At 40.2% G+C, this 57,671-nt stretch carries 43 protein-coding genes (1 of these 43 cut by a window edge); 25 read left to right on the top strand and 18 right to left on the bottom strand.

Features of this window, described 5'->3' with window-relative positions; translation table 11 throughout:
• Together EGC82_RS15910 and EGC82_RS15905 are read left to right on the top strand one after the other, a co-directional pair.
• Positions 1–699, top strand: partial view of an MlaA family lipoprotein gene (locus tag EGC82_RS15910; protein WP_124731631.1) — the 3' portion only. Its footprint begins 81 nt before the window's first position; 699 of the gene's 780 nt are visible here — the last part of the coding sequence; its start codon lies off the left edge, out of view; its stop codon occupies positions 697–699.
• A 47-nt stretch (positions 700–746) separates the two neighbouring features.
• A complete protein-coding gene (locus tag EGC82_RS15905) occupies positions 747–1,868 on the top strand; it encodes a response regulator (RefSeq protein WP_124731630.1) in 1,122 nt (373 codons plus the stop codon).
• Between the two features lie 352 nt (positions 1,869–2,220).
• Here the strand turns inward: EGC82_RS15905 and EGC82_RS15900 are convergent, their stop codons facing one another.
• Complete coding sequence (locus EGC82_RS15900) at positions 2,221–3,729, bottom strand: peptide MFS transporter (RefSeq protein WP_124731629.1); 1,509 nt, start codon at positions 3,727–3,729, stop codon at positions 2,221–2,223.
• A 534-nt stretch (positions 3,730–4,263) separates the two neighbouring features.
• Between EGC82_RS15900 and EGC82_RS15895 the strand changes: the two genes are divergently transcribed.
• The 5 genes from EGC82_RS15895 (at position 4,264) to EGC82_RS15870 (ending at position 8,353) form a co-directional block, all read left to right on the top strand.
• Positions 4,264–4,911 carry an OmpA family protein gene (locus EGC82_RS15895; protein ID WP_124731628.1) on the top strand — a complete coding sequence of 216 codons (648 nt, stop codon included), beginning with the start codon at positions 4,264–4,266 and terminating at the stop codon, positions 4,909–4,911.
• 23 nt (positions 4,912–4,934) lie between these two features.
• Positions 4,935–5,768, top strand: a complete 834-nt coding sequence (locus tag EGC82_RS15890) for a mechanosensitive ion channel family protein (protein WP_124731627.1) — start codon at positions 4,935–4,937, stop codon at positions 5,766–5,768.
• A gap of 66 nt (positions 5,769–5,834) precedes the next feature.
• Positions 5,835–6,428 (top strand): thiol peroxidase, encoded by a 594-nt coding sequence (gene tpx / locus EGC82_RS15885; RefSeq protein ID WP_124731626.1) that lies wholly within the window; start codon positions 5,835–5,837, stop codon positions 6,426–6,428.
• A gap of 30 nt (positions 6,429–6,458) precedes the next feature.
• Complete coding sequence (gene ltaE, locus EGC82_RS15880; protein ID WP_124731625.1) at positions 6,459–7,469, top strand: low-specificity L-threonine aldolase; 1,011 nt, start codon at positions 6,459–6,461, stop codon at positions 7,467–7,469.
• 515 nt (positions 7,470–7,984) lie between these two features.
• Positions 7,985–8,353 carry an acyl-CoA thioesterase gene (locus EGC82_RS15870; protein WP_124731624.1) on the top strand — a complete coding sequence of 123 codons (369 nt, stop codon included), beginning with the start codon at positions 7,985–7,987 and terminating at the stop codon, positions 8,351–8,353.
• Between the two features lie 150 nt (positions 8,354–8,503).
• On the opposite strand, the gene EGC82_RS15865 is transcribed toward EGC82_RS15870, so the two are convergent.
• Both EGC82_RS15865 and yiaY read right to left on the bottom strand, forming a co-directional pair.
• A complete protein-coding gene (locus tag EGC82_RS15865; RefSeq protein ID WP_124731623.1) occupies positions 8,504–8,869 on the bottom strand; it encodes a cytoplasmic protein in 366 nt (121 codons plus the stop codon).
• A gap of 296 nt (positions 8,870–9,165) precedes the next feature.
• Positions 9,166–10,314, bottom strand: a complete 1,149-nt coding sequence (gene yiaY / locus EGC82_RS15860) for an L-threonine dehydrogenase (protein ID WP_124731622.1) — start codon at positions 10,312–10,314, stop codon at positions 9,166–9,168.
• Between the two features lie 404 nt (positions 10,315–10,718).
• Here yiaY and EGC82_RS15855 point away from each other — a divergent pair, with 404 nt between their 5' ends.
• From EGC82_RS15855 to EGC82_RS15845, 3 genes are all read left to right on the top strand, one after another.
• On the top strand, positions 10,719–13,787 hold the full coding sequence (locus EGC82_RS15855) for an EAL domain-containing protein (protein ID WP_124731621.1): 3,069 nt from the start codon (positions 10,719–10,721) through the stop codon (positions 13,785–13,787).
• Between the two features lie 134 nt (positions 13,788–13,921).
• Positions 13,922–15,193, top strand: coding sequence for a DEAD/DEAH box helicase (locus EGC82_RS15850; protein ID WP_124731620.1), 1,272 nt, complete (start codon positions 13,922–13,924; stop codon positions 15,191–15,193).
• Positions 15,190–16,281: a CobW family GTP-binding protein gene (locus tag EGC82_RS15845; protein ID WP_124731619.1), complete on the top strand. Its 1,092-nt coding sequence runs from the start codon at positions 15,190–15,192 to the stop codon at positions 16,279–16,281. Before EGC82_RS15850 ends, EGC82_RS15845 begins: the two co-directional genes overlap by 4 nt.
• A 405-nt stretch (positions 16,282–16,686) precedes the next feature.
• Here EGC82_RS15845 and EGC82_RS15840 read toward each other — a convergent pair whose 3' ends face one another.
• From EGC82_RS15840 to nadK, 3 genes are all read right to left on the bottom strand, one after another.
• Positions 16,687–19,491 (bottom strand): FAD-binding and (Fe-S)-binding domain-containing protein, encoded by a 2,805-nt coding sequence (locus EGC82_RS15840; protein ID WP_124731618.1) that lies wholly within the window; start codon positions 19,489–19,491, stop codon positions 16,687–16,689.
• A 90-nt stretch (positions 19,492–19,581) separates the two neighbouring features.
• Entirely contained in the window at positions 19,582–21,234 is a 1,653-nt protein-coding gene (locus tag EGC82_RS15835; RefSeq protein WP_124731617.1) for an L-lactate permease, read from the bottom strand.
• 331 nt (positions 21,235–21,565) lie between these two features.
• Entirely contained in the window at positions 21,566–22,444 is an 879-nt protein-coding gene (gene nadK, locus EGC82_RS15830; protein WP_124731616.1) for an NAD(+) kinase, read from the bottom strand.
• 162 nt (positions 22,445–22,606) lie between these two features.
• Here nadK and grpE point away from each other — a divergent pair, with 162 nt between their 5' ends.
• Positions 22,607–23,212 (top strand): nucleotide exchange factor GrpE, encoded by a 606-nt coding sequence (grpE, locus tag EGC82_RS15825; protein WP_124731615.1) that lies wholly within the window; start codon positions 22,607–22,609, stop codon positions 23,210–23,212.
• Between the two features lie 164 nt (positions 23,213–23,376).
• On the opposite strand, the gene dxs is transcribed toward grpE, so the two are convergent.
• From dxs to xseB, 3 genes are read right to left on the bottom strand one after another with little or no spacing between them, the layout of a single operon-like run.
• Positions 23,377–25,242: a 1-deoxy-D-xylulose-5-phosphate synthase gene (dxs, locus tag EGC82_RS15820; protein WP_124732677.1), complete on the bottom strand. Its 1,866-nt coding sequence runs from the start codon at positions 25,240–25,242 to the stop codon at positions 23,377–23,379.
• 22 nt (positions 25,243–25,264) lie between these two features.
• Positions 25,265–26,146 (bottom strand): (2E,6E)-farnesyl diphosphate synthase, encoded by an 882-nt coding sequence (gene ispA, locus EGC82_RS15815; protein WP_124731614.1) that lies wholly within the window; start codon positions 26,144–26,146, stop codon positions 25,265–25,267.
• A 38-nt stretch (positions 26,147–26,184) separates the two neighbouring features.
• Entirely contained in the window at positions 26,185–26,421 is a 237-nt protein-coding gene (gene xseB, locus EGC82_RS15810) for an exodeoxyribonuclease VII small subunit (protein ID WP_124731613.1), read from the bottom strand.
• A 350-nt stretch (positions 26,422–26,771) separates the two neighbouring features.
• Between xseB and pomA the strand changes: the two genes are divergently transcribed.
• The 3 genes from pomA (at position 26,772) to thiI (ending at position 30,228) form a co-directional block, all read left to right on the top strand.
• Entirely contained in the window at positions 26,772–27,539 is a 768-nt protein-coding gene (gene pomA, locus EGC82_RS15805; RefSeq protein ID WP_124731612.1) for a flagellar motor protein PomA, read from the top strand.
• Between the two features lie 3 nt (positions 27,540–27,542).
• Positions 27,543–28,469: a flagellar motor protein MotB gene (locus EGC82_RS15800; protein WP_124731611.1), complete on the top strand. Its 927-nt coding sequence runs from the start codon at positions 27,543–27,545 to the stop codon at positions 28,467–28,469.
• A 304-nt stretch (positions 28,470–28,773) separates the two neighbouring features.
• The gene (gene thiI / locus EGC82_RS15795; protein ID WP_124731610.1) at positions 28,774–30,228 is read left to right on the top strand and encodes a tRNA uracil 4-sulfurtransferase ThiI; all 1,455 of its coding nucleotides are present in this window, start codon (positions 28,774–28,776) and stop codon (positions 30,226–30,228) included.
• A 210-nt stretch (positions 30,229–30,438) separates the two neighbouring features.
• On the opposite strand, the gene EGC82_RS15790 is transcribed toward thiI, so the two are convergent.
• Positions 30,439–30,654 (bottom strand): hypothetical protein, encoded by a 216-nt coding sequence (locus EGC82_RS15790; RefSeq protein ID WP_124731609.1) that lies wholly within the window; start codon positions 30,652–30,654, stop codon positions 30,439–30,441.
• Between the two features lie 177 nt (positions 30,655–30,831).
• On the opposite strand from EGC82_RS15790, the gene EGC82_RS15785 reads away from it, so the two are divergent.
• The 4 genes from EGC82_RS15785 (at position 30,832) to rlmM (ending at position 34,182) form a co-directional block, all read left to right on the top strand.
• The gene (locus tag EGC82_RS15785; protein WP_124731608.1) at positions 30,832–31,743 is read left to right on the top strand and encodes a transcriptional regulator GcvA; all 912 of its coding nucleotides are present in this window, start codon (positions 30,832–30,834) and stop codon (positions 31,741–31,743) included.
• Entirely contained in the window at positions 31,724–32,434 is a 711-nt protein-coding gene (locus tag EGC82_RS15780) for an alpha/beta family hydrolase (protein ID WP_124731607.1), read from the top strand. The genes EGC82_RS15785 and EGC82_RS15780 overlap by 20 nt, the downstream gene beginning before the upstream one ends.
• Positions 32,435–32,616: 182 nt before the next feature.
• On the top strand, positions 32,617–32,997 hold the full coding sequence (locus tag EGC82_RS15775) for a DUF423 domain-containing protein (protein ID WP_124731606.1): 381 nt from the start codon (positions 32,617–32,619) through the stop codon (positions 32,995–32,997).
• Positions 32,998–33,093: 96 nt separating this feature from the next.
• The gene (rlmM, locus tag EGC82_RS15770; protein WP_124731605.1) at positions 33,094–34,182 is read left to right on the top strand and encodes a 23S rRNA (cytidine(2498)-2'-O)-methyltransferase RlmM; all 1,089 of its coding nucleotides are present in this window, start codon (positions 33,094–33,096) and stop codon (positions 34,180–34,182) included.
• 146 nt (positions 34,183–34,328) lie between these two features.
• Here the strand turns inward: rlmM and EGC82_RS15765 are convergent, their stop codons facing one another.
• On the bottom strand, positions 34,329–35,339 hold the full coding sequence (locus EGC82_RS15765; protein ID WP_124731604.1) for an isocitrate dehydrogenase: 1,011 nt from the start codon (positions 35,337–35,339) through the stop codon (positions 34,329–34,331).
• Between the two features lie 479 nt (positions 35,340–35,818).
• On the opposite strand from EGC82_RS15765, the gene EGC82_RS15760 reads away from it, so the two are divergent.
• Positions 35,819–38,698: a prolyl oligopeptidase family serine peptidase gene (locus EGC82_RS15760; protein WP_124731603.1), complete on the top strand. Its 2,880-nt coding sequence runs from the start codon at positions 35,819–35,821 to the stop codon at positions 38,696–38,698.
• Positions 38,699–38,797: 99 nt separating this feature from the next.
• On the opposite strand, the gene EGC82_RS15755 is transcribed toward EGC82_RS15760, so the two are convergent.
• The 5 genes from EGC82_RS15755 to EGC82_RS15735 all read right to left on the bottom strand — a co-directional run bounded on the left by EGC82_RS15755 (position 38,798) and on the right by EGC82_RS15735 (position 45,265).
• The gene (locus EGC82_RS15755; protein WP_124731602.1) at positions 38,798–39,196 is read right to left on the bottom strand and encodes a DUF3192 domain-containing protein; all 399 of its coding nucleotides are present in this window, start codon (positions 39,194–39,196) and stop codon (positions 38,798–38,800) included.
• A 94-nt stretch (positions 39,197–39,290) separates the two neighbouring features.
• Positions 39,291–40,058 (bottom strand): flap endonuclease Xni, encoded by a 768-nt coding sequence (gene xni, locus EGC82_RS15750; RefSeq protein ID WP_124731601.1) that lies wholly within the window; start codon positions 40,056–40,058, stop codon positions 39,291–39,293.
• The gene (gene ppnN, locus EGC82_RS15745; protein WP_124731600.1) at positions 40,051–41,415 is read right to left on the bottom strand and encodes a nucleotide 5'-monophosphate nucleosidase PpnN; all 1,365 of its coding nucleotides are present in this window, start codon (positions 41,413–41,415) and stop codon (positions 40,051–40,053) included. The genes xni and ppnN overlap by 8 nt, the downstream gene beginning before the upstream one ends.
• 60 nt (positions 41,416–41,475) lie before the next feature.
• Positions 41,476–43,032: a sensor domain-containing diguanylate cyclase gene (locus EGC82_RS15740; RefSeq protein WP_124731599.1), complete on the bottom strand. Its 1,557-nt coding sequence runs from the start codon at positions 43,030–43,032 to the stop codon at positions 41,476–41,478.
• A 202-nt stretch (positions 43,033–43,234) separates the two neighbouring features.
• The gene (locus EGC82_RS15735; protein ID WP_164839149.1) at positions 43,235–45,265 is read right to left on the bottom strand and encodes a tetratricopeptide repeat protein; all 2,031 of its coding nucleotides are present in this window, start codon (positions 45,263–45,265) and stop codon (positions 43,235–43,237) included.
• Between the two features lie 327 nt (positions 45,266–45,592).
• Between EGC82_RS15735 and EGC82_RS15730 the strand changes: the two genes are divergently transcribed.
• The gene (locus tag EGC82_RS15730; protein ID WP_124731597.1) at positions 45,593–47,419 is read left to right on the top strand and encodes a M61 family metallopeptidase; all 1,827 of its coding nucleotides are present in this window, start codon (positions 45,593–45,595) and stop codon (positions 47,417–47,419) included.
• A gap of 126 nt (positions 47,420–47,545) precedes the next feature.
• On the opposite strand, the gene EGC82_RS15725 is transcribed toward EGC82_RS15730, so the two are convergent.
• Both EGC82_RS15725 and rdgC read right to left on the bottom strand, forming a co-directional pair.
• A complete protein-coding gene (locus EGC82_RS15725) occupies positions 47,546–48,100 on the bottom strand; it encodes a glutathione S-transferase family protein (RefSeq protein ID WP_124731596.1) in 555 nt (184 codons plus the stop codon).
• A 17-nt stretch (positions 48,101–48,117) separates the two neighbouring features.
• Entirely contained in the window at positions 48,118–49,029 is a 912-nt protein-coding gene (gene rdgC, locus EGC82_RS15720; RefSeq protein ID WP_124731595.1) for a recombination-associated protein RdgC, read from the bottom strand.
• A 325-nt stretch (positions 49,030–49,354) separates the two neighbouring features.
• Between rdgC and EGC82_RS15715 the strand changes: the two genes are divergently transcribed.
• From EGC82_RS15715 to EGC82_RS15695, 5 genes are all read left to right on the top strand, one after another.
• Positions 49,355–50,299 (top strand): porin, encoded by a 945-nt coding sequence (locus tag EGC82_RS15715; protein WP_124731594.1) that lies wholly within the window; start codon positions 49,355–49,357, stop codon positions 50,297–50,299.
• Between the two features lie 196 nt (positions 50,300–50,495).
• The gene (phoB, locus tag EGC82_RS15710; RefSeq protein ID WP_011638217.1) at positions 50,496–51,185 is read left to right on the top strand and encodes a phosphate regulon transcriptional regulator PhoB; all 690 of its coding nucleotides are present in this window, start codon (positions 50,496–50,498) and stop codon (positions 51,183–51,185) included.
• Between the two features lie 173 nt (positions 51,186–51,358).
• Positions 51,359–52,654, top strand: a complete 1,296-nt coding sequence (phoR, locus tag EGC82_RS15705) for a phosphate regulon sensor histidine kinase PhoR (protein WP_124731593.1) — start codon at positions 51,359–51,361, stop codon at positions 52,652–52,654.
• A gap of 699 nt (positions 52,655–53,353) precedes the next feature.
• Positions 53,354–54,325, top strand: a complete 972-nt coding sequence (locus EGC82_RS15700; protein WP_124731592.1) for a PstS family phosphate ABC transporter substrate-binding protein — start codon at positions 53,354–53,356, stop codon at positions 54,323–54,325.
• A 606-nt stretch (positions 54,326–54,931) separates the two neighbouring features.
• Positions 54,932–56,716 carry a M1 family metallopeptidase gene (locus EGC82_RS15695; RefSeq protein WP_124731591.1) on the top strand — a complete coding sequence of 595 codons (1,785 nt, stop codon included), beginning with the start codon at positions 54,932–54,934 and terminating at the stop codon, positions 56,714–56,716.
• Positions 56,717–57,671 lie beyond the last annotated feature (955 nt).

The following is a 57,671-nucleotide window of genomic DNA, read 5'->3' as shown; positions in this document are numbered from 1 at the left end:
ATCGCATCATCGCTGCCTGCAGTTGAAATCAAATATAATGATCCTCGCGATCCATTTGAAGAAATTAACCGCACAATGTGGGATTTTAATTATCTGTTTTTAGACAGATATATTATTCGCCCAGTGGCTCATAGTTATAAAGATTATGTTCCTAATCCAGTAAGAACAGGTGTTAATAATTTTGTTTATAACCTAGAAGAGCCTAGCTCGTTGGTGAACAATACCTTGCAGGGAAAGTGGGGCTGGGCAGCTAATGCCGGCGGTCGTTTTACGGTTAATACCACGTTAGGTTTATTGGGGTTGGTGGATGTTGCTGACATGATGGGGATGCATCGTAAACAAGAGGATTTTAATGAAGTACTCGGCTATTACGGTACCCCGAATGGTCCTTATTTTATGGCACCATTTTATGGCCCAATAGTGACAAGAGAAATCGCCTCCGATTGGGTGGATGGTCTATACTTTCCTTTATCGGAGTTAACGTTTTGGCAGTCAGTACTTAAATGGGGCTTAAAAGGTTTGGATGCTCGTTCTAAAGCCATTGATCAAGAAAGGTTATTAGACAATGCTCTTGACCCTTATGCTTTTGTAAAAGATGCCTATTTGCAGCATATGGATTACAAAGTGTTTGATGGTGATGTGCCATCTAACCCAGCTAGCGATGAGTTACTTGACGAGTATTTAGACGAGCTAGAATAGTCGAGGCATACAGGCACCTCGAAAGTATATGTTTGCGAGGTTGTGGTATGGCGCTAACGGATGTAGAAATTCTCTTTGTTGAAGATGACCCGATATTTCGCGGTGTTGTTACCGATTTTTTGCAAGCTCAGGGTGCTCGAGTTCAACAAGCATGTAATGGGAATGAGGGCATTGTGCTTTTTTCCCATGCCATTTTTGATATTGTTATTGCCGACTTAAGCATGCCTGGTCTTGATGGTTTGTCGATGCTTAAGCAAATGCAAGATATTAACCCCGCTATTCCCGCCATTGTTATTTCTGGTAATGATGTGATGTCTGATGTAGTAGAGGCTCTGCGCATTGGTGCCAGTGATTATTTGATTAAACCAATCGCTGATTTATTGATTATTGAACAAGCGATTGTGCAAGCGTTGATGACAGCATCTACCCCTATGAATGTTTCTGGGCAATCACATTTACAAGAAATGAATGAATTGTCATATCAAGAGCTTACTGACAATGTTTTTCTACTTGAGCAAAATGCCCAAGCGGCTAAAAGTGTTCAGCAGCAGTTATTTCCTGCTTCACATGTGTACTACCCTAAAGCCGATATCAATTACAGCCTGTTTAAAAATAATGATGTGAGTGCTTACTTTATCGATTCCACTATGGTGGGTGAGGATCATTTAATTATGTACATGGCGCACTTCTCTCCGGAGGACAATAGCGCTGCTTTTGGCTGTGTATTGTTACGCAGTTTTATTAATCAGAAACTTAAACTGTTTAGAAATGGTTTAAGTAATACCCTCATCGAACCAGATAATATGTTGGCTTATCTTAATGATCGTATGGTGAAATCTGGCCTGCACATTAATACTGATATTATTTATGTGTGTATCGATTTAAGCCAGTATCGCTTATTAATAGGGCAATCGGGCAAAGGGCTAAGGTGCTATTTGCGTAATGGTAATGACCTTACGCCTTTGGCATTACCAGAGTCAGCTCCTCTTGGCTGTTCGTTATGGGGGAAGCCAAGTATGCACATTCGTACTTTATTGCGGGATGAACAAATTTGTATTGGTACGCATTTGCATGAGCATAAACAACAACTGCTTGAGAACCGCTTTACAGGGCTCGTTTATCAATCTGATATCAAGGCTGGTGGCTTTATACAGCTAGCGTGTCGCTGATTATTGTTTAAGTCTATCTAGACACTAGACATTAGACATTAGACATTAGACACTAGACATTAGACATTAGACATTAGACATTAGAAACCTAGAGCGCTGCGCTGCTAGGACGCTTCGCGGCTAGAGGCTATAAAAGCAAACTGCATAGCGAAGCGATCCTAGTAGAACGCTGTCCATTCTAGCAGCGAAGCGATCCTGCCAGGACGCTGTCTGCTCTAGCTGCGAAGCGACTCTAACAGCCGCAGGCGCTCTATTCCTTATCCTAGCTGCACTTGATGTAGGTATATAAAAAATCCCCTCACAAGTTAAACTTGAAGGGGATTTTTTTGCATAACAACTACATCAAAACCAATTAACGCTTAATGGCTTCATGCTCAGCCGTGACTGCGATTTCTTCTTCTAAAATTTGCTCTTCAGTGTCATGTTTGCCTTCAGCACCATGCATCCAAGTAACTAATTTATCAGACATTAAGTATAAAATAATACCCGAAATAACCGCTGTTATACCGATACCAGCAAAAATAGCCATCGCGTTAGCAAGTTGTTCTTCAACTTCGCCGCCATGACCAATCAACGAACCAACTAGGCCGCCAATTTTGTTTGCAGCAGCAATAAATAGGAACCAAGCACCCATCATTAATGATGCAATACGCAGTGGAGCCAGTTTAGTGACCATCGATAAACCAATTGGTGATAAACATAATTCACCCATGGTGTGGAAGAAGTAAGCTCCTACTAACCACCACATGCTTGATTTAACTGAAGCGTCGCCACCCATTTCGAATACAGCGCCCATCATGAATAAGAAACCAATGGCCAGTAGGAATAAACCTAACGCAAATTTAACGGGTGAGTTAGGTTCATTTTTACCTAAGCGAATCCAAATAGAGGCAATCACTGGAGCAAAAACTACAATAAAGATAGCATTGAGCGATTGGAAATAAGTGGTAGGTACTTCCCACGAACCAATCATACGGTCGGTGAAGTTATTCGTGAACAAGTTCATTAATCCGCCAGCTTGTTCGAAGCCTGCCCAGAATATAATGGTAAATAATCCCATTACCATAATGACTTTAATACGGTCACGCTCAACCTTAGTTAGTGGTTCACTTCTGGTTTTGCCTTTAGCTGCATTGTTTCTTTGTTCTACTTTAGCTGCCGGTTCAGTACCGATGTCACCAAGTAATTTTTGGGCAAAGAAAAATTGAATAATTAACGATAAAATCATACCAACACCGGCGCAGAAGAAACCTGCTTGCCAGTTGTTGATAAATACTTCTTCACCACCAATAACAACTTCATGACCAAATGAAGTATAAGCCCAAGCTACGATAAAGCCTGATAACGCCGCACCTAAGTTGATGCCCATATAAAATATGGTAAATGCGCCGTCACGACGGTGATCACCCGCAGGATATAAATCACCAACCATGGTAGAGATATTTGGTTTAAACAGGCCGTTACCTAAAATTAACGTACCTAAACCAATATAAAACATCGTGGTTTCTAAACCCGGCATCCAGCTATGTGGTGCAGCTAGCGTAAATTCACCCGCAGCCATTAAAAAGCCACCGATATAAATAGATTTACGTTGACCAAGTACATTGTCGGCTAACCAGCCACCAATCAATGGTGTTAAGTAAACTAAACCGGTAAAAGTACCATATAGTGATAATGCGTCAGCTTGGCTCCAGCCTAAGCCGCCACCAGCTTCGTTATTTTGTACTTTATCGACTAAATAAAGTACTAAAATGGCACGCATTGCGTAATAGCTAAAGCGTTCCCATAGTTCTGTTGTAAAAAGTAAGAACAACCCCTTAGGGTGTCCAAACAATGTACCTTGAGGTTTTGCGTCACTCATTAAGTCTTTCCACCTTAAGCTTGTGATTGCCTGTGAGAAAATATCATCACAGAAATAATTGTTTTCAAGAGTTGTCTATGATTCCTTCAGCGAATAAAGCCTAAAATAACGAACATTTATTCGTGATGAAGCAATACTGAGCAACTTTATTGGTTATTTTTTATAATAAAGAATGTCATTTTGATGCCAAAAGCTGACCAAACATCAAAAAGCTAACCTTATATACCCTTTAAGAGGCAATAAAGTCAATGTTAATGCGGGGAACAGAGAGGTTAAGCTTGTTATAAATTGTGTCAAAGCAAACAATTAACTCGTACAGATGTTAATTTTTTGGTTATTTTTGGTTAGTGGATAATTAAGGCGGCAATAAGGTTTTCCGGCATAGAGCCGATATCCATATCATGCTTAAGATAAACTTTACTGAAGGCTCAATGCGCAAGGTATTGATTATAAAGTGTTGTCTTTTAATTTAAGCAAAAAACAGGTAAAATACGATTCATTAACAAATTTCGATGTCATGTCGAAGGGGGATTTATGACTATCGTTCGAACGGTGATATTGATCTTATTTGGGTGTTTTATCTCCACAGCTTACGCTTGGATTGACACTGATTTTGATGGCGTACCCGATAAAAAAGATGCTTGTAATGATACTCCAACGAATAGTGTTGTTATGGCAAACGGTTGTATTGATACCGAGTTATTAATCGTTGATGAAGATGCTGAAGATGACGATGAATTTGATGATGCTGAATTAGGCGCGACTATAACGAATAACGCTGCACTTATTGCAGAACAATGTCGGCAGCAGCGAGATGTTTCCTTAGCTGTCGATTGTTTTGGGTCTATCCTTCAACCTGTGTATTTTGATTTCGATAAGTCAGAGGTGTTGTTAACTCAACGGCCAACGTTAGTTAGAGTGCAACAATATATAGAACAACATCCTCAAGTAGCCATTCGTGTAGAAGGCCACACTGATAATATCGGTAGTGATGCCGTTAACATGGCGTTATCACTTAAACGTGCTGCAGCCATTAAAGATTTACTCGTAAATGAGTACCAATTTCAACCAACGTCAATTGCAATAGTTGGCATGAGTAACAATAATCCGATAGCTGATAATGCCACTGTAGAAGGGCGCCAGCGTAATCGACGTGTAGAATTTATTATATCGGCAGAGTAAGACTGCTTTAAATGGAGAAGAGAATGGAAAATTTTGAAGGTTTAGACGCTTTAGTGGAGCAGGCACCTGAGTTTTTGATGACTTATGGTCTTAAAGCGCTAGCTGCTATTGTTATTTTTCTCATCGGTAAGTATTTTTCCGGTGTAGCAAAACGCATAACAACCAAATTACTGACTAATCGTAAAGTGGACGCAACAGTCGTTTCGTTTGTGGCAAACTTAGCGTGGATGTTGGTCTTTGTATTTACTATTGTCGCCACGCTAGGTCAAGTTGGCGTACAAACCGCGTCATTGGTTGCGGTTATTGGTGCTGCAGGTTTAGCGGTTGGTTTAGCATTACAAGGTTCGCTTTCGAACTTTGCATCAGGCGTATTGATGGTGCTTTTCCGTCCTTGTCGTGTTGGTGACTTTATTGAAGCTGCTGGTGTTGCAGGTGTTGTGGATGAGATTACTATTTTCTCAACACGTTTACGTACCGGTGATAACAAAATGATAATTGCACCTAACTCAGCGATTATGAACGGTACCATTACTAACTATTCTGCACTGGAAAAGCGTCGTATTGATTTAGTCATTGGTGTGTCTTATTCAGCAGATATTGCGACAACAAAGAAAGTCATCGCCGATGTGCTCGATAACAACCAATCAGTATTGAAAGATCCTGGTTATACTATTGGCTTAGCTGAATTGGCGGATTGTTCAATTAACTTTGTGGTTCGTCCTTGGGTTAACACTTCTGATTACTGGCCGACACGTTTTGAATTACTTGAGCAAATTAAGAACGCTCTAGATGCTGCAAATATTGAAATTCCATTCCCACAAATGGATTTACATGTGAAAGAAGTTCCAGCAAAATAATATTGCAGGCAAGTTAATATTTTAAAAACCAGCATTTGCTGGTTTTTTTATACAAGGAGTTTTTCCATGAAGCTATTTTCAATCTTTGCAGCGGTCACATTATTATCTTCATCTTTTATGAGCGCCCCCAGTTTTGCTGGCGAAAAAACCATGATTACTATGGGCGGTAATCCTGTCGCTTTAGAGGGTAAAATGCCGAGCTTAAATACGGCCGCACCACTGTTTACTGTGGTCGATGAAAAGTTTAACCCCATCAGTTTAAGTGACTTTAAAGGCAAGACGGTTTTGATTAGTGCAGTACCCAGTTTAGACACTGGCGTATGTGCATTACAGACCAAGCGGTTTAATAAAGAATTTACTAAATACGATGCAGATGTGGTGATGTTAACCATTAGCGAAGATTTACCGTTTGCTCAAAAGCGTTTTTGCCAAACTGAAAATGTCGATAAAATTAAAGTGTTGTCAGATTCAGTATGGCGTGACTTTGGTGAAAAGTATGGCTTGTTGATCAAAGATCGTGGTCTATTAGCCCGTTCTATTTTTATTATTGATCCCCAAGGCATACTGAAGTACCAAGAGTTAGTGACGGAAGTCAGTGAGCACCCAAACTATGATGCTGCTTTGGCTGCATTGACAGAGATATCATCAGCAGCAAAGTAATGGTTGAGTGAATGAGGATAGAAATGCAGCATGATTGATTTTCGAAGTGATACGGTTACTCAGCCTACAGAAGCAATGCGTTTAGCCATGTCTAGAGCGGAGGTTGGTGACGATGTTTATGGTGATGACCCGACCGTTAATAGTTTACAAGATATGGCCGCTGAGATGTTTGGTTTTGATGGTGCTTTGTTTGTAAGTTCTGGCACACAAGCTAATTTACTCGCCTTAATGTCTCATTGTGAACGTGGTGATGAGTACCTTTGCGGCCAACAAGCTCATAACTATAAGTTTGAAGGTGGTGGGGCTGCAGTGTTAGGCAGTATTCAGCCTCAACCACTGAATAACCAAGCTGATGGCAGTATATTACTGAGTGATATTGAAGCCGCAATTAAGCCTGATGATGTGCATTTTGCTCAAACTCGATTATTGAGTTTAGAAAATACTATTGGCGGAAAGGTATTAAGCCAGGATTATTTAGCTCAAGCCCAAAGCCTTGCTTTTAATCGCGGTCTTAAAATTCATTTAGACGGTGCCCGTATTGCTAATGCTGCGGTTGCTCAGGGCATTGCCATGGCCGACATTACCCAGTACTTTGACTCAGTATCAATCTGTTTGTCAAAGGGATTGTGCGCGCCTATAGGTTCGATTTTGTTAGGTGATGAGCGACTAATAGCTAAAGCGACTCGGTGGCGTAAAATGCTTGGTGGTGGAATGAGGCAAGCGGGAATTATTGCTGCTGCGGCTAAGTTAGCCTTAACTGAGCAAGTAGACCGTTTAGCTGATGATCATCACAATGCTAATACCTTAGCTGTATTATTAGCCGATATGACAGAATTTACGGTCGATGTTAGTTTGGTGCAGACCAACATGGTATTTGCCACATTAGCAGCGCATATTGATCCTAAAGTACTTGCTGTAAAACTGGCCCAGAACGGTATCATCATCAGCCCTAGTAGACAGTTACGCTTAGTGACCCATAAAGATATTAGTGCTAGTGATATTGGTACTTTTGTTAACACTTTAAAACAGATTATTCGTTAACTTTTAATCGTAATTTATTTAAGCGTAAGTCAGTCTAGGGCCTGTTGATCTTTGCTGGTTGAATTTTGTTCGAGTTAAAAACGTTTTAATCGAGGCGAATGGATTGATGCCTAGTCATCTAAGCAAAATGCATTCAACAAAGAGTAAAACGTTTTTAGCCGAACCCTTCGGGCAGCGTTTGTTGGCCATTTTTACTGTGTTATCGACTTTTTATGTAGAATAACTACATCTCGAAGTCTCTGCCGCGCAGTTGTATATGTGAGTAATGGCCAACAATTCGCTGCAAAAATAACCTTGAAAGATCAACAGGCCCTAGTAAAGGCCACATTGAGTGTGGCCTTTACTTTTTTGGTGCGACAATGCCTTTTTATTGTGCGTATTGATAATGTTATTACTATCGAATTGTCCTATCTGCCTGATTTTAAAGGTTCAATATATTTGGCTTAATCATTGCTACTTATTTAGAGGTATGCGCCTAACGACGCTAAATTAATAAGTCAGTTAATGAGGTCACTATGAAATACTTCTCACGTCATATCGTTATGCCGATTCACCTTAATAGCACTCAAAGCTTGTGTTGTGGCCAGTTATTAAGTTGGGTAAACGAAGAAGCCACTATTTTTGCCAGTTGCCAAATGCGCAGCAAATTACATATTGCTAAAGTGATATCAGAAATTAACTTTATGGCGCCAGCACAAACAGGCGACATTATTGAGTTTGGGTTTGAATTAGTGAGCTTAGGCCAAAGCTCTGTCACGGTTCGTTGTAAAATACGTAATAAAATCAATCATGCACCGATTGCTTTTATTGATAAGATGGTATTTGTTAACGTAAATGAAAATGGCTTACCTATTCCACATGGTATACGAGCTAATGCGGCTTAATGCAATGTCGCTTAATAAATACTATTTAATCAAATGAGTATTACTGGTGAGTGTTAACTGGGGACTGGTTGTTAAAAGGAACGAGGAAAAAGTATAAAAATAAGGAGCTATGAAAGCTCCTTAATGTTAGCTGGCAATAGACTTAATATCTTATTCGATTTTTGAAATACGTTGTTGATAGTCATCGATTAAATGCTCCATAATTTTATTAGGAGAAGCATCTTGGCAGCAGTTGTCTAAATATATTTTAAAGGTAACAAGAGCATGGCCATCATGCTTAAGGCGGTCACTTTGCATCGCAAAATAAGCTTCTTCATTGTCAGCTTTTCTGATCACAAAATCGTCGATTTCAAATGATTTAGTGCCAGAAAGGTTATGCCACTTAGTGATACGGTCTAGTGCTATTTCACACGATTGATTTACTTCGATATGGTTGAGCCATGTTGCAGTTTGTTCGTTTTCTTTATAATGCGGGCATCGAACGGTGTAATTGTATATATGAGTGATTGCTGTCATTGTTTACCTACCTATTCGCTATCTAAGTGTTTTCATCATAGACCTTATTTTTTGTATTGGTCAATCCTTATTTCAAGAACTTAGATCTAAGCATCACTTTTTACTAAATTAAAAATAAGTTGTTGTCATTGTTAGATTTTTACATTAAACGCTAGCTAAAAAAAAGCCCGTAAATAGATACAGGCTTAGGTTGTTCAGTCAAACACGTTAACTTTTACTGGGGTTTAGCAATGGGGCCAGTTAGCTAAAATCAGCCTACTCATCCATTTACCAACGTTTGTAATCCCCGTTACGTTTTATAGAGCGTTAGTAAAAATTTGGCAGATTTCTGCGTGTGTTGCTTGTTTAGGGTTAGTAAAACCACAAGCATCTTTCAGTGCGTTGTCTGCTAGGGTCGGAATATCTTCTGCTTTTACGCCTAAGAGGGTTAAATTTTCTGGAATATTAACCGCTTTTGATAATAGCTTAATCGCATCTATTGCCGCCTTTGCACCTTGCTCGTCTGACATTGCTGCGGTATCAACACCCATGGCTTTAGCTACGTCAGCCAAACGTTTAGGTACTACCTGGGCATTATACGTTTGAACATGTGGCAGTAATAACGCGTTACATACACCGTGTGGTAAGTCATAGAAACCACCCAATTGATGTGCCATCGCATGCACGTAACCAAGGCTGGCGTTATTAAAAGCCATACCGGCTAAAAATTGAGCATAAGCCATATTTTCTCTAGCTTGAATGTCATCGCCATGGATAACGGCATTGATTAAATTAGCTTGAATGAGTTCGATAGCTTTAATAGCACATGCATCGGTGATTGGATTTGCGGCAATAGAAACATAGGCTTCAATGGCGTGAGTTAATGCATCCATACCTGTAGCTGCTGTGAGTGATGCTGGTTTTTCAAGCATTAACTCAGGATCGTTCACTGATAGAATAGGTGTGGTATTTTTATCGACGATGGCCATTTTAATGTGCCTTGCTTCATCGGTAATAATACAGAAACGAGTCATTTCACTGGCGGTACCGGCAGTGGTGTTAATGGCAACTAACGGCATTTGCGCCTTAGTTGATACATCCACACCTTCGTAGTCTTTAATATTGCCACCATTAGTGGCCACAAGTGCAATCCCTTTAGCGCAATCGTGCGGTGAGCCGCCACCTAAAGATATAATCACGTCGCATTGATTAGCTCTTAATAGCTCAAGACCTGCAGCAACATTGCCTGTTGTTGGGTTGGGTTGAACACCATCAAAAATGACCACTTCAATACCATTAGCATTGAGCTTTTTAGCAACCTTTGCGACTAAACCAATACTCACTAATGGTTTGTCAGTCACGATGAGTGCTTTTTTAAATCCAAATGCGTTGATGTCTTTAATCGCTTCATCTACGCTACCTTGACCAAGAATGTTGACACTTGGAATAAAGAATTTAGTCGCCATATGAATTGTCCTTTATATAAAATTGAATTTTCTCTGTATTAAAGCTATCAATAACGCGGCTGCGATTATGTGACGTGGGGCTCGTTAACGTCGAATAAGTCATAATCATTAGGTCAATTTATTACAAATACCGCATTTTTTAAGTAACTGTGATCTTGCTTGATGTTGTTTTGGTGCAGTGGTTATATGAGTAAACTATGAATCTTTGTATTGGGTTAGCTTGAGATACCATTTCTATCGAACAGCCATTGCGAAATTTCAGATGAATTTTATGCTGTTTATATATAGAATGAGTTACGGTATAAAGATGAAAAAATCATAGTGTTAGTCTGGTTCTACTACACTAAACAGAGACAGCTTGGATGCTAATGTGCTTGTTAAGGATGGATAAGGAAAATGTATAGATGTTTAATCTAAATGTTTTTTTCTCAATTTTAGAAAATGCAGCGCTATTACTTGCGCTAGTTTATGTGTATTCAATATCTCCTACGCATCAAAATAAAGTGACGCCAGTTTTATGGCAACTTTTTATGGGTGCACTAATTGGCACGATTGGTGTCATCATCATGATGGACCCACTGGTTTATCGACAAGATATATTGTTTGATGCCCGCTCTGTGGTGCTTTGTTTAAGTGGTTTGTTTTTTGGGGGGATCCCGACACTAATAGCAACCATTATGATGGCAATATATCGTTATAACTTAGGTGGTGTCGCGGTATGGATTGGTATCTTCTCGCTAAGTGGCAGCGCGCTAATTGGATTAGTTTGGCGTAGGTATCGCCGACATCAATTGGATCAGATCAGTTATCGTGAATTTTTTATTTTTGGCCTAATTGTGCATGTCATCGTGCTTCAATGGCTATTTTTATTGCCATTTGAACAAGCGTTGCAAACGATTAGTGCTTTAGCATTACCTATCATGATGGTGTTACCTTTATTGACCATGATTATTGGTCATTTACTTGCCAAAATTGTATTTCGTGGCCGCGATATACAAGTCAAACTACAAGAAGACTTTCTTTTTAATAATCAATTTGATATTGGTAATATTGGTATTTCTATTACCACTAAAACCAAATATTGGCTGAAAGTTAATCCTTATTTATGTCGGATGTTTGGTTACACCGAAAATGAGCTAAAGTCGTTAACTTGGGCAGAGTTAACCCATCCAGACGATTTGAATAAAGATTTATTACTGTACGAGAAAATGCTCAAAGGCGAACTCAACGAATACGAAATTGACAAGCGTTTTATGGCTAAAGATGGTTCGGTTGTTTACACCCATGTGACGATTGCGTGCCGTCGCCATGTTCAAGACAATACCTTTTTGGTGATTGCTGGTTTTCTCGATATCACCCAACAAAAACAAGCCGAGCAAGCTTTACTGCAAAGTAAAGAGCAACTCGCACTGGTACTTGATAGTAGTGAGCTAGGTGTGTGGGATTGGGATATCCAAGGTAATCGTATTAGTACCAATCGATACAGTGCTGACATTTTAGGTTGCTCAATGGATGAGCTAAATCTGCATCCTGAACGGTGGATTAATGCGATACAGCAAAAAGATAAATTTAAGTTTCTTCGCAGTATTAATGAGATTATAAAAGGCCGCAGCATTAGCCAACGTGTTGAATATCAATTAACGAATATACACGGTGGTAGCCGTTGGATTTTGCAAACGGGCAGTGTCGTTGATGTTGATGACAAAGGTAAACCGCTTAGAATGTGTGGTACGCATAGTGATATTACTGATATTAAGCAGGTAGAAGATTCGTTAAGTATTGCTTCATCAGTGTATCAAAACTCTAGCGAAGCGATGAGCGTGTTTACCGCAAAAGGGATTATCATTGATTCTAATCCTGCATTTTCTTTTATTACCGGGTTTACTAAAACCGATATTCAAGAACAACATTTACGGATGTTTGAAACTGACCTGCAGCCTAAGCATTTTTACCAACAGTTAGCCCAGCAGCTTAATCAGCAAGGGCATTGGCATGGTGAAGTGTGGATGCGACGTAAAAATGGTCAAAATTACCTTATTTTATTAACCATTAATTCAATTATTCGGACCAAGTCGCAGGCTGCTCGGTTTGTTGCATTATTTTCCGATATTACTGAAAAAAAGCAAACTGAAGAGTTAATATGGCGCCAAGCCAATTATGATGCGCTCACTGGTTTACCTAATCGGAGGATGTTGTTAACATTTTTAAATCAAGAGGTATTGAGCTCTGAGCGGCAACATGATCATTTTGCATTGATGTTTTTAGATTTAGATTATTTTAAAGAGATTAATGACACCATGGGCCATGATATGGGCGATGTGTTGTTACTTGAAACAGCAGATCGTTTAAAGCATTGCGTACGAGAAACCGACATTGTCGCGCGTCTTGGTGGTGATGAATTTACCATAGTGTTGACCAATCTTGAGGATACTCATGGTGTTGAACGTGTTGCACAGCAAATACTTAAGCGATTGGCTGAACCTTATTTATTAGGTGACCAAACCGCTTATATTAGTGGCAGCATTGGTATTACCTTATTTCCTGATGATGCAACGACAACGGAAGCATTATTAAAAAATGCCGATCAAGCAATGTATTCGGCCAAAACCCATGGTCGTAATAGATTTAATTATTTTACCTCTGCAATGCAAGATAATGCACAAAAGCGGATGATGCTGATTCAAGACCTTAAAGTTGCGATTATACAGCAACAATTTGAGCTTTATTATCAACCTATTATGGATTTATCCACTCAACAGGTTGTCAAGGTGGAAGCGTTAATACGTTGGAACCATCCAACGATGGGCTTAATTTCGCCGGCAGATTTTATTTCTATTGCTGAAGAGACTGGGATGATCATTGATATTGGTAATTGGGTATTTTATCAAGCTTGCGAGCAAGCGGCTAAATGGAAGACGCAATTTAATTGCGTTATTCAAATCAGTATTAATATGTCATCTGTGCAGTTTAGAGATGAGTCTAGCGAGGTTGAGAATTGGCTTCAACACATGTCTTCACTCGAACTAATGACCCATAATATTTGTATCGAGATTACTGAAAATTTATTGCTTGATGTTGACGCTAACGTTGAGTCTAAATTACAAGCTTATAGTGTAGCGGGTATACAAATCTCGCTCGACGATTTTGGTACCGGTTTTTCATCATTACCCTATTTAAAGAAATTTAATATTAGTTACCTTAAAATTGATCAATGTTTTGTGAGTAATTTGACTACAGAAAGTAATGATCTTCATTTGTGCGAAGCCATTATTGTGATGGCCCATAAACTGGGAATTAAAGTGATTGCTGAAGGTGTTGAAACCGAAAGCCAGCGACGATTGTTAGCGTTAGCTGGTTGTGATTATGGCCAAGGGTATTTATTTTCGCATGTATTATGCCGTCACGATTTTGAGCAACGGTATTTAGCACAAAAAGTGCTATCTACGCCGGCGAGTCAGCTGATATCCCATTAGTATTGAGGCTGCCCATTTAAAATCGATCTGACTCACTGGATGATATGGTTGCAGACATCACTAATGTAATAGTTAATGCTGTTTAGATTAGTATACAATAGCGGCCTATTTTTATTTGTTTTATTGAGTCTGTTATGTCATTTACGTCGCTAGGGTTATCGCCATTATTACTAGATGCGGTTAATCAATCTGGGTATCAAACTGCTACTCCTGTCCAACAAGCGGTGATCCCACTAGCGCTAGATGGCCGAGATGTATTGGCCAGTGCCGAAACCGGTACCGGAAAAACAGCCGCTTTTGCATTACCTTTGCTAAGTCATTTAATGGCACAAGATAATGTAGACTTGCTGCCATCGCAGCGTTTACGGGCATTAATCATGACGCCGACCCGTGAGTTAGCGATTCAGATTGAACAAAATTTAGTTAAATATAGCCAGTTTATCGATCTCACTAGCTTAGCGGTTTATGGCGGCGCAAGTATTAATCCACAACGTAAAGCATTAGAACAAGGCGTGGATGTGTTGGTGGCAACGCCAGGGCGATTATTTGATATTATTGGTCAGCATGAATTGGATTTATCTTTTGTTACTCACTTAGTCATTGATGAAGCGGATCGCATGCTAGACCTTGGTTTTGTAAAAGATATTGAAAAAGTGAAACGCTTAATTGCCAGACAACATCAAACCATGATGTTTTCGGCTACGTATTCTGAAGAGGTTAAAGTCCTTGCCGCTAAGATGTTAAACAATCCTGAATTTGTTCATGTTGAAACTCAAACCACAGCCGCTAATGTTGCTCAGCAAGTTTATAAAGTAGATACCCGCCGTAAAGCCGAATTGTTATCTGAATTAATTGGCAAACATAACTGGCAACAAGTGATGGTGTTTACCAGCCGCAAAGAAACCGCCGATCATCTATATCGCGAGTTAAGCTTAGACGGCATTAAGGCATCAGTATTTCACGGAGATAAAAGCCAGGGCGCTCGCAACCGCGCCTTAGAAGAATTTAAAGCAGGCCAATTACGCGTATTAATCGCTACCGACCTTGCCGCTAGAGGCCTTGATATTGAAGCGCTACCAAGAGTTATTAACTTTGAATTACCGGAAGAGTGCGAAGATTATGTTCATCGTGTAGGACGCACTGGCCGTGCAGGACTCGGCGGTGAAGCGATTTCGCTAGTGAGTCCGCAAGAGCTAGAGTTACTTGCTGCAATTGAGCAACTTATTGAACAATCATTACCGATAATGGTGCCTGCAGGGTATGAAGAAGGGGCGCCATTACCTGCCAGATATAGAGATGTGGCGCCGGAAAAACCTAAAAAAGTGCTTAAGTATAAGCGTGGTAAGCCGTCGCAAGCGGATGCTAAGCCTACTCGAAAGGGCAAATACGCTAAAGCGAAAAAATGATCACTAAACCGATTAACACCAATATTATTACTGGTTTTTTGGGTGTGGGTAAAACCACACTCATTAGCCAATTATTAGCTCATAAGCCTAAGGGCGAAGTGTGGGCTGTGTTGGTAAATGAATTTGGCGAAATTGGTATTGATGGTGGATTGCTAAATGCGACTGTTGATGCTGATGACGTTAGCGATTCTGAGTCACCAATAAAAAAGCCTACCGTGGTGATAAAAGAAGTGCCCGGCGGTTGCCTGTGTTGTGTGTCTGGCTTACCTACACAAGTGGCGATTAATCAGCTTATTCAGCAAACTAAACCGGATAGATTACTGATAGAACCCACAGGCCTAGGCCATCCTGCAGAAATCGCTAAATTGTTAACATCTGAGTATTATCAGCATGTGATCAATCTACAAAGCAGTGTATGCCTAGTTGATGCCCGTAAAGTCAGCGATCCGCGCTATCAACATCATGATACTTTTATTCAGCAATTAAAGATGGCAGATGTGCTGTTGGCCAATAAAGCACAATATTATACACACTCCGATCATCTACAATTACAGCAATTCCTAAGCCAATTACAATTACAACAAACGCCGCTGATGACTGTTGCTAATCACTTTACTGATGTTGCCTTAGTTGAGCAGATATTAGTGCACTTAAATACCCCGACAAAGTATCAAGCTGTGATAAAGGGTCAACGGATTTTGGGCAATAAATCGCTTATGGATAAGTGGCTTTCTAGCGAACCACCGCTGGGTGATATTGATAGTCCTGAGTTTGATACTACAGGGTTTATGCATAAAACTAATCAAGGTGAGGGCTGCTACAGTAGTGGCTGGGTATTCTCTGCGGTGCATTGTTTTCAGTTTGAACGCTTTATGACGTGGATTGACACGGTTAAAATAGACAAGGTGCTTAGGTTAAAAGCTATTGTTATCACCAGTGACGGAGTATTAGGAGTCAATATGGTTGATGATAAGCTAGTACTTAATGAGCTAGATGATGCCCTAGATTCACGGGTTGAGATTATTAGCGATATGCCACTTGAAAACGCGCGATTGCAACAGCAGTTGTTAAGCTGTTTATTGACTTAGTTTTTTATTGTGACCAGTTATTATTACTCTTGAATTAGTCGTTGTCGAGACGAGATAAAATAGGGCATTGATATGATATCAATGCCCTATTTGTTTGTACTAGCGATTATTTATACAACATATAATGATAAGAGCTTAGGGCCTGTTGATCTTTCAAGGTTGTTTTTGCAGCGAATTGCTGGCCACTTCTACAAGGCAGAGACTTTGAGGTGTAGTTATTCTACATAAAAAGTCGATAGCGCATTAAAAATGGTCAACAAACGCTGCCCGAAGGGTTCGGCTAAAAACGTTTTACTCTTTGTTGAATGCATTTTGCTTAGATGACTAGGCATCAATCCATTCACCTCGATTAAAAGGTTTTTAACTCGAACAAAATTTAACCAGCAACGATCAACAGGCCCTAGCTTAACGGGTACACTCTTCGAGTAAGTACGCTAAATGGCGATAAGAAATACCACTGTGTTGCGTTAAGCCTACTTCACACATTCTGTTAGCGTAGTAACCTTCTTTTGTTTCTGCCGGGATGAGCTTTTTAATGTTACGCAGTGCACTGGCGTTAATTTCAGGCTTATAAAGCCCTTTTTCACCCGCGTAGCCACAACAGCTAATCCCTTGAGGTAACACCACATGGTTAGCACATGCATCAGCAATAGCTTGCTGCTTAGGCTCCAATTTCATCTTACGGGCACTACAGCCTTGGTGTAAAGTGACGTTCGATTTCTTAGTAATCGTCATGTTTGGTAACATCTCGTCGTGCATAAACTCGACTAAATCGGTTATTTTTACCTTAGGGTTACCGGTTAATGTGCGATAAGTACAAGACAAGGCATCAACAATAATAGGCACCTTGCCATTTTCAGACTGTTTACTGAGTGCGTCAATAAGTTCATCACGCTTAGCATCGGCGTTTTTGAAGTCACCTTTTGATTCCCACATCTGACCGCAACATAAATGGCGGGTATTTTCTGGGATGATCACATTGTAGCCAGCGCGTTCAAGTAAAGTGATAACCACTTCAGGTAAGGTGCGGTTATCAGGATCTTTTGGTGTTGGGCCAAAGGTTCTGCCACCACAAGCTGGGAAGTATAAAACGGTTTGTTGACCCGGTTTATGGGCTGATGGCTTAGCCACTTTGCCACCTTTAGGGAAGTCTGGATTCCAATAAGGGACTTCTTTGGAAATTAAACGACCGGCTTTCATCAACGAGTTGGTGATACCATCGCCAGTTATTTTATGCACAATACCTAAAATATCAAAGCCAGTGCTGATCACTTGATTTACAGCGCCAAAATGCTTGGCTTGGAAGTCGAGTACTTTTTGCTCTGTAGTGGTGATATAGGGGGTGCGTAATTTGCGTACCAATTGACCCATACTGTTATCAACCGGACAGGCAATTGTACATAACTGACACGCTGCGCAAGTATCAACCACATCATATTTGGCACTGGCACGCATTTCTGCAGCCGCTTTCTTATCACCAGACTGCTCTAAACGTTCAATTTCACGCAATACTGCAATACGTTGGCGCGGAGAGAAGTTAAGCGCCGATGTTGGGCAGGTTTTTTCACAAAAACCACATTCAATGCAATTATCAATAAAGTCATCAACCACCGGACAAGGTTTGATGTTTTTGACATGTACTAAGTTATCATCGTTAAGGATAACCCCAGGATTCAATAATTTACTTGGGTCGAATATCTGTTTGATTTGCTTCATTAACGTGTAAGCGTCAGCTCCCCATTCCATTTCTACAAAGGGGGCGACCGCACGACCGGTACCATGTTCAGCTTTCATTGATCCATCGTACTTATTGATCACCATTTCAGCTACATCTTGCATAAAACCATGGAAACGATTGATATCATCTTGTGAGGCAAACGTTGGCGTGATAATAAAGTGGAAGTTACCCGCTAACGCATGACCATAAATCACCCCTTCAGGGTAACCGTGCTTATGGAATAACGCAGTTAAGTCTGCTGCTGCACTGGCTAAATGCTGTAATTCGAAAGCCACATCCTCAATAATAACTGAGGTGCCTTTAGGGCGCGCGCCACCAATAATGGGGAACAAACCGGAACGCATTGCCCAATACTGACCAAATACAGCAGGGTCATTACTGAATTCTGTTGGACGTTCTGTGTCGATATGGGCTATTTTTTCAATCACATCTTGCGTGTATTTTACTAAGGTTTGCGGATCGTTAGCTCGACACTCAATCAATAAAATGGCTGAACCTTCGGGTAAATCACTTAACCATTTTGGCATACCGGTTTTACCGGTAACCGATTTAATTGAGGCCCAGTCAAGCAATTCTGCAGCGGCGACGCTATCACCTTTAATCGGTGGTACTGCTCTGGCGGCATCTTCCATATTGAAAAATACTGCCATGGCAGAAGCTTTAAATTGTGCTTCTTCAACCGTGTGATAAGTCACTTCATTCACAAATGCAAGCGTACCTTCTGAGCCAACAATTAAGTGATTGATTAAATCAAATGGATCACTGAAGTCAACCAACGCATTGATGCTATAGCCTGTCGTGTTCTTAATTGAGAATTTTTTACTAATCCGTGCGGAGAGTGTTGGGTTATTCTGGGTCAATTGTGCAAGATCAGTTAGTGCGGTCAATAAGGCGGGATGTGATTGACTAAACGCGGCTTTAGAATGTGTACAGCCAGTGTCAAGTTCAGTACCATCTGCGAACATTAATTTAGCTGACTTAATGGTTTGATAGCTGTTTTGTGCCGTGCCGCAACACATCCCAGAGGCATTATTTGCCACCATACCGGCTATTTTAGCAGAGGCTAATGTAGCAGGGTCGGGACCAATTTTTTTATTAAAAGGTTTTAATGCCATGTTCGCATCAGAACCAATAACCGCTGCGCCTAGGGTGATCGATTTTCTATCTTCACTGACTTCAATATTTCTAAAACCATCATGGCCCAGAATAAGTAAAATGCCTTCACCAATTGCCTGGCCTGATAAACTAGTACCAGCGGCACGAAAAGTCACCGGTACATTATGTGCTCTGGCGATATTAAGGGTTATTTTAACTTGTTCTGGAGTATCAGCGTGTACCACAATTTCAGGTACGATACGAAAGTAACTGGCATCAGTTGACCAAGCAAAACGACGTACAGGATCATTGGATACGGCGTGACTGCCCAGTTGTGACGTTAACGTATCCATCACTACTTGATAATTAATAGTCATAACATGCTCTCTTAATACTTGAATGAACAGCAGGAGTTGGTGCCTGCTGTTGTATTGTTATCATTAGAATAGAAGACACTTTATCGTGAATTAAAATCCACCCCAGATAACAGCAATCGTACCTGCCACTAAGGCATAACCCAGCGCGATAGGCATTGTTTTACGAATAATTTCAGACTCACGTCCTGCCATTCCCACCACAGTTGCCGCAGCAACAACGTTCATGACACACATCATGTTGCCCGCATTTGCCCCAATACCTTGAAGCGCCAGTGCGATGGCGTGATTCATGCCGATATTGTCGGCAACGGAATACTGTAGGCCAGAGAACATCATGTTTGAGAACGTTGCTGAACCAGACAAGAAGGCACCAAAAATACCCACGATAGGCGAAACCCAAGCCCAAACGGAACCCATGCTGTTGGCTAATAAGTCAGCTAATGCCACCGGCATTGAAGCCAGACCCGCGCTATTGTCACCAGAGTTTAAGAATATTTTTACCATAGGTACTGACGCACCTAATGAAATAATGGTTGGTAACATTGATTTACAAGACATGGTGAATGATTGTTTCATGGCAGTAGGTTTCATTTTAAATAACACAAAACCAATTAAACACACGACCACGAAGAAAACCCCAGGAGCATAAAGCGTAGCAAAACCGGCTTTCAACTCTGTGCCTAATAAACCAGTCCAACTGATGTTGAAGCTGGTTAACCAACTCTTAAATGGACCCACAACACGAGATAGGACTAACAATGCTGCCATAATGATGTATGGCGACCAAGCTGCAATTTGTGAAAACTTAACCGGTGTTGGGTTTAGTGCCAATTCTTCATCTGTTTTGTGGTCATTTTCGCTGAAGTCACACCAAGGTTGTGATGGTAATAACCAGCCTTTTCTCGCGACAGGGATGACCAGTGCCATACCCACAAGTGAACCAATAACCGATGGAAACTCAGGGCCCGCAAAATAGTTAATTAACCATGCTGGTACAGTAAAGGCAAAACCTGCAAACAAGGCGAATTTCCAAATTTGTAAGCCTTCTTTAATCGATTTGTTGCGCCCAAAAAAGCCAGTTAATACACACACCATGACTAACGGGATTAATGAACCTGTAATTAAGTCAATGGTGATCATGTGTTTAGCAATAAACTGAGCATAACCCGCAAATGTGCCACCATGTTCAGCAATTTGAGCTGCTGCCATGTTAACGCCACCTTCGGTTAGACCTTGTTCCATGCCAAATAATACTGGTAAGCCGATCGCCCCAAACGATACTGCTGTTGAGTCACCAATTAGCGCTACTACTGCTGCTGCAATGGGTGGTACACCTAATAATACCAGTAGCGGTGCACCAATTGCTGCTGGAGTACCAAAGCCTGCTGAACCTTCAATAAACGAGCCAAATAACCAACAAATAATGATTACTTGAACACGGGCATCGGCACTGATGTTAGTAAAACCAGCGCGAATGGTGTCCATGGCGCCAGAATATTTAAGCGTATTTAATAAAAACACCGCGCCAAAAATAATGGTTAGCGGTGTTAATGCTGATAGAAGTCCTTCGACTACGGATGCTGCAAGGAGTTGCGTATCCATTTGCCAAATAAATAGGGCAGCAAGGCCAGTGACAACCATTGATATCGGCATCGCTTTGGATGCCGGTAAGCGCATTAGAACTAAAAATACCATTACGCTGATAATGGGCGTTAAGCTTGCGAGTAACTGTAATATTGTCATTCATACCTCTGATCACTAATTGTGGGTACTAAATTGTTATTATTTGTTAGCGTTTCGCTAACTAGGGCGTAATAGACGTTATTTAAGTGTTAAAAGTGTTGATCGAGATCATCTAATACACCAGAAAGTGTAGTAGCCGACAGAACTGTGAGGCGAGTCAGGTGTGAGGTTTTTAGTGCGTGTTTGAGATCACGCTTTTTAGGGACGTTAAAGGTCATATACTGTAAAACCAAACGAGTTATCGATTGGCTTTACAATATAATTAATTAGCATTTGTTAATGTGAAGAGGCTCACTAGAAAGAAGATAGTGTTGTGATCGAGTTCAAAATGTTAGAAAAGTTTGCTTCCCCAACCTAACTTGTTGCGCAGCACATGGAAGTAATTATGACCTTTAGGATGGATAAGCCTTAGGCGTTCATTTGAGCGACGAATAAATATCTCATCACCAGGTAATACGGCTAAATGCACATGGCCATCACAGCTTACTTCGAGGTTTTCACCGTTATCAGGTGATACCACTAATTTAATGGTGCTACATGCATCGACAACAATCGGGCGGCATGACAATGTATGCGGAAACATAGGCACTAAAATAAGCGCTTGAAGATTCGGAGTTAGAATTGATCCCCCAGCAGATAATGCGTAAGCAGTTGATCCAGTAGGCGTTGAGACAATCATTCCATCAGCGCGTTGGCTGTACATAAATTGCTCATCAATATAAACCTCAAATTGGATCATATGAGCAATTTTGCCAGGGTGAAGCACTGCTTCATTCACTGCGGTGTTGCTAGAGGTTATTTTGCCATGGCGGTGAACTTCTGCCTCAAGTAAAAAGCGGTGTTCAGTTTCAAATTCTCCTCCCAATACTTTAGACAAGGCTTCTTCGAAGTTATCGGGAGGTAAGTCGGTTAAAAAGCCTAAATTACCACGATTTACGCCTATTACAGCAACATTGAAACGAGCCAATATTCGTGCCGCGCCGAGCATATTACCGTCACCACCAACCACGATGGCTAAGTCACAATGCTCACCCATTTCAAGTAGGTCCATTGAACAAACATCAGGGCCTAGCTCTGCAGATACTCGTCCTTCAACGATAACCTTAAAGCCCTGCATGCTCAACCAATGATGTAACCGGGTTAACGTAAGGTTAGTCCCTTGATGATGTGGTTTGCCGATGAGTCCGATTGTCTGAAACAATTTAGTCATATTCGAGTTTGTTATGCCTTTAGGCCTTGAAACATAAGAATTGATCCCCATAATATACTCAAACTTATTAGAAGTGTGAGATTTGCTGTTAATTTTCAGTAAATGGGCACTTTATTTATTGTAGTCGAATACCCAATAACGCATTTTTGTGCTGGAGTGAACATGAGCAACGAATCGAACAATACATCGCAAGATCAAGTGGAAGAAGTGGTAACTCCTGAAGTCGCTGCTGATGAAGTAAGTTTGATGGATGAATTAACCCAAGCAAATTTTCGTATTGAAGAGTTAGAGCAGCTACTGGCAGAGTCTGAAGCAGCCTTAGCTGAGCGTAAAGATGTTGAAATGCGCGCGGCTGCTGAAACACAGAATATCCGTACTCGTTCGGCAAAAGATGTCGAGCAAGCACGTAAGTTTGCTTTGGAAAAGTTTGCTAACGAACTATTGCCTGTGATCGACAATATGGAGCGCGCCTTACAAGGTACTGCTCCTGAAAATGAAGCGACCAAAGCGATTTATGAAGGCGTTGAGCTGACCATGAAAGGCTTTTTAAACTCGGTTGAAAAGTTTGGTGTGGTGCAAGTTAATCCACAAGGTGAAGCATTTAACCCTGATCATCATCAAGCTATTGGTATGCAGCCAAGTGCTGAATTTCCTGCCAACACTGTAATGATGGTAATGCAGAAAGGGTATTTATTGAATGATCGTTTACTGCGTCCTGCTATGGTGATGGTATCCCAAGGCGGTGCAAGTGTGGATGTTGAAGCTTAGTATTTAAGCCAATATTGTGTCTAGATACGAGAAATATTAGTACTAGAGCGATACACTAGTGTAAGAGATATAAAAAAAGGACTGAATATTCAGTCCTTTTTTATTGGTATTATCGGCAAGTCTTCACAATGATAACGAATGTAATGGTCGTGAAGGTATAGCTATTAAGCCATAAACGCTTGGATTTGCGCTAAAATACCAGGAGCATCAAGTTGCAGCTCTGCGATAATCTCATCAGGTGCACCGTGTTTAATAAACTCATCAGGTAAGCCTATTTGTAGTACAGGTTTAACGATACGCATTTTGTGTAATGCTTCAATCACCCCTGAACCTGCACCACCCATAATCGCGTTTTCTTCTACGGTAATAATCACATCATGACTGTTTGCCAGTTGTTCAAGCAAGCTTAAATCAAGTGGTTTAACAAAGCGCATATCGGCCACTGTAGCATCCAGTTTTTCAGCAGCATCAGTAGCGGCCTCAAGTGTGGTGCCAAAATTAACGATAGCAATTTTTTGACCTTGGCGGGTTAACACCCCTTTACCTATTGGTATTAAGGTCATGGCATCGACTTGTGCAGCACCAGTAGCAAACCCTCGAGGATAACGGACTGCCGTCGGGCCATCTTGGTAACAATATCCGGTGTACAACATTTGGCGACATTCATTTTCATCGGATGGCGCCATAATGATCATATTAGGAATACAACGCATAAAGCTTAAGTCGAATGCCCCTTGATGAGTTGGGCCATCTGCGCCAACAATACCACCGCGATCAATGGCAAATAATACCGGTAGACGTTGCAAGGCAACATCGTGGATAAGCTGATCGTACCCGCGCTGTAAAAAGGTTGAGTAAATGGCGACAACAGGTTTTAGACCTTCGCAGGCAAATCCTGCCGCTAAGGTGACGGCATGCTGTTCTGCAATGGCGGCATCAAAATATTGACTAGGGAATTGTTGTGAAAACTCAACCATGCCAGAGCCTTCACGCATAGCCGGCGTAATCGCAACTAACTTGTCGTCTGTTGCTGCCATGTCGCATAACCATTTACCAAATACTTGTGAAAAAGTAGGCAAGCCAGGCTTAGTCGCTGGTTTTTTAAATTGGCTAGGATCAAACTTAGGCACTGCGTGCCAGCCAATAGGATCTTTTTCGGCAGGTTCATAACCACGACCTTTTTTGGTCATGATATGCAGTATTTGTGGGCCTTTAAGGTTGCGCATATTACGCATGGTTTCAACGAGCGAATCGACATCATGACCATCGATTGGGCCAATATAATTAAACCCTAACTCTTCAAACAGTGTTGCTGGCACGACCATGCCTTTAAGGTGTTCTTCGGTGCGCTTGGCCATTTCTTTAATGGTAGGCATACCTTTAAGCACTTTTTTACTGTTTTCTCTAATAGTGGTGTAAAAACGACCTGACATCAGCTGTGCTAAATGATTATTAAGGGCACCAACATTTTCAGAAATCGACATCTCATTATCATTAAGTACCACAAGCATGTCGTTATGCAGATCGCCAGCATGATTGAGGGCTTCAAATACCATACCGCCTGTCATTGCGCCATCACCAATCACTGCAACGACTTTACGGCCAGCGGCTTCTTTTTCTGCTGCAATCGCCATACCTAATGCCGCACTAACAGAAGTGCCTGAATGACCAACACTAAAGGTGTCGTATGGACTTTCTTCACGCCATGGGAAAGGGTGCAAACCATTTTTTTGTCGAATAGTGTGCATTTGATCACGACGATTAGTCAGAATTTTATGCGGATAAGCTTGATGGCCTACGTCCCATACTAAGCGGTCAAATGGAGTATTGTAGACATAATGAAGTGCCACAGTTAATTCTACTGTGCCTAAGCCAGAAGCAAAATGTCCGCTAGAAATAGCAACAGACTGAAGTAAGAATTGTCTGAGTTCATCAGATACTTGAGGAAGTAAACCTTGAGGTAACTTCCTTAATTCTTCTGGTGTATTAGCTTTCGCTAGTACTGGAAATTTAGAAATATCGAAGCTCATAGCGAGATTGTCTGACTCTTTATTATAATCTTCGCTCAATAATGTAGTGGGCGAAGTCTGCAATTAACTGGCTATTGTATGGTAATTTAGTCAGCGCTGATAGTGCGTCTTGTATTAGTTGTTCTGCACAGGCTTTAGCACCATCTAGACCCAATAGTTTAGGGAAAGTGCTTTTATTCGATTGTTGGTCACTGCCTTGGGGTTTCCCCAACTCTTCGGTGCTTGCGATGATGTCTAAAATATCATCTTGTACTTGAAAAGCTAATCCGAGTGTATGGGCATATTTCATCATCAGTTGATAGTGATCATCGGGTACATCTGCAGCAATTAACGCTAGCTCGACTGCGCAACTGATTAACGCGCCGGTTTTTTTATTATGTAATTCGGTTAATCTGTCTATATCAATACTGTGATCGGTAGCACTGAGATCAATTGCTTGGCCACCGCACATGCCTTGGTACCCAGACGCTTTTGCTAATATTCTAACCATAGCTAATTGTTGCTTTGGATGTAAGTCCTGACAGGGAGCTGTGATTATTTCAAATGCCAACGTTTGGAGTGCGTCCCCAGCAAGTATGGCTGTTGCTTCATTAAATGCTATATGAACAGTAGGCTTACCACGTCTAAGTGCATCGTTGTCCATAGCGGGTAAATCATCGTGTATTAACGAGTAAGCATGGATGCATTCAATGGCTGCGGCAGCTTTATCAAGTGCATTGATATTGACACCAAGCATATCACCTACACTGTAGACCAAAAAAGGCCTAATGCGTTTGCCACCTAATAATGCACCATGCAGCATCGCTGCTTTTAAATCTGGGGCAGCATCATCAAGTTGGGTTAAATGCTCGTTAAGAATAGCATTAACGCGCTTTTGGTATGTTGTTATCGCTTCAGCTAACACGTATCAAGACCTATTATTTAATACACACTATTTGACGATTATTCACTTTCAACGGTGAACGAGGTTAATTCAGCATCATCTTCATTTAATAAAATAGACACTTTTTGCTGTGCTTGTTCAAGCTTGGCTTGGCTTTGGCGGACTAGTTTAATACCACGCTCAAATTGTTTCAGCGCATCATCCAGCGATACTTCACCTTGCTCCAAATGAGCAACAATGGTTTCAAGTTCAGTTAATGATTGTTCAAAACTGAGGTTTTCTGGTTTTTTAGCCACGATTAATATTCCTTTCATTCAGCGTGTGACAAGGTATATCAGCCCAGCGTATCGGTCAAATACAGTCGCTGGTTATTTGCTCAACAACACGCTTTGTTATTGAATTTTGTTTAGAATGTGTAAAAAACGCTAAACTTGAGCCGAGTTTGTCCGATAATAAGTCATGATTTAGCATTGATAGCGTAAAATAGTATTGAAACATAGTATTGAAATGGTTGCTGTAATATAAAACCATGGGCAATATAGTTTACACAACATGTAGTTGAGTTGTTCGGATTAAAGAACGTGCGCTAATAGCACGATAAAGCAGCATAAATAGGCAGCGCAATGACTGCGATTGAGGAGAGGTTGTGGATTTAGCTACCCTGATAGGTATTATCGGTGCTTTTGCATTTATTATTGGTGCGATGGTGACCAGTGGTGGCATCGGATTATTCATCGATGTACCGTCAATTTTGATTGTTGTAGCCGGTTCTTTATTTGTGGTGATGATGAAGTTTAACCTAAAACAATTTTTAGGTTCGATAAAGATTGGTATGAAAGCCTTCATGTTTAAATTAGATAAACCTGAAGATTTAATCGAACAAGCTGTCACCATGGCTGATGCTGCCCGTAAAGGCGGTTTCTTAGCCTTGGAAGAAGCGGTTATTACCAACACCTTTATGCAAAAAGCGGTTGATATGTTGGTTGATGGTCATGATGGTGATGTCGTGCGTAACGCATTAGAAAAAGACATTGCATTAACTGAAGAACGTCACAAAACAGGGGTAGGTATTTTTAAAGCCATGGGTGATGTGGCCCCTGCAATGGGCATGATTGGTACTTTGGTTGGTTTAGTGGCGATGCTATCTAACATGGATGATCCCAAATCCATTGGTCCCTCAATGGCAGTGGCATTGTTAACGACTCTCTATGGCGCGGTGATTGCCAACATGATCGCCATCCCGATGGCGGATAAACTATCATTACGAATGAATGAAGAGTTACTGAATCGTAATTTAATTATGGATGCGGTTTTAGCCATCCAAGATGGGCAGAACCCGCGAGTTATTGAAGGCTTTTTGAAGAATTATTTGGCTGAAAGTCTGCGAAAAATTGATACAACGGACGGAGAGTAACTCATGGCTAAGGCCAAGTGTGATTGTCCACCCGCTGGCGCTCCTATGTGGCTGGCCACATTTGCAGACTTAATGTCGTTGCTAATGTGTTTCTTTGTGTTGTTGTTAGCGTTCTCTGAAATGGACGTGATGAAGTTTAAACAAATTGCCGGCTCAATGAAGTATGCATTTGGGGTACAAAACAAAGTTGAAGTGAAAGATATCCCTAAGGGAACATCTGTTATTGCGCTTGAATTTCGCCCTGGTCGACCGGATCCCACCCCAATTGAAATCATTAATCAACAGACTAATGAAATGACTCAACCGACCATTGAATATCAGGCTGGTGAAGAAGACAGTGCTGGTGGCACCCAGAAGCAAAGTGGTGAACAACGTGGTGGTAATGCCGCTGCCACAGCGCAGCAAGAAGCGGAAGCCGTTAAAAAGGATGCCGCATCTTCACAGGAAAATATTAACGACCAAGTTAAAAAAATGGCTGAAAAGCTCAATGAAGAAATCGTTGACGGTGCTATTGAAATTGAGTCATTGGGCCAGCAAATTATTATTCGTATTCGTGAGAAGGGTTCGTTTGCTTCTGGTTCTGGTTTTTTACAACCTAGGTTTAAACCTATCATACGTTCAATTGGTGAGTTATTAAAAGATGTTCCTGGCATTATTACGGTGTCAGGCCACACTGATGGTGCAGATATTAGTAATGAGCTTTACAGTTCAAACTGGGAATTATCAAGTCAGCGTGCTGTTTCGGTCGCCCATGAATTAAGAAGAGTGGCTGGTTTTGATGAATCAAGAATGAAAGTGGTTGGTGAGGCCTCTAATAGGCCATTAGTTGCCAATGATTCAAATGAGAATAGGGCGCGGAATCGTCGTGTTGAAATCTCTATCGAGCAAGGTAAGGCTAAAGAGTCTAATGAAATAATTGTAACTCAATAGTTTGCCATTAAAAGATAAGCGCAATTTCTGTAAGTTACAGAGATTGCGTTTTTTTGTTTTATAAATGTGCCTTACAGCGCTTTTACGAACAAATAACAGATAAAAAAGTGAATGTGTTTGGTTAATAGGCATCATTTGGTATAATCGGCGAACTATTGCATACGTTATGCTATTAACTGGATTGTATACACATCTAGCAAATAGAGCTGTGCTGTTTTTTAATTTATTATCAAGGTATTACTGTCGTTTCTATTTAGCAAAACCGAGTGTAGTGCTATTTGGTGGTGATACCTGTGGAACCCTGATGAAGTTTATTGTAAAGCTGTACCCTGAAATCATGATGAAGAGCAAGTCGGTAAGAGTGCGCTTTACTAAAATGCTCGAAACCAATATTCGTAATGTACTTAAGAACGTGGATGACGGTGTTAAAGTTCTACGTTTATACGATCGTATTTTAGTAAAGGTACCGACGGATAAGCCGGAGTTGTGTGATACCTTCGCAGAAAGACTCGCTTGTATCCCAGGTATTGCTCACGTTGTTCAAGTGAGTGAGTACAGTTTTGATTCGATTGATCATATTTATCAGCAGGTTTTACCAAAGTACCGTGATGAAATTGCCGGTAAAACGTTCTGTGTACGGGTAAAACGTTCTGGTAATCATGATTTTAATTCAATTGAAGTTGAACGCTATGTGGGCGGTGGATTAAATCAACATACTGAGGCGCTAGGGGTAAAGCTTAAAGACCCTGACGTAACCGTTAATCTTGAAATCAATCAAGATAAGCTTTATATGGTAGAGCGCCGTATTCAAGGTTTAGGTGGTTTCCCTATGGCGACACAAGAAGATGTATTGTCGCTTATATCGGGTGGCTTTGATTCTGGGGTGTCGAGTTTTCAGTTTATTAAGAAAGGCGCTCGTACCCATTATTGTTTCTTTAATTTAGGTGGTGCTCAGCACGAAATTGGCGTGAAGCAAGTGGCTTATCATTTATGGCAAAAGTATGGTGAGTCGCACAAAGTACGCTTTATTTCAGTCCCCTTTGAACCTGTAGTTGAAGAGATCCTTGAACGTATAGATAACGGTCTAATGGGCGTGGTACTTAAGCGTGTAATGATGCGAGCCGCAACTCGTATAGCTGACAAGTTCGGTATTCAAGCATTAGTTACCGGAGAAAGCTTAGGCCAAGTCTCTAGCCAAACACTGACTAATTTGAATGTTATTGATCGTTGTACTGATTTATTGATTTTACGCCCGCTTATCGCAATGGATAAACAAGACATTATTAATCAGAGTCGTATTATTGGTACTGAAGATTTTGCTAAGTCTATTCCTGAGTATTGTGGTGTTATTTCACAAAAACCGACGGTTAAAGCGATATTATCAAAAGTTGAAGCACAAGAGCTTAAATTTTCTGAGGATTTAATCGACCGGGTCATTGAGTCTGCCGTGGTGATGGATATTCGTGATATTGCAGCCGAAATGAACCAACAAGTGACTGAGACTGAAACGGTTAAAGATGTCGCTTCTGGTGAAATCATCATTGATGTTCGTGCTCCTGAAGAAGAAGAGCGAAGCCCACTGTCGATTGATAATGTGATGGTTAAGGCGATTCCTTTCTTTAAATTAGCTACCCAGTTTGCTGATTTAGATAAGTCTAAAACGTATTTATTGTATTGTGACCGTGGTGTGATGAGTAAGCTGCAAGCTTTATATCTTGTAGAGCAAGGCTATACTAACGTTAAAGTGTACCGTCCTTAAGCTACTCACTCGACATTGTATTTGCGATGTTGTGGTTTACATTTTTTTGGTGCTAGTTGTCTACATCATTGTGTTGTGATGATGAGCTTAAAAGGTAGCGCAGAATAAGTTAGACGGATTATAGACAATAAAAAAGACAATAAAAAACCGCATTTAATGCGGTTTTTTAATGTCTATGTAACGTGCTAAATCGCAATACTATTAGTTTGCTTAAGCCACTTCTGAAGTTTTTTGTGGTTGTTCATTGTCTGCAACTAAAATGCTGTTAACATCGTTGTTAATATCGATTTGCATGGCTGTAATACTTTGTGATAATTCAGCATGTAAATCGGCCAAATCGATAGGTTCTCGCTCAGTTGCTTGTGCTGTTGATAATCCGATTACGGATGTAATAGCCACTGCAAACAGTGTGTTTAGGTTAAACATAAGAGGTAAGCCTCCAGGCTAATTACTCACATTTGCCGGACTATCCCATTTACGTCGTAGAGATTGTCCAACTGTATTTTCAATGATGCTAATTTAACCAAATACTGTGTTCTTTACAAACGACAAAATACCCATAATCATTAGAAAAACTAATTGAAAAACGAGAGATTGATCACTATGTCTAGACGATTACCGCCTTTGAATGCAGTTAAAGCATTTGAAGCAGCAGCAAGACATTTGAGCTTTACCCGCGCTGCAGAAGAGTTGTTTGTCACTCAGGCTGCGGTGAGTCATCAGATTAAAGCATTAGAAGATTTTTTAGGGCTAAAGCTATTTAGACGTAAAAATAGATCATTATTGTTAACAGAAGAAGGTCAAAGCTATTTTCTGGATATAAAAGACATTTTTATTGAGTTAGCTGAGGCGACTAATCGTTTGCTTGCCCGAAGTGCGGTAGGGTCGTTAACGGTCAGCATGTCTCCTAGTTTTGCCATTCAATGGCTCGTGCCGCGTTTAGCTAAGTTTAGTGAAAAAAATCCTGATATTGATGTGCGGATTAAAGCCGTAGACAGTGATGCCAGTTCGTTAACCGATGATGTCGATGTTGCTATTTATTATGGTCAGGGTAATTGGCCAGGCCTACGCGCTGATAAACTGCGTAATGAAGTGCTTATTCCGGTATGTTCACCATTATTACTCAATGGTCCTAAACCATTAACGCTCCCGAGTGACCTAAAGTTTCATACCCTGTTACATGATTCTAATCGCCAAGATTGGCAGGCATGGTTTAGGCAATGTGGCGTTACCGACATCAATGTTAATCAAGGACCGATATTTAGCCATTCTTCATTAGTGTTACAAGCAGCGGCTCATGGACAAGGTGTCGCATTGGGTTATAGCGTACTTGCTAGGCCTGATATTAAAGCAGGGCGCTTAGTGTGTCCGTTTTCTGAGGTGTTAGTGAGTAAGGATGCATACTACTTAGTGTGCCAACAGAACCATTCTGAAATTGGCAAAATTTCAGCTTTTAGAGAGTGGATGGTCGACATGTTTGCAGAGGAGTCGCGTAGTGAGTTACTTACCGGATAATACGCCAATGTTAGCTGATGATTTTCTTTTGCAAGGTCCTAAAAGCGACACGTTAATTGTTTTTGCCCATGGTGCTGGCGCGAATATGCATCATCAATATATGACTTCGATGACTGATAAGTTAATCGCTCAAGGTTACCAAGTATACCGATTTAACTTCTTGTATATGCAGGCCAATATGCAAGATGGTAAACGTCGTCCGCCTGATCGAGCACCTAAATTGCTGGCGCACTATGAGCAGGTGTTGATGGATATTCAACAAAAAATAACACTTGGGTTGATCAATTGTCAGCGAATAATCCTCATGGGCAAGTCTATGGGTGGCCGTATGTCGGCGATATTGACCAGTACTGATCATCAGCTTCAACAGCCCAACCTTGACGATGTAATGAGTAAAATTGCTGCAATAGTGTGTTTGGGTTATCCGTTTATTCCTCTAAAAGGGGGCGAACCGCGACTTGCGCCTATTCAGCACAATTGTCATCCAATGCTCATTGTTCAAGGTGAACGGGATAAGTTTGGTGATCTTCAGCAAGTATCGACATGGACTTTAGGTGAACAGGTCGAAGTATGTTGGATTGGTGATGGTGACCATAGTTTGCAACCGCGAAAATCTTCTGGTTATACCCTTGAGGGCAATCTTGATCATGCCATCGAGAATATTAGTCAGTTTATTGCCCGAGTAGGTTAGCGCTTTAGTGACATGGTTTACGTCTATTTTGCACTGGTGAATGCCATATCAAGATGCATATCTGCACGAATATCAAAAATTAGCACTAACTTAATATCAATGATAATGGTTTAAGTCACGATAATGAGCTGGCATCAATATTATGGTGTATCGACTGTCTTTACTGCACAAGGTTAATTAAGATGAAAAAAGGTTTGTTATTATTTGCCACACTAAGTGGTTTTTTAGCCGTCGCGCTGGGTGCTTTTGCAGCACATGGGCTTAAAACTATCGCGCCACCAGAATTGGTGAGCATTTTTAAGCTAGGAGTTGATTACCAGTTTTATCATACCTTTGGATTGATTGCGTTAGCATTTTCTGCACATTGGATCCCGTCAAAATTGATTAATTGGGCAGCTTATAGCTTTATCGCTGGGATCATATTATTTTCTGGTTCGTTATATCTTTATGCCTTTACTGGCGCTAAATGGATTGGCCCAATCACCCCAATGGGTGGCTTATGCTTCTTAATCGGCTGGTTGTTATTTGGCGCAGCAATTTGGCATGCAAAATTACCAGAATAATGGCTTGGCTAAATTCTCCCACCTTGAGCATTTTTGGGTATAATAGCCAAATTATTGTCTCGCTATGATGCGAATATCCTTACGCTAAGGCTCCAAATGAAAAACCTATTCCTATTTTGTCGCTCAGGCTATGAAAAAGACTGTGCGGCAGAAATTCAACAACGTGCCGGTGAGTTAAATGTCGGTGGTTTTGTTAAAACGAATCTCAACGATGCTTATGTTATCTATCAATGTTTTGATGATAATGGTGCCGATACGTTAGCCAAGGAATTAGCACTGAGTTCATTAGTTTTTGCGCGGCAAATGTTTGCTGCTGGTGAGTTACTGATTGATTTACCAGAACAAGATCGCGTAGGGCCTATTGTTGCTTCACTTGCCGAACTGTCAAAGTGTGGTGAGCTGCGCGTTGAAACACCTGACACCAATGAAGCAAAAGAATTATCAGCGTTTTGTCGTAAATTGACCGTGCCGTTACGCCAAGGGCTAAAAAAGAGCGGTGCATTGCTCAATGCTGAAAATGATCGTCGTCCTATTATTCATGTGTGCTTTATTGGACCTGGTAAAGCGTACACTGGTTATTCGTTAAACCATAATAGCTCGCCTCATTTTATGGGTATCCCTCGATTAAGAATGGCTGCAGATGCGCCTAGTCGCTCAAGCCTTAAACTGGATGAAGCATTTGGGGCTTTTTTAACCAAAGAAGAGCAAGAAACACGTTGTCGTAGTGGCCTAAATGCGGTTGACTTAGGCGCTTGTCCGGGCGGTTGGACTTATCAGTTAGTGCGCCGTGGGATGATGGTTGCTGCCGTTGATAACGGTCCTATGGATCCTAAATTAATGGAAACTGGCCAAGTGAAGCATTTTCGTGCCGATGGTTTCCGTTTTGAGCCGCCACGTAAGAATATTTATTGGTTGGTGTGTGACATGGTTGAAAAGCCTGCTCGTGTAGCTGAGCTGATGGAAGCATGGGCTATTAATGGCTGGTTTAAAGAAGCTATTTTTAATCTTAAATTGCCCATGAAGAGCCGTTACAAAGAAGTCAGCGTAATCTTAGAAACCATTGGAGCCATTTTAACTGAAAATGAAATTGATTTTAAAATGCAGTGTAAACACCTTTATCATGATCGTGATGAAGTGACTGTGCATTTATGGATTTTCCCTGAAAAGGGCGTGAGCTACGCATAAAATACAATAGTACTGCTAACAAAAAGCCCCTTATACACTGCTGTATAAGGGGCTTTTTAGTCAATGGCTTATTGTATTGATTGGTTATTACCAACATTAAGCCACTTACTTTATCTTAAACGATTAAGAATATGCTTATATCAGCACTATCCTAAACGATCTAATACTGCTTGAGTAAAGTCAGTTGTGCCGTGAGTGCCGCCTAAATCGCGGGTAGTACGGTCGCCTTCTTCAATAACCGCCGATACTGCGCTACGGATCATCTCAGCTTTATCAGACATGCCTAGGTATTCCAGCATTTGAATCGACGCTAAAATAACCGAGGTTGGGTTAGCTAAGTTTTTACCTGCAATATCAGGTGCACTGCCATGTACGGCTTCAAAAATAGCAGCATCACGACCAATGTTAGCACCTGGTGCCATGCCTAAACCGCCCACAAGACCTGCACATAAGTCAGATAGAATGTCACCAAATAGGTTAGTCGTCACGATAACATCAAAGTTTTCAGGATTCATAACCAGTTTCATGCACGTGGCATCAACAATCATTTCTTCGGTGGTAATGTCTGGGTAACGTAAGCTTACTTCACGTGCCACTTTCAAGAATAAACCTGAAGTTGATTTCATGATGTTAGCTTTATGAACGATAGTCACTTTTTTACGATTTTCTTTACGTGCAAGCTCAAATGCGAACGTGGTGATTTGCTCTGCGCCTTGACGAGTAATAATACTGGTCGCTTCTGCAGTTTGACCATCGTCAGAGATTTTTTGACCTAAACCTGAGTACATACCTTCAGTGTTTTCACGCACGGTAATAATATCAATGTTCTCGTAACGCGCTTGGGTTCCCTTAAATGAAATCACCGGGCGAACGTTGGCATACAGCGCAAATTTTTTACGTAAGCTCACATTGATAGAAGTAAAGCCTTCACCTACTGGAGTGGTTAACGGCCCTTTAAGGGTAATACGATTTTTTTCGATAAGGTCTAAAGTACGTTGGGGTACTAATTCACCGTGCTTTTCTAACGCCGTTAACCCTGCATCTGCAAATTCATATTCAAAGTTACATCCTGCTTTGTCGAGGATTTTTAATGCTGAATCGATAATGCTTGGGCCAATCCCATCACCTGGGATCACGGTTATTGTACGTTTTGGCATGAATAGTCCTTCCACGGTAGTGGTTACTGCAATTGATAGACCGCATGCATGACACGGCTAGATGACGATAAAAATCGTCGTTTTTCTGCGGCGTATTTTAACGACTTTTAACGTTTATTTACAGAAAATAGTGAGTATTATCACATTATTTCCGTTATTTTTAAGTCAATTCTAATTTGATTGTTTTACTATGAACCTTTGTTACAAATCGTTTACTTGTAAAGCATCTTAAGGTTGAAGACTCATCGGCGGTTCAATGTTTTATTGGCGAGCATTAGCTTATTCGGTGAGTATTTTTTATATAGACGACTTTGGTCGAATATATTGTGTTAAATCTACACTAGGCTCGTTAAGTCTATTGTTACTTCGCTAAGATTGCAGATTATCCATTTCGATAGCTTATTACGAAAAGCTATTACTGTGATTTATTGCGTTGATTTGTTCCAGCTATTTATGACCGGAACCATTAGAGGAAAACTGTGAAATTATTTAATTTAATTCCATTGGCAGTCTGTCTGTCATTTAGTGCCCATGCGGCGGAGCAACGTGCACTGTCTATTGATGACATTATGCATTTTGAAACCTTACAACAGCCGGTTATTTCTGATAATGGCAAGGTGATTGCTGTACAGGCTACTCCTGATAGAGGCGATAGTCGTGCATTAATTCGTTTTAGTGATAATCGCAAACAATATGAAATAGCCAATGGCACCGATGTTCAAGTTAGTGCTGATGGTAAATTTGTATTAGCGACAATTGAAGCAAGCTTATTTGACCGTGAAACCAAAAAGAAAGACGACTTACCTCATGAGGTGGTATTACTCAATACTGAAAATGGTGAGCAGCAACAATTTGCTAAAGTTGACTCCGCTTCATTTAGTGATGATGGACGCTTTTTAGTCGTCAAGTTTGAAGCGAGTCAACCTGAACCGGCTGATACTAAAACGACTGATATTAACACGACGGCATCTCAATCTACTGAGCTTGAATTGACAAAGCCTCAATCGACAAAGTCTGAAACTATAACCACTGAAAATAGCGCTAATACTGCGGCTAATACTGCAGCTAATCCACAGGCTGAAACTGACAAGGCTGATAAAGGCGTTGATATCCGCTTGATTAATCTGGCTACAGAGCAGCAAACATTATTATCGAATGTGACTCAATTTACATTTGATAAAGCAGGGCATCATTTGGCTGCAGTGATCAATCAAAGTGAGACTCAACTGCATCAAGTGATGTTGGTCACATTAGACAGTCAAACACAGCGTGAACTTTATAGTAGTAAAGAAGAGCATATTGAAGCATTAGCGATGAGTGATGATGGTCAATATGTTGCCGTAACAAAAGGCCTGGCAAGTTCGATGCGCTATGGCCGTGAGCACAATCTATTGTTACTTGATGTTCAACACGATAAACAACATCAGTTTGCTCAGTCTGAGGGATGGACTTATAACCAATATTCTAGCTTACAGTTTTCAAAAGATGCTCAGCGTTTATTTGTTGGCCGAGTGCCAAAAGTGGCGCAGCAAGCTGAATTAGCTGCTTATCTAAATCCAAAGGATGTTTTTAATCCTGAGATGATTACTGCTAACAAGCAGTTACGTATTTGGCATGGTGAAGATGCCAAAATTAAGCCGCAAGAAGTCAAAGAATATGAGCAAGAATTAAAACGTACCTATTTAGCGGTTTTACACCTAGATTCAAATAAGTTAGTTCAATTAGCAGACCAAGTTGTACCAGATGTTACTTATGGCGAACAAGCCCGTTTCTTATTAGCCAGTTCAGATCTGCCTTATCAAAAAATGGTCACTTGGGCAGGCTTTTATCGCGATGTGTATTTAGTGGATGTTAATAGCGGCAGTAAAACCCGAGTATTAACTCAGCAACCGAGTGATGCGATGCCGACCTTGTCACCAAATGCGAAGTACTTAGCGTATTATCGACAAGGTAATGTATTTATATTTGATGTTACATCACAGCGCAGGGTTAACCTAACCGCCAATATTGCCACACCTTTTGCTGATGAAGATCATGATTATCCTAGTGCGGCACCCGGTTACGGTTTTGGACCTTGGTTAGCTGATGATAGTGCGATAACAGTATATGATAAATATGATGTATGGCAGTTTAATACCGTATCTAAGCAAGGCTTTATGTTGACCAAGGGCCAAGGGCGAAAACAGCAAACTCAATTTAGAATAGTCGGTTTGGCCCACGAAAAACCATTGCCAGCAGTAGTGAGTAAAGGTGATAGTGTATTACTGCAAGGTTATAGTCATCAATCAAAAGCCGATGGTTTTTTTAGCGCTAAAATCGGCGTAGCAGGCGTTAGCCGCTTAACCCAAAGCGACAGTAAACTAACCTTGCTTACTCGGGCGAATAAAGACGCGGCTGTGGTATTTTCAAAGCAACGTTATGACTTATATCCAGACTTGTATATTGCCGATAATACGTCACCGCAAAATGCAAAGCAGCTAACAACTCTTGATAAACAACGTGAGTCCTTTAAGTGGGGTAATGCAGAGTTAGTCCATTGGCGTGATGGTGATGGCGTTAAAATGGATGGAGTGTTAATTAAACCTACAAATTATCAAGCTGGCAAACAGTATCCAACGCTAGTGTATTTTTATCGTTTTATGAGTGATAGGTTACATGCTTTTCCTGATATGAAGCTCAATCATCGGCCTAACTTTGCTTGGTATGCCGACAATGGTTATGCTATTTTCTTACCTGATATCCGCTTTGAAATTGGTTACCCGGGGATTTCATCAGTAAAAGCATTGACTGCTGGGGTGCAAAAGCTAATTGAGATGGGCGTGAGCGATCCAGATGCGGTTGGTATTCAGGGACATTCATGGGGCGGTTATCAAAGTGCTTATGCGGTCACTCAAACCAATATCTTTAAAGCCGTTGTCACTGGAGCACCTGTATCGAATATGACCAGTGCATACAGTGGCATTCGCCATGGCTCTGGCTTAGCAAGACAGTTTCAATATGAAACTGGACAAAGCCGAATAGGTGAAAGTTTATTTGATGCGCCCCAGAAATACATTGAAAACTCACCTATTTTTTATGTTGACCGGATTCAAACTCCAATGATGATCATGTTTGGTGATAAAGATGATGCTGTGCCTTGGGAGCAAGGGGTTGAGTTATACCTTGCAATGCGCCGAGCCGGAAAGGATGTGGTATTTTTACAATATGAAGATGAGCCACACCACTTGAAAAAGTATCCCAATAAGCTCGATTACAGCATTAAGATGAAGCAGTATTTTGACCATTATTTAAAAGGAGCACCAGCCCCTGACTGGTTACGTCAAGGTGAAGCTTATCAAGAGTATAAAAAAGCAGATTAAAGCCGCAAGTTATTGTATTGTTTAAATTAACAATGTTTTCGCCCTATGCAGATACTGCTAGGGCGTTTTTGTTAATGATACCGATGGTAGAAAACAGATTTATTGCGGTGCTTGCTGGGTTATTGGCACGTCAAAGTATTGCTGTTGGGTATCTTGTCCCCATGCAACAAGTAAATTGTCTCTGAATAACAATGGTGTACATTCTTCTTTAGTCGTTACTCCGTCTGATTTTATATGATGAGTACGGTAATATAGCACTTGATATTGGCCATCAAGGCCCGTTTTAGCTTCGACAAAGTCAGCGCTGCCTAATAAGGTTCGGATTTCATCTAGGTTTTGACCAAAGTGGATATCACTCATTTTTTGTAAGTTGAATGCTTGTCTGTCATCCCAGGCTCGGTCTTCTGGTTGGGGTTCATAAACAAAAATCACTACCGCAACAAACAGTAAATAGGCCGTGAATATTCCACCGATGATATAAGTCACTTTTGAGTTCATATTGTGTTTAATCCGTTATGGTCAATACCGTTGACTGAATGTATTTATTATTGTTTATTACAGTCGTTTATTATTACAGTCGTTTATTACTGCATTAGTGTGTTGTCGGATTGGTTCTAAATTGTTTCAAATTAATATTCAGTGGAATATCGCATTGTAACTGCGCTAATTTATAGCTAATCCGAGCTATTTCTTTTCCTTCAGCTAATTTAAGGGCTTGTTTGGCACCAAGATTATCTAAAGAACGATATAAATTTGCTAGAGTTCTGAATTTATTGAGTAAATCTGCAGCTGATTTTGGGCCAATACCCATTATCCCTGGAATTTTATTGCCACTGTCACCTGCAAGGGCAATAAAATCGAGCATTTGATATTGCGCTATACCGAGTTTTTTCTCATATTGCTGAACATCAAACACCTGTTGATTAAAGTGATCCCACAAGGTGAGTTTTTTTGTCGGTAGCTGACTAAAGCCTTTGTCGGTTGACACTATGATGACCTCACCATCGTTACTGATCATTTTCATCGCAATGGTGGCGATAACGTCATCGGCTTCAGACTGAGCGTCGAAAGAGTTGATGTTATGTTCAGCGAGAGTGTTTTTGATATTAATCAGGCCATCACTCAATGCCGCAGGCATCGGTTTACGGCCTTTTTTATAGTCGCTATACAGGGTTTTACGCCAAGAAGGCTCATTGCCGTCCCAGACGACAATACAATGAGTTGGTTGATGTTGTAATAGCATTTTTTTAGATGCTGCTAAAACACGTTCTTGTACGCTGGTAATATCGTTTTCATCAGGTAGCACCGCATGAATGCGGCGCACGAGATTGAGTCCGTCAATAATAAGTAGTTTATTCATGTGTTTTTATTATGTTGTAGCAGGGCACGTAAGCGCTTCCTGGTAGTTTCATTCGTTGTTGTTTAACAAAAGCGTTTAAAAGCTTATCCATCATTAGCATCAATTTAGCATCACCTTCAATCTTAAAGGGGCCAAACTGTTGGATTAACTTAATCGTATCGCCCTTTACGTTACCGGCGACAATGCCCGAAAATGCTTTACGTAAGTTTGCGGCAAGCTCTGCTTTATTATCCTGAAAGTAGAGGTTTAAATTTGCCATCACGTCATGAGTCGGTTCAAACGGTAGTTGAAATTCGGGTTCAATTTTTAATGACCATTGATATTGGTAAGCATCACATTTTTGTTTACGGTATGTTTTTACTTGTTCCATACCTTGTTTCATTATTTGCGCTACTTTTACCGGATCGTCAATAATGATTTGATATTTACTTTGTGCTTCGGCGCCCAATGTGGCCCCAACAAACTCATCAATTACCGTGAAGTAGTCAGCACTTTCTGCCGGCCCGGTTAATACTAATGGAAAGGATGCATCGCAATTGTCCTTATTTAATAAGATACCGAGAAAATAGAGTAGCTCCTCTGCTGTGCCAGCTCCGCCAGGGAAAATAACAATCCCATGACCCAAGCGAACAAAGGCTTCTAAGCGTTTTTCTATGTCTGGTAAAATAACTAATTCATTAACAATTTGATTGGGTGGTTCAGCGGCAATAATACTGGGTTCAGTTAAACCAATATAGCGGGCATTATGTACTCGTTGTTTGGCATGGGCAATTGCCGCGCCTTTCATTGGTCCTTCCATTGCGCCAGGTCCACAGCCAGTACAAATATCTAATCGACGCAGGCCAAGTTGATAACCGACATCTCGAGTATATTGGTATTCAACCGCGTTGATACTGTGTCCACCCCAACAGACTACGACATTAGGGTCTTTCATTGGAGAGATGGCCTGAGCATTGCGCAGAATATCAAATACGACGTTAGTAATGTGTTTTGCATTGCTTAAGTCAATGTGTTTTAAATTTTCGTATTTATTGCTGATATAGATAATGTCGCGAAGCACTGCGAACAAATGCTCTTGAATGCCGGTGATAATTTCACCGTCGACAAAAGCTTGGATAGGAGGATTAATGAGTTCAATTTGTATGCCTCTTTCGCGCTGTAAAATATTAATGCTAAAAGATTCATAGCGGCTAAACAATGCTTCAGAGCTGTCGCTGATAAGACCTGAGGCTAATACGGCTAGTGAGCAATTTCTATATAATTGATACAAGTCGCTTTTTGCGCCTTGTTTTAGACGTTCTACTTCTAATTGAGAAAGTTGATCTAAACTACCACGGGGACTAATTTTTACGATCATAAGCAATTCCTTTGGACTCGAATTTTTGATACCGAGTCCAAAGAATTATCTTGGAATGGGCTAGATATCAATAACGACTCGGTCTCTGCCGTTGTTTTTTGCTTGGTATAATGCTGCATCGGCTCTTTCGAACGCTTCTTCAAGCGTTTCATTTTCCATCACTTGTGCAGCGCCTATAGATAATGTAACTGTAATTCTCTGATTTTTAAACTTAAACGGAATATTTTTAATTTTCTCTCTCACACGGTTTAATAATTGAGAGATATGTTCATCGGTGATATCAGGTAATAATAATACAAATTCTTCGCCACCATAGCGGGCAACAAACTCACTGTCACGTAATGAATTTTTTAAGGCCATAGCGATGACTTGTAGGGTTTTATCGCCAGTACTGTGGCCAAAACTATCATTAATACCTTTAAAATGGTCTATGTCGGTAATGGCTATCCATAGCGGCGTTTTAAAACGAATATGGTTGCGATATTCTTGCTCCATACGGTCTTCTAACGCGGTACGATTGGCTAATTGAGTGAGCGGATCAAGCAGATTGAGTTTTTGATGCTCAAATAGCTTTTCTTTGTAGTTATTGGCTTCTTGGCTCATCGAATTGAGCTCTTTACGCATCGACTCAATCGACTTACGTAATAGTGTTTGTTCGCGTTGTTCTAGCGCTTCTTTACGAGAGAGTACATCACGAAGTGAAGACAACTGTACGGTTAGTTGAACTTTTAATTGGTTAAGATTATCGGCACTAATAACCAGTTCGTCAGCGGTATTAACGCGTAAATTTATCTCTTTATTGAGTTGCCCTTTGAGCTGTTCACCACGTTGGCTATTGTTATAGGTGTTATTGACGACATCGCGAACGATTGTCAGGGCATCATTAAGCGCAAATAAAAAGTCTTGCGATGCGCTTTTTTCGCGAGCAATATTCTCTAATAATAAGCTTAATATGGCTTGGTAAGATTCGAGCAAGTTGCTTAAGCTGATATCACCAAGCAATACTTCTTTTATGACTAAAATTTGGTCTCGCTGATCTTTTCTAAATTCAATTTCGGCGATCTTTGCGGCAAGTTCTTTGGCTAGTTGAATATGTTGCGGTAAAATTTCATAATCATCAGCATCGGCAAATTCGTGTTTTAAAATTTCTTCATAGAAAAAAATCAGCTTTTCAACTTTGGGTATATATTCCCATACCGTGTGAAATGGCTTGCTTAATTCTTGTTTAAAATAGGTGATTTCTTTTTTTAATTTATCAGGTGCAGCATTAATACGTTGGATCTGGCGGATCACTCGATTGAGCCCATTTCGACTGTCCTCTAAGCGAGTCATAGTATGGCTATATTGGGATTTCAATAACCTTTCAATGTCGACTAATTCTGGAAGTGCTTCGTCAATTTGTTCAAAATCATGCATATGATGACGCAATTTAGCCAGTTTATTATCGAGCTCTAAATTTTGTCCTTTGCAAGCAAGACTAAGATGAGAGATAAATTGAATCAGTGTTTTCAATTTGTCATTGCGATCGATATTTATCTCTTCAAGAGCAAGTTTAGCTGCATGGAGCTTTTGCTTCATCAATGAAATTTGAGTTATCGCTGTATTTGACTCTTTCATGTTGCAGTGCCTACTCTCGTTTATCATCTAAAAGCATCGACTGCTGTAATTGTAGCAATAATGTCGACATTAATTAGGATTTATATTCATTAACCTTTAACCAGTTAACATTATAGTAATATTATCTCAATAAAGTTGTGCAGCAAATCCAATTACCGTACAAAACAGTATAAACAACTATAATTGCAAGTTTATTAAACGATTAGTTCTTCGGCCAGTTGATATCATGGGTATTGCGATTACTTTCTGCACGAATAATGCCTCGACTAAGTGCCTGAGTTAGATTTAAATAAAGTGGTCGCATAAAAATAGCTGCAGGCGCAAAGTTAAGTGGTCGAAGTGAAACATAAGCCGGTTGTTCTGTTATTTCCATTGCTGCGGCAAGGGCATATTGCAATGTTTCAAATTTTAATTCGGCACTAATACTAACATCGGGGTTAGCAAGTAAAGGTAAACTTATATGACCAATACTGGCATGCAGTTCTGCTGATTTTAGGGCAAAGTTTGGAATCGTAAATTGCGTCGCTTTTAATTGTTTAAGGCTCTCTATTACCGCATTTAAAATGATATCTGCGTCATAGTGTTTATCAAAATAACACCCAATCACCCCTGAACGTATTGTAAAAACTTCAGTGTCTAGGTGCTGACTAAATTGGTCATTGAAATGTTGCATTAATGTAACTGACTCAGTAAGTCCAAGTTGAATATCAATATTATTTAATTCATTGATATTCACTAATGCTAACGTTTTAGGTTCATTATTTTTTAGTGTGTTGATCCGCTGAATAAATGCGCGGTAACCTTGAGCTTGTGTCATAGGGTCTATGGTATTTAGACGTTGCGCATTGAGGTACAAAATATTTCGCTGTTGAAATTTTCTGTAGATAAAAATCAATAATATTATCGCAATACTAAAAATAATAATTAACACTAAAATGATAAACTGATTGTATTTATTTTTAGCCGTTTTCTGTTCCAGTTTATTATGTAATAGACCCAGTTCGAATTTTAATTTTTGTTCAGTGAGTTCTGAAAAATCATTAGTTTGATCGGTTTTATCTTGTGAATTATTGATTAATTCAACTATGGCATCGACAGTCTCAAGTGCCGCATTAAGATTGTTGATTTTGCGATAAGCGGTGGATAAGTAGCCTAACGCCTCAGTTTGTACTTCTGTTAACTGTTTCTTTTTAGCTAGCTTAATAGCTTTTTTTGCATGTTCAATAGTCTTATCCCACATGCCTTCGCTAGCCGTTATTTCAGCAAACAGTAGTTCGTTATGAACTAAGTAATGTTCTACTTTACGTTCTCTAAATATATCATTAGCACGTTGCATTACATTCAATGCAGCTTGGATATTATTCAATTTGAAATAAGCTTCACCTAAATTATGGTATGTGAGCCCTATTGCTATTTTGTTGTCCATCCGTTCATTGACTTGCTGGACATTTAAATAATAATCGATGGTTTTGTTCCATTGACCTTGGCCAGCGTAAATCATTGCCATGACGGTCAATGTTTCAGATAAGTAGACATCTTGACCTATTGTCTGAAATATCTCTGCAGCATTATGGGCATATTTTAGTGCATCCCCCCATTGCTCTAAATCACGGTAGGTCCGGGCGAGATTAAGCTGTGTATGAGCTTTAATTCCTGGGTAGTCTATGTTGTTGGCTAAACGAAATGCTTCACTATAATGCTGTAATGATTTTGCTTGATCACCATTGAGGTTGTAATAACGACCTAATTGCGATTCTGCATCCGATATAAAATAATTATTGTGTAACTGATAAGCGATTTCGCGGTAACGATTTAAATGAGACAGCGCTGGGGTGGGTTGAAGTAATAACACATGTAACATGCTTAATTGTTCGTGAAGGGTAGCTTTAAACAGCGTGCCTTCTAGGCTGACATCGGTATTAACCATATTTAACGCATCATTATATTCAACGATAACCTGATTATATTCTTGGTGTTGACGTCCCTTAATTCGTGCTTTAAGCATTATCACAACCGCTTGTTCAAGTGTTGTTGATGCGATAGCATTTAATTGGGTTATGAGCAGTTTGGCATCTTGATACTTAGTTTGCGATGTTAGTTTGGCTTCCAAATTAAGCCGAGCTAATAACTCTAAATCACGATGAAGCTCATTTGGTGGGTAGCCTAACTCTCCTGCAGCTTGTTCAAATTCCACGTTATTTGAGAACTGTAAAGGAAATTCAGTGGTCTTCATTAACCTGCTATAAAGCTTCTGTGGATTTTCTTTGAACAATGTTTCTAGCTGTTCAATATCTCTTGCACACACCACGGAACTTAATAGTATCGAACATAATATGACAAGAGAAAAACATCGAAGCATAGTAAGAGATACCTTTTATAGTGTTAGTCAACGTGGACTTTATTTTCGCGTTGTATGGGTAAATAAATTTATGTTAGTCAGTGTGGATACTGGGTGTTTTTCGCTAAGTGACACATTGCCACTGTGTTAATGAGTCTAGATCGTTATAATTGTTCGGAATTTAAAATAAAAACAATAGAATCATACCAGAAGGAACCTAGAGTGAAACCTACTTCTCTTGCTATTTTAACCAGCAGTGCCATTTTTTCGATGAGTTGGGCTATGCCAGCCCTTGCTGATGTCGATTACCATATTGATATTAATCAGCCCGCGCACCATTTAGCTCAGGTGAGTGTGTCATTTCCTCAAACTGACGCGCAGGTATTAACCGTTAATCTACCCGTATGGCGGACGGGTAGATATCAAGTATTACCCATTGCCGATGGCATAAGATTGTTTAATGCGACTGACAGTAAAGGCCGATCGTTACCCTGGAAGCGAACTGCCAGCGGCGAATGGCAAATAGCCTTAATCCAACCTACATCAGTTAAGGTGACTTACCAACTACATGCTAATGAACTTGGTGAGCGTTTACGTCATATTGACAGTAGTCATGCATTTTTAGATGCCAGTGGCGTATTTATGTATAGCGCTGCTTTTCGTCAGCAACCTGTTACGGTTAATATGACTGTGCCTAAAGGCTGGGAAAGTTATTCTGGTATGGACAAAGGCCGCAAGTCCCATTCGTTCAAAGCCGCCAATTATGATGTATTAGTTGACTCGCCAATTGAAACGGGAATAAGCCAGCATTTTAGTTTTGAGGCTGATGATCGTCAATATGAGGTGGTATTTTGGGGTGAGGGTAATTATGACACGACTCAAATTCTTACCGATTTACGTAAAATAAGCGGCCAAGCCTCAGAGATTTGGGACGGTTATCCTTTTGAACGCTATGTCTATATGGTGCATGCTACTAGTGGAGCTCGCGGCGCTACAGAACATCTTAATTCTACTGTGATTCAATTACCGCGATTTAATTTTCGTGAGCGTGAAGACTATTTACGTTTTATCAGTACTGCTTCGCATGAGTTTATCCATAGTTGGAATGTAAAATCATACCGCCCTCAAGGATTAGTCCCTTACGATTATCAATCTGAAAATATGAGTGATTTACTGTGGATGGCCGAAGGCTCAACCAGTTATTTTCAAAATCAATTATTGTTACGTGCTGGAGTGATAACTGCCAAAGAGTTTTTTGACGATTTAAGTCAGCGAATTGTATTGAATCAACAAAATCCTGGTCGTGAAATTCAATCTGTTGCAGAAGCCAGTTTAGGCCAATGGAGCAGTACTTGGGGCGATTATGCGGTTAATCACAGTGTGAATATTTACTCTGAAGGTTACCTGGCTTCAATGGCACTTGATTTTAGTTTGTTAAGCGATACGCAACTTGCTCATTCATATAGAGATGTCCATAAAGCGCTTTATCAACAATACAAAATTCCATTAAGTTATAACGTCGCGGACGTGCAATCTATTTTAAAAAACCTTTCTGGTAAAGACTACCAATCGTGGTGGACTGAATATGTAAACCAGCCATTTAGTTTACCTTTTGATGACTTGTTGGCACATGCTGGTTTGATCACGACTTATGGTCAATCTCCTAAAACCGAAGTCGATGCTGGAATGATGTTGTCTGGCTTATATAACGATTTAACCATTGCTAGTGTGCTTAGAAATGGTCCTGCCTGGAATGCTGGTATTGCTGCTGGCGATGAAATTGTGGCGGTTAATGGATTAAAAGTGACGGCGGATGGACTGACTAAGCGCCTTAATGATTTTGCTGTTGGTGATACGATTAAGCTGAGTATATTCAGTGATGAACGTTTAAAAGACGTAAGCCTACAATTAACGGAGCAACCTAAAGGTGACTTATCTATTACATCTGTAGATGAGGTTACCGACGCTCAGAAAGCATTTTATAAGGCGTGGTTGGGTGTTGATTGGCCGTTTGATGATAAAGGTGGTTGGATTAAATCTACTGACTAAGTCAGCGATATGCCTTATGGATTGATACTTATGTATTCATTTACATGCATTGAGATACATATATTGGCATATTAGGACTAATTGACAATAAAATGCCCTGATAACAGGGCATTTTTATGAGCTTAATTAAGTTGGAGCCGTTTCAATAAAAAATGGCTCTTTTTCTATTACAGCTAAAAACAGTTTCAGTTTTGGGTAGTCTTCGATATTAATCCGTTGGCGAAAAACCGCCCAACTTAAATAACAGCCTAATCTCAACTGTACATCATTAAACGGCCCGTGCTGCGGTAGCTCGAATTGTTCAAACTCTGCTAAGGTTGCTTTAATTCGCTGTGCTTGTCTTATTGTGTAATCAAACCGCTCAATATCAACACCATCACGAGACAAGAAAAACAAATTAATTGAACTGTCTAGCGCAGTATTGATCATGCAAAACTGATCAAGTTCTATCACAGTATCAAGATACGTTTTTGCCGACTTATGACGTATATAGCGTAATATTGCGCTGGAATCCGTTAATGATAACGCTCCATCGTGCAAAAACGGTACCCGTTTAGTTGGCGATAACTTTGCGCTACTATCCTGATCTGTTTCAATAAATTGATAATCTAATGTTGATTCTAATAAGGCTATTCGGCAATGACGAACAAAAGGAGACGTAAAGCTACCGTAAAGTTTCATGGATTACCCTTGTGGTGTTAGACGCTCTGTTCTAAAGGACCAAAAGCTTGATTAACTGCATTGATAAAAGCCACTAATTCGCCGCCCATCAAAGAAAAGTCAGCGTCTAAACGCGCTAATGGATCTTCTGTACCCACGTCATCATTGCCTGCTCGAAACTCTTCAGCAAACTTAAGGCGTTTAATACTGGCATCAGACTGCATTAAAAAGGCAATAGATTGGCCAAAATGTAAGGCTAATTTGTGCACTTGCTTGCCTGTGGCTATGTGGGCAAGTACTTCGTCTTCTTGGAGAACTTGTTGCTTAAAGCGAACGATTCCACCTTCGTCTGAGTCAGATTTGAGTTCGGCTTCATCTTGCATTTCAAATGGTGCTGGCGCTTCACCCGCTTGTAGCCATTGCGTTAAGGTTGACTCTATAGGTGTCGCATAGCTCAGCGGAATAACCGGTAAGCTACCTATAGCTTTACGAAGCAGTGCTAGCAACTCTTCTGCTTTAGTCGCACTAGAACTATCAACTAAAATCATTTCTAGCTCAGGCATGATGAGTGCATGAGTTTGGCTACGTCGAGAAAATGCCCGTGGCAATAAGGTGGTAGTAATTTCGTCTTTAATAGTGTCTTTTTCTTTTTTAGTGACTTTGCGGTTTTCCAGATTTTCAATCTCAGCCACTTTTTCATCTAAGGCTTCTTTGATTACTTGGCCTGGGAGAATTTTTTCTTCTTTCGTGACGCAAATTAGATGGCGGTTTTCGGCGCTATGGACTAATGCTTGGCCTTTTTTGCCCAGGGCATTAGAAAAACCAAACTTGCTTATGTCTTGGCTTGAACAAGGAGAGAAAGTGAAATCAGCTAAGGCATTTTCTAACGTTTCGGTATCTGTTGTAAACGGTTTATTGAAACGGTACAGGGTGAGATTTTTAAACCACATAGAAGGCTCTCATTAATTAACAGGAAAAATAAGTTACTGCAGTTTACGGGATAGATGCAAAGCGGTAAACCTACAAAAAAACACTAATAATGCGACCGCTATAGTCGCTAGGGTTAGAATTCATCAAATTGTCACATTTCTCCAACCTTACCGGAAACCACTGCTGTAGCTAGATTTACTGTCCAATAATGTAGCTTGGTATGGTAAATATTCTTTTTTAATCACGCAGTGCAATATTTCTGAAACATTCGCAAGGCAAAATTCTGCTCGTTCCGATACAACTAACCCAGAATAACCATGACGAAATATACGTCGAAAGGATGAAATGATGAATGTTTTTTGTAAAACTCTACTAGCCTCTGCAATGGCAGCCTCTTTAGTATCAAGTGCTTATGCGGCAGATCCTCTACAAGTTTATGGAAAATTAAATGTTACAGCACAGTCTAATGATGTTAATGATGAAACTGAAACAACCATTCAAAGTAATGCATCACGTTTTGGTGTAACCGGTGAGTTTGAGTTAAGCAAATCATTAGAAGCTTTCTACACCATCGAATACGAAGTTAATACTGGTGATGATGACAAAGAAAACTTTTTAGCTCGTAACCAATTTGTTGGTTTAAAAGGTAACTTCGGTGCCGTTTCTGTCGGTCGTAACGACACTATCCTTAAAGTATCTCAAGGCAAAGTTGATCAGTTTAACGATTTATCTGGTGACGTAAAAAACATGTTCAAAGGTGAAAACCGTATGGCGCAAACTGCGACATACTACACACCTATGTTTGGTGATTTTCAAGCGGGTGTCACTTATGTTGCATCAGGCGATTCAGACCAAGTTGTTGGTGACAATTCTAGTGGTGAAGATGGTGTGAGCATGGCTGTAATGTACGGTGATGCAGGTCTTAAAAGTACACCAATATATGCAGCGATTGCTTATGATTCAAAAGTAAAAGGTTATGACACTGCACGAGCAACGGTTCAAGGTAAAGTTGCTGGCTTAGTGATTGGTGGTATGTACCAGCAACAAGAAGCGCTAGATAGCGGTGTAACAGATAACGGTTTCTTATTCAGTACCGCTTACGACATCAATGATGTAACGCTAAAAGCTCAGTATGTCGACATGGAAAACAAAGGCGATTCATGGTCTGTAGGTGCTGACTATAAACTAGGTAAACCCACTAAACTATTTGCTTTTTACACGGCCAACTCGTTTGATTCAAATGACCAAGATGATAGCTATGTTGGTATTGGTATCGAACATAAGTTCTAAACCAGTCATCATTTGATGGTTAAATCTTCAATCAATTAAAAAAGGGCTTAGGCCCTTTTTTGTTACATTGTAGTAACGGTAATGAATTTTTTATGACAAAAAGGCGTATTTAATGGCAGAATTAGCCGTTAGATCATAAATCTGTAACAAAAGTGTCCAATAATAGTCTCGTGGCAAATTAACGTAGAAACCCAATATGACAGCTAGGATATTAATAGTAGAAGATGAATCAGCAATCCGTGAGATGCTGACATTTGTGATGGATCAACATGGTTTTACGACAGCTGCTGCTGAAGATTTTGATTCGGCGATTGAGTTGCTTAAAGAGCCATATCCAGATTTAATTTTATTGGATTGGATGTTCCCTGGTGGTAGTGGCATTCAATTAGCTAAACGGTTAAAGCAAGATGAATTTACTCGTCAGATCCCGATTATAATGCTGACAGCTCGAGGTGAAGAGGAAGATAAAGTTAAAGGCCTCGAAGTAGGAGCTGATGACTACATAACGAAACCTTTTTCACCTAAAGAACTCGTCGCACGAATTAAAGCTGTGTTGCGCAGAAGTGCACCTACTCGCTTAGAAGAAACCATTGATGTGCAGGGATTACAACTTGATCCTGTGAGTCATAGAGTAACCGTTGGTGATGCAGTGCTCGACATGGGACCGACAGAGTTTCGCTTGTTGCATTTCTTTATGACCCATCCTGAGCGTGTATATAGCCGAGAGCAGTTACTCGATAACGTTTGGGGTACCAATGTGTATGTTGAAGACCGAACTGTAGATGTACACATTAGACGCTTACGCAAAGCGGTAGAAGAGGGTGGACATGATAAATTGATCCAAACAGTTCGTGGTGCAGGTTACCGATTCTCAACTAGAATGTAATGTGTATTGGCGGTGCTAAAGGCTCTGCCACGATAGGCAGAGTTTTTAAAAACTCTTTTTTACCGCCTAGCCACAATAGTCTTTTTAGGCTATCTTGTGGTTCCTCGTTAGTCCTAATAATCAGTAACCACACTGAATGTGTTGGCAGCGTTACTTTCGAATTTAGGTAGCCTATGTTTATCTCGTATTCTGGATATCGTTTATTTTTCCGGTTAGCTTTATTGCTTGTTTTATTTATGCTTATTGGCGCTTTGTTCAATCAAGTCGTTATCGTTATGTTATTTGGAACAATTGCATTACTTGTGTGGCATTATCGCCAAATTACTCGTTTAAACTTCTGGTTATGGAAAGATAAAAAACTTACCCCTCCGCAAGGGCGTGGCAGTTGGGAAGGAGTGTTTAATGGCATATATCGTCTGCAGGGGAAAAATCGTCGAAGAGTAGGCCAATTAGCTACTTTATTAGCCCGTTTTCGTCAAGGCGCAGAGGCACTACCCGATGCGGCAGTAGTGCTTGATGCTGAGCACAATATATTATGGTGTAATAAACTTGCTCAGTTAATATTAGGCTTTGTTTGGCCCCAGGATAATGGCCAGAGAATTGATAATCTAATCCGTCACCCAGATTTTTCAATCTATTTAAAAAAAGCTAAATATAACGAACCACTAGAAATCCCTTCCCCCGTTTCTGATAAGCGTTTACTTGAAATTCGAGTCATGAGTTATGGTGATCGTCAATTACTGTTAATCGCTCGCGATGTCACCCGCATTCATCAATTAGAAGGTATGCGTAAAGATTTCGTCGCTAACGTTTCTCATGAACTTAAAACGCCGCTAACGGTATTGCAGGGTTATTTAGAAATTATGCAAACCATGGAAGACGCAGATTCACCAAACCATAAGCCATTGTCATTGATGCAGCAACAGACGACTCGAATGCAGTCGATGGTTGAGCAATTGTTAGCCCTGTCGCGCATTGAGGATGCTGTCGATATTGATTTATCGCAAACAGTGAATATGGCGTTAATGATCGATATTCTTAAAGAAGAAGCCAAAGCACTTGCTGGCACCGACTATACATTAGTGTTTAACTGCGAACCGGGTTTGAATACCCATGGCAATGAACTGCAGTTACGCAGTGCCTGCTCCAACTTGATTTCAAATGCAATACGTTATACCACTCCAGGTGGAACGATTTCGGTTAATTGGCAAAGTGTTGCAACCGGAGCGTTGTTTTCGGTGACCGATACTGGGGTGGGTATCGCACCACAACATATCAACCGCTTAACTGAACGTTTTTATCGAGTCGATAATGCGCGTTCAAGTAAAACTGGCGGCAGTGGTTTAGGGTTAGCGATAGTAAAACATGCTTTAAACCATCATCACAGTGAGCTTAAGGTAACGAGTGAGTATGGCAAAGGCAGTATCTTTAGCTTTATCGTTCCATCGCATTTACTCGTGCGGCAATAGTGACTGCTCACCAGAGAATAAAAGCAGCATTTATGCTGTTTTTTTTATGGTTGATATTGGTTAAATGCACTTGCTCTGAGAGTGTGGGATGAGTTAACTCAGTAAGTGTAAAAATATTTCAATATCACTAATGCCTAATCAAACCTAGGCTAATGCCTATTGCCTCATCATTAGCCTAGGTTTGTATGTTCATTTTCATAATCCAAGATTAGTTATCAACATACCTGGTTATGTCCGTTGTATTAACAGGCTGCAAGTACACTGTTGATAACGCTTTAATACATGAAGACGGGTTGTTAGCAAAATAAGTGAATGTTTAATATCGATGGCGATATGAAAGCAGACCGAGTTTATTGATAAGCGTTATTTGGCACCTAAGTATATGCGAGTAGTTATCTTGTGAGCTTTAGTACAATAAAGACATGGGATGTTAAGTGTAACAATTCTGCCTTGTTAGCATCATTTCGGGCAATATTTATCTCTATCAAATTATGATTTACTGATTTTGGTGATTAAATATAAAAACCCATGCTGATATAAGTGCTTGATAATTTTATTTTTAAATTTTTAAGTTACAAATAAAATACTTTTTCTTCCTATGTCATCTAACTGTCACATCAACGTCATAGACTTGTCATCAATGAGGTCGATACTGACTACGTTTTAAAAACTTAGTACGCTTAATTCTGGAGCATTACAATGAAACTGAAAAAACTTGTCGGCGCGATTACTCTTACAGCCGCTGGCGTATTCTCAGCAGCATCTATGGCTGCTATTGATCCAACTTTACCATCATATGAAAAAACAAGTGGTGTTTCTGGTAACTTGTCTTCTGTTGGTTCTGATACTTTAGCAAATATGATGACGTTATGGGCTGAAGAGTTCAAACATGTTTACCCAAACGTTAATATCCAAATTCAGGCAGCAGGTTCTTCTACTGCGCCACCAGCGTTAACAGAAGGTACTTCTCAGTTCGGCCCAATGAGCCGCAAGATGAAGCCTAATGAAGTTGAAGCATTTGAAAAACATTTTGGCTACAAGCCGACAGCTGTTCGTGTTGCTATTGATGCGTTAGCAGTATTTGTGCATAAAGATAACCCTATTACAGGCTTAAGCATTGAACAAATTGATGCTATCTTTTCTTCTACACACAAGTGTGGCGGTAAAGAAGTTAACCGTTGGGGTGATGCTGGTTTAGATGGTAATTGGGCTGCTAAAGATATTCAGCTTTATGGTCGTAACTCAGTATCGGGTACTTACGGTTACTTTAAAGAAAAAGCGTTATGTAAAGGTGACTTCCGTCCAAACGTGAACGAACAGCCTGGTTCTGCATCAGTAGTACAGTCTGTATCACAGTCATTAAATGCTATAGGTTACTCAGGTATTGGTTACAAAACAGCGGGCGTAAAAGCAGTCGCTATCTCTAAGAAAGGTGATAAGTTTATCGAAGCAACAGCAGCAAATGCAGCAGACGGTACTTACCCATTATCACGTTACTTATATGTTTATGTTAACAAGCACCCTAACAAAGACTTATCACCAATGGATCGTGAGTTCTTACGCTTCGTATTGTCTAAGCAAGGTCAGCAAATTGTTGAGAAAGATGGTTATGTTCCATTACCAGCATCTGTGATTACAAAAGATTTAGATAAAGTGGGGATTAAGCTTTAATTAGCCCACTTACCGTAAAGTTTAAAAGGCCTCTTTGAGGCCTTTTTTGTTTTCTAATGCTGAAAAAAAGATAAAAAAAAGCAACCTAACTAAGAGGTTGCTGCTATTGCTAAGGGCAATACTGTTGATAGATTTTTATAACTATCGAATAGGAGAATGATGATGAACAAAAACTAGCAACTCGGTAAAAATAATTAAGTAATGCAAATTCGGTTCATATAATAAGACTCGTCGCTTTTGAGTTAGTTCCCTGTAAAGCTAAAAAAATACTTTTTTATATAAAAATAAAATCGACTAGAAAATTTAATAATAAATAGCGACGAATAACTGTCTAATTATCAATTTGATATGGGGTAATGCCAGAGGCTAGTTAAAAAGGTCGTGCTCGCTTTAAGAAGTCATCAACATTAGGTCGTAACAGCAGGAAATGAAGAGCTGAAGTGATCTGAAGCAAGATTTAAGTTAGTCGCCCTATGTGACTAAAATTGAAAAATGAGATTAGTTTTGAAATGACGAGATAGTCGTTGGTGTACTTTGTAGCACATGTTTGTGGATGCTATTATCTTTGCTAGATTTAATGTTTTCTCTGCTAGGTAAGGATTTTTTGTGACTGCAAAATGGAACGTACAACACGATTACCATTCAAGTGCCAACACGGATGCTTTATGCGTACATCATCTTGAGCTCAATCTTGTGGTTGATTTTAACTTACAACAACTCATCGGTGTTGCACGATTACAATTTACTCGAACAGTATCAACGCACGAATTAGTGTTGGATTGCCGCGATCTGAACATAGAAGTCATCACTGACAATCACGCTAATCAGTTGTTGTATAAAATGAGTGATGTGAATGCGATTTTAGGCCAAAAGTTGGTTATTAATGTTGGCGAAGAAATCAATGAGATAGTGATTCATTATCGCACATCAACAGCCGCTCAAGGGCTTCAATGGCTTACGCCAGAGCAAACCTTAGGTAAAAAATTACCTTATCTATTTAGCCAATCGCAACCTATCAACGCTCGTAGCTGGATACCCCTACAAGATAGCCCTAAAGCACGAATAACCTTTAACGCGACAATCACAGTGCCACAAGGGTTGCGTGCGGTAATGAGTGCCGAAAACATCCCTGATATGCCCGATGATGGCGTGTTTACATTCTGTATGAACAAACCTATTCCAACACATTTATTAGCGATAGCGGTTGGAGAGTTAAGTTTTCAAGCAACTGGACCTCGAAGTGGCATCTACACTGAACCCGGCATGCTTGCTGCGGCGGTTAAAGAATTTGAAGACACTGAGTCGATGATCCAAATAGCTGAGTCTATACTAGGACCTTATGCTTGGGGTCGATTTGATATGATTGTATTGCCACCGAGTTTTCCTTTTGGTGGTATGGAAAATCCTATGTTAGCGTTTATGACTCCGACGTTAATCGCCGGTGATAAAAGCCTTGTTTCTACTGTTGCTCATGAGTTAGCCCATTCATGGACCGGTAATTTAGTTAGCAACGCCACTTGGCGAGACTTATGGCTCAATGAAGGATTTACTACTTATTTTACTAATCGTATTGTTGAAGCCGTTTATGGTAAAGAGCAGGCAGAGCTTGAATGGGTTATTGAATATGGCCGTTTACAAGAGGAAATCAAGTCGACCCCTTTAACGAGCCAAACCTTACCTGCCAACGTGCAAGATAGTGATCCTAATCTAGCCTTTAATCGATTTACCTACGATAAAGCATCAATGTTTGTGCATGAACTTGAGAGCCGATTAGGTCGACCTGCATTCGATCGGTTTCTATTTCAGTATGTTGACTATTTTGCGTTTAGCGCCATTACTACCGAAATATTTATTGATTACGCGAAACAAACATTGCTGGTGGAACATCACGATAAACTAACATTATCTGAACTTAATGAGTGGGTATATGGCCAGGGCTTACCGCTATGGTTTAAGGGCCCGATATCAAGCAGCTTGGATAAAGTTGATTTAGCTGTGGAAGCTATCGTCAAAGGTGCTTCGGCAAGTGATTTAGTGGTGAGCCAATGGCGAGTTCACCATTGGCAATATTTTTTAACCCAATTACCATTAGTCGTCAGCCAAGCCACATTATTAGACTTAGATAATACCTTTAGATTAACTGATAGTTTGAATGCCGAAATAGCCTGTGATTGGTACCGAGTTGCTATCCGTAATCATTTTGATCCCGTATTACCTGCGCTAAGTGCCTATTTATGCCGCATAGGCCGGGGGAAATTTGTTAGGCCATTGTTTGTTGAATTACAAATAGCCGGTTATCAACAAGAGCTAGTTGCTATTTATGCAAAAGCTCGTCCCGGTTATCATCCTTCTTTGCAAGTACAGCTGGATAACTTATTTAACCTTTCGTAAATTAGCTGCATTTTATTGGGTATTCAATATCAAAAAAATAATAAAAAAATGGCAGCCACATTGGCTGCCTAAGTCGTTCTTTACGGGGAAATTAACGGTGCGCTAGCGTGTTAATTTCCCCCAATAGGGATGATGATGAACAATGAACATAAAACGGTGTAGCAATAACTTAATCTTGACTGAAGCATGAGGTAAGTAGAGTAAATCACTTGGCAGTATCATCAGTTAACATCGGGGGAGAAGGTTAACTCATCAAGCTGCACTGACTTCAAACTACATCCTATCCGTACAATTAATAGGACCGAGCATTATTATAAAAGTTCACCAAAAAATAATTTATTTTGAAATAATTTATTTATGAGGCAATTATTTTTAGCGAGTAGCGGATATTTCATCAAAAGTAGTGACGTTTTTAAGTTGAAACAACCTTGCGATTAACTGTCATTCTAATTAGAGGATGATTGAATATGGACTGTTAAATGTGAGAAATTAAGTTTTTAATTAACAGCTTAGCCTTACTCGCTAACCTTTTTCTCAACGTGAATCATTCAAACCGCTGATTATGATTGCGGCCACGTTAGAAATTGCTAAAAAAGAGCTAGTAAATTTTGGGTGTTGATTGATGTAATACAATGGCAAGTCATAACCCATATCGCAACATAAGCCATAAAAAATCCAAAAAAATGGCAACCAATGTGGTTGCCTAAGTCGTTCTTTACGAGAGGCATTAACGGTGCGCTAGCGTGTTAATACTCCCAAATAGGGATGATGATGAACAATAAATATAAAACGGTGTAGCAATAACTTAATCCTGACTGAAGCTTGAGGTAAGTGAGTAAATCACTTGGCAGTATCATCAGTTAACATCGAGGGAGAAGGTTAACTCATCATGCTGTACTGACTTCAAACTACATCTTATCCGTACAATTAATAAGACCGAGCATTATTAGGAAAG

Origin of the sequence: Shewanella livingstonensis (assembly GCF_003855395.1) — a bacterium.
Taxonomy (GTDB): domain Bacteria; phylum Pseudomonadota; class Gammaproteobacteria; order Enterobacterales; family Shewanellaceae; genus Shewanella; species Shewanella livingstonensis.
Note: the sequence above shows the minus strand (reverse complement) of the source record. Positions and strands in the feature narration are given on the sequence as shown.

Coding starts and splice junctions, on each gene's coding strand:
- EGC82_RS15905 (WP_124731630.1), top strand. CDS start 747: ATGGCGCTAACGGATGTAGAAATTCTCTTTGTTGAAGATGACCCGATA.
- EGC82_RS15900 (WP_124731629.1), bottom strand. CDS start 3,729: ATGAGTGACGCAAAACCTCAAGGTACATTGTTTGGACACCCTAAGGGG.
- EGC82_RS15895 (WP_124731628.1), top strand. CDS start 4,264: ATGACTATCGTTCGAACGGTGATATTGATCTTATTTGGGTGTTTTATC.
- EGC82_RS15890 (WP_124731627.1), top strand. CDS start 4,935: ATGGAAAATTTTGAAGGTTTAGACGCTTTAGTGGAGCAGGCACCTGAG.
- tpx (WP_124731626.1), top strand. CDS start 5,835: ATGAAGCTATTTTCAATCTTTGCAGCGGTCACATTATTATCTTCATCT.
- ltaE (WP_124731625.1), top strand. CDS start 6,459: ATGATTGATTTTCGAAGTGATACGGTTACTCAGCCTACAGAAGCAATG.
- EGC82_RS15870 (WP_124731624.1), top strand. CDS start 7,985: ATGAAATACTTCTCACGTCATATCGTTATGCCGATTCACCTTAATAGC.
- EGC82_RS15865 (WP_124731623.1), bottom strand. CDS start 8,869: ATGACAGCAATCACTCATATATACAATTACACCGTTCGATGCCCGCAT.
- yiaY (WP_124731622.1), bottom strand. CDS start 10,314: ATGGCGACTAAATTCTTTATTCCAAGTGTCAACATTCTTGGTCAAGGT.
- EGC82_RS15855 (WP_124731621.1), top strand. CDS start 10,719: ATGTTTAATCTAAATGTTTTTTTCTCAATTTTAGAAAATGCAGCGCTA.
- EGC82_RS15850 (WP_124731620.1), top strand. CDS start 13,922: ATGTCATTTACGTCGCTAGGGTTATCGCCATTATTACTAGATGCGGTT.
- EGC82_RS15845 (WP_124731619.1), top strand. CDS start 15,190: ATGATCACTAAACCGATTAACACCAATATTATTACTGGTTTTTTGGGT.
- EGC82_RS15840 (WP_124731618.1), bottom strand. CDS start 19,491: ATGACTATTAATTATCAAGTAGTGATGGATACGTTAACGTCACAACTG.
- EGC82_RS15835 (WP_124731617.1), bottom strand. CDS start 21,234: ATGACAATATTACAGTTACTCGCAAGCTTAACGCCCATTATCAGCGTA.
- nadK (WP_124731616.1), bottom strand. CDS start 22,444: ATGACTAAATTGTTTCAGACAATCGGACTCATCGGCAAACCACATCAT.
- grpE (WP_124731615.1), top strand. CDS start 22,607: ATGAGCAACGAATCGAACAATACATCGCAAGATCAAGTGGAAGAAGTG.
- dxs (WP_124732677.1), bottom strand. CDS start 25,242: ATGAGCTTCGATATTTCTAAATTTCCAGTACTAGCGAAAGCTAATACA.
- EGC82_RS15800 (WP_124731611.1), top strand. CDS start 27,543: ATGGCTAAGGCCAAGTGTGATTGTCCACCCGCTGGCGCTCCTATGTGG.
- thiI (WP_124731610.1), top strand. CDS start 28,774: ATGAAGTTTATTGTAAAGCTGTACCCTGAAATCATGATGAAGAGCAAG.
- EGC82_RS15790 (WP_124731609.1), bottom strand. CDS start 30,654: ATGTTTAACCTAAACACACTGTTTGCAGTGGCTATTACATCCGTAATC.
- EGC82_RS15785 (WP_124731608.1), top strand. CDS start 30,832: ATGTCTAGACGATTACCGCCTTTGAATGCAGTTAAAGCATTTGAAGCA.
- EGC82_RS15775 (WP_124731606.1), top strand. CDS start 32,617: ATGAAAAAAGGTTTGTTATTATTTGCCACACTAAGTGGTTTTTTAGCC.
- rlmM (WP_124731605.1), top strand. CDS start 33,094: ATGAAAAACCTATTCCTATTTTGTCGCTCAGGCTATGAAAAAGACTGT.
- EGC82_RS15765 (WP_124731604.1), bottom strand. CDS start 35,339: ATGCCAAAACGTACAATAACCGTGATCCCAGGTGATGGGATTGGCCCA.
- EGC82_RS15755 (WP_124731602.1), bottom strand. CDS start 39,196: ATGAACTCAAAAGTGACTTATATCATCGGTGGAATATTCACGGCCTAT.
- xni (WP_124731601.1), bottom strand. CDS start 40,058: ATGAATAAACTACTTATTATTGACGGACTCAATCTCGTGCGCCGCATT.
- ppnN (WP_124731600.1), bottom strand. CDS start 41,415: ATGATCGTAAAAATTAGTCCCCGTGGTAGTTTAGATCAACTTTCTCAA.
- EGC82_RS15740 (WP_124731599.1), bottom strand. CDS start 43,032: ATGAAAGAGTCAAATACAGCGATAACTCAAATTTCATTGATGAAGCAA.
- EGC82_RS15735 (WP_164839149.1), bottom strand. CDS start 45,265: ATGAAGACCACTGAATTTCCTTTACAGTTCTCAAATAACGTGGAATTT.
- EGC82_RS15725 (WP_124731596.1), bottom strand. CDS start 48,100: ATGAAACTTTACGGTAGCTTTACGTCTCCTTTTGTTCGTCATTGCCGA.
- rdgC (WP_124731595.1), bottom strand. CDS start 49,029: ATGTGGTTTAAAAATCTCACCCTGTACCGTTTCAATAAACCGTTTACA.
- EGC82_RS15715 (WP_124731594.1), top strand. CDS start 49,355: ATGATGAATGTTTTTTGTAAAACTCTACTAGCCTCTGCAATGGCAGCC.
- phoB (WP_011638217.1), top strand. CDS start 50,496: ATGACAGCTAGGATATTAATAGTAGAAGATGAATCAGCAATCCGTGAG.
- phoR (WP_124731593.1), top strand. CDS start 51,359: ATGTTTATCTCGTATTCTGGATATCGTTTATTTTTCCGGTTAGCTTTA.
- EGC82_RS15700 (WP_124731592.1), top strand. CDS start 53,354: ATGAAACTGAAAAAACTTGTCGGCGCGATTACTCTTACAGCCGCTGGC.